The organism is Streptomyces sp. NPDC059142 (assembly GCF_042755665.1).
In the GTDB taxonomy this organism is placed as follows: domain Bacteria; phylum Actinomycetota; class Actinomycetes; order Streptomycetales; family Streptomycetaceae; genus Streptomyces.
Genome location: NZ_JBHZDA010000026.1, coordinates 1 through 49,743, shown reverse-complemented (window position 1 = coordinate 49,743; position 49,743 = coordinate 1). Strand labels below are relative to the sequence as shown.

General features: G+C 73.2%; 43 protein-coding genes. 14 read left to right on the top strand and 29 right to left on the bottom strand.

Annotation, left to right across the window (positions count from 1 at the left end; all coding sequences use genetic code 11):
• Positions 1 to 126: 126 nt before the first annotated feature.
• The 8 genes from ACFXPK_RS12925 to rsmI all read right to left on the bottom strand — a co-directional run bounded on the left by ACFXPK_RS12925 (position 127) and on the right by rsmI (position 7,940).
• Positions 127 to 1,476, bottom strand: coding sequence for a hypothetical protein (locus ACFXPK_RS12925; RefSeq protein WP_385003473.1), 1,350 nt, complete (start codon positions 1,474 to 1,476; stop codon positions 127 to 129).
• Between the two features lie 65 nt (positions 1,477 to 1,541).
• Complete coding sequence (locus ACFXPK_RS12920) at positions 1,542 to 2,165, bottom strand: hypothetical protein (RefSeq protein WP_385003470.1); 624 nt, start codon at positions 2,163 to 2,165, stop codon at positions 1,542 to 1,544.
• Positions 2,166 to 2,315: 150 nt separating this feature from the next.
• Positions 2,316 to 3,245: a 4-(cytidine 5'-diphospho)-2-C-methyl-D-erythritol kinase gene (locus ACFXPK_RS12915; protein WP_385003467.1), complete on the bottom strand. Its 930-nt coding sequence runs from the start codon at positions 3,243 to 3,245 to the stop codon at positions 2,316 to 2,318.
• Positions 3,242 to 4,087 (bottom strand): 16S rRNA (adenine(1518)-N(6)/adenine(1519)-N(6))-dimethyltransferase RsmA, encoded by an 846-nt coding sequence (gene rsmA, locus ACFXPK_RS12910; protein ID WP_385003482.1) that lies wholly within the window; start codon positions 4,085 to 4,087, stop codon positions 3,242 to 3,244. Before rsmA ends, ACFXPK_RS12915 begins: the two co-directional genes overlap by 4 nt.
• 86 nt (positions 4,088 to 4,173) lie before the next feature.
• Complete coding sequence (locus tag ACFXPK_RS12905; protein WP_385003479.1) at positions 4,174 to 5,379, bottom strand: ubiquitin-like domain-containing protein; 1,206 nt, start codon at positions 5,377 to 5,379, stop codon at positions 4,174 to 4,176.
• A 138-nt stretch (positions 5,380 to 5,517) separates the two neighbouring features.
• Positions 5,518 to 6,387 carry a TatD family hydrolase gene (locus ACFXPK_RS12900; RefSeq protein ID WP_385003465.1) on the bottom strand — a complete coding sequence of 290 codons (870 nt, stop codon included), beginning with the start codon at positions 6,385 to 6,387 and terminating at the stop codon, positions 5,518 to 5,520.
• A gap of 72 nt (positions 6,388 to 6,459) precedes the next feature.
• Complete coding sequence (locus tag ACFXPK_RS12895) at positions 6,460 to 6,945, bottom strand: hypothetical protein (protein ID WP_385003462.1); 486 nt, start codon at positions 6,943 to 6,945, stop codon at positions 6,460 to 6,462.
• A 128-nt stretch (positions 6,946 to 7,073) separates the two neighbouring features.
• On the bottom strand, positions 7,074 to 7,940 hold the full coding sequence (rsmI, locus tag ACFXPK_RS12890) for a 16S rRNA (cytidine(1402)-2'-O)-methyltransferase (protein WP_385003476.1): 867 nt from the start codon (positions 7,938 to 7,940) through the stop codon (positions 7,074 to 7,076).
• 143 nt (positions 7,941 to 8,083) lie between these two features.
• On the opposite strand from rsmI, the gene ACFXPK_RS12885 reads away from it, so the two are divergent.
• From ACFXPK_RS12885 to ACFXPK_RS12865, 5 genes are all read left to right on the top strand, one after another.
• Positions 8,084 to 9,808 carry a dolichyl-phosphate-mannose--protein mannosyltransferase gene (locus tag ACFXPK_RS12885; RefSeq protein WP_385074648.1) on the top strand — a complete coding sequence of 575 codons (1,725 nt, stop codon included), beginning with the start codon at positions 8,084 to 8,086 and terminating at the stop codon, positions 9,806 to 9,808.
• Between the two features lie 181 nt (positions 9,809 to 9,989).
• A complete protein-coding gene (locus tag ACFXPK_RS12880) occupies positions 9,990 to 12,743 on the top strand; it encodes a SpoIIE family protein phosphatase (RefSeq protein WP_384994557.1) in 2,754 nt (917 codons plus the stop codon).
• Positions 12,744 to 12,882: 139 nt separating this feature from the next.
• A complete protein-coding gene (locus ACFXPK_RS12875; RefSeq protein WP_385074646.1) occupies positions 12,883 to 14,547 on the top strand; it encodes a penicillin-binding transpeptidase domain-containing protein in 1,665 nt (554 codons plus the stop codon).
• Between the two features lie 45 nt (positions 14,548 to 14,592).
• Complete coding sequence (locus tag ACFXPK_RS12870) at positions 14,593 to 15,123, top strand: YbaK/EbsC family protein (protein ID WP_385074644.1); 531 nt, start codon at positions 14,593 to 14,595, stop codon at positions 15,121 to 15,123.
• Positions 15,120 to 15,971: an EamA family transporter gene (locus tag ACFXPK_RS12865; RefSeq protein ID WP_384994550.1), complete on the top strand. Its 852-nt coding sequence runs from the start codon at positions 15,120 to 15,122 to the stop codon at positions 15,969 to 15,971. The genes ACFXPK_RS12870 and ACFXPK_RS12865 overlap by 4 nt, the downstream gene beginning before the upstream one ends.
• 47 nt (positions 15,972 to 16,018) lie before the next feature.
• Here the strand turns inward: ACFXPK_RS12865 and ACFXPK_RS12860 are convergent, their stop codons facing one another.
• The 3 genes from ACFXPK_RS12860 to ACFXPK_RS12850 form a co-directional block, all read right to left on the bottom strand.
• The gene (locus ACFXPK_RS12860) at positions 16,019 to 17,164 is read right to left on the bottom strand and encodes an RNA polymerase sigma factor (protein ID WP_385074641.1); all 1,146 of its coding nucleotides are present in this window, start codon (positions 17,162 to 17,164) and stop codon (positions 16,019 to 16,021) included.
• 8 nt (positions 17,165 to 17,172) lie between these two features.
• A complete protein-coding gene (locus ACFXPK_RS12855; RefSeq protein WP_384994545.1) occupies positions 17,173 to 17,580 on the bottom strand; it encodes a YciI family protein in 408 nt (135 codons plus the stop codon).
• Between the two features lie 207 nt (positions 17,581 to 17,787).
• On the bottom strand, positions 17,788 to 18,798 hold the full coding sequence (locus ACFXPK_RS12850; protein WP_385074639.1) for a polysaccharide deacetylase family protein: 1,011 nt from the start codon (positions 18,796 to 18,798) through the stop codon (positions 17,788 to 17,790).
• 223 nt (positions 18,799 to 19,021) lie between these two features.
• Here ACFXPK_RS12850 and ACFXPK_RS12845 point away from each other — a divergent pair, with 223 nt between their 5' ends.
• Complete coding sequence (locus ACFXPK_RS12845) at positions 19,022 to 20,692, top strand: putative glycoside hydrolase (protein WP_384994540.1); 1,671 nt, start codon at positions 19,022 to 19,024, stop codon at positions 20,690 to 20,692.
• A 108-nt stretch (positions 20,693 to 20,800) separates the two neighbouring features.
• Here the strand turns inward: ACFXPK_RS12845 and ACFXPK_RS12840 are convergent, their stop codons facing one another.
• Positions 20,801 to 21,457 carry a TetR/AcrR family transcriptional regulator gene (locus ACFXPK_RS12840; RefSeq protein WP_385074636.1) on the bottom strand — a complete coding sequence of 219 codons (657 nt, stop codon included), beginning with the start codon at positions 21,455 to 21,457 and terminating at the stop codon, positions 20,801 to 20,803.
• Between the two features lie 197 nt (positions 21,458 to 21,654).
• Between ACFXPK_RS12840 and ACFXPK_RS12835 the strand changes: the two genes are divergently transcribed.
• The gene (locus ACFXPK_RS12835) at positions 21,655 to 22,683 is read left to right on the top strand and encodes a DUF1259 domain-containing protein (protein WP_385074633.1); all 1,029 of its coding nucleotides are present in this window, start codon (positions 21,655 to 21,657) and stop codon (positions 22,681 to 22,683) included.
• Positions 22,684 to 22,697: 14 nt separating this feature from the next.
• On the opposite strand, the gene ACFXPK_RS12830 is transcribed toward ACFXPK_RS12835, so the two are convergent.
• The 6 genes from ACFXPK_RS12830 to ACFXPK_RS12805 form a co-directional block, all read right to left on the bottom strand.
• A complete protein-coding gene (locus ACFXPK_RS12830; RefSeq protein WP_385074630.1) occupies positions 22,698 to 23,456 on the bottom strand; it encodes a hypothetical protein in 759 nt (252 codons plus the stop codon).
• Positions 23,457 to 23,621: 165 nt separating this feature from the next.
• Entirely contained in the window at positions 23,622 to 24,491 is an 870-nt protein-coding gene (locus ACFXPK_RS12825; protein ID WP_385074627.1) for an SDR family NAD(P)-dependent oxidoreductase, read from the bottom strand.
• A complete protein-coding gene (locus ACFXPK_RS12820; RefSeq protein WP_385074625.1) occupies positions 24,442 to 25,683 on the bottom strand; it encodes a serine hydrolase domain-containing protein in 1,242 nt (413 codons plus the stop codon). Before ACFXPK_RS12820 ends, ACFXPK_RS12825 begins: the two co-directional genes overlap by 50 nt.
• Before the next feature lie 130 nt (positions 25,684 to 25,813).
• Positions 25,814 to 26,593, bottom strand: a complete 780-nt coding sequence (locus tag ACFXPK_RS12815; RefSeq protein ID WP_384994566.1) for an energy-coupling factor ABC transporter ATP-binding protein — start codon at positions 26,591 to 26,593, stop codon at positions 25,814 to 25,816.
• Between the two features lie 38 nt (positions 26,594 to 26,631).
• The gene (gene cbiQ, locus ACFXPK_RS12810) at positions 26,632 to 27,393 is read right to left on the bottom strand and encodes a cobalt ECF transporter T component CbiQ (RefSeq protein WP_385074623.1); all 762 of its coding nucleotides are present in this window, start codon (positions 27,391 to 27,393) and stop codon (positions 26,632 to 26,634) included.
• Position 27,394: 1 nt separating this feature from the next.
• The gene (locus ACFXPK_RS12805) at positions 27,395 to 28,453 is read right to left on the bottom strand and encodes an energy-coupling factor ABC transporter permease (RefSeq protein ID WP_385074620.1); all 1,059 of its coding nucleotides are present in this window, start codon (positions 28,451 to 28,453) and stop codon (positions 27,395 to 27,397) included.
• A 257-nt stretch (positions 28,454 to 28,710) separates the two neighbouring features.
• Between ACFXPK_RS12805 and ACFXPK_RS12800 the strand changes: the two genes are divergently transcribed.
• Positions 28,711 to 29,160, top strand: a complete 450-nt coding sequence (locus tag ACFXPK_RS12800; RefSeq protein WP_385074618.1) for an SsgA family sporulation/cell division regulator — start codon at positions 28,711 to 28,713, stop codon at positions 29,158 to 29,160.
• Positions 29,161 to 29,304: 144 nt separating this feature from the next.
• On the opposite strand, the gene ACFXPK_RS12795 is transcribed toward ACFXPK_RS12800, so the two are convergent.
• On the bottom strand, positions 29,305 to 31,566 hold the full coding sequence (locus ACFXPK_RS12795; RefSeq protein ID WP_384994519.1) for an MMPL family transporter: 2,262 nt from the start codon (positions 31,564 to 31,566) through the stop codon (positions 29,305 to 29,307).
• Between the two features lie 165 nt (positions 31,567 to 31,731).
• Complete coding sequence (locus tag ACFXPK_RS12790) at positions 31,732 to 32,304, bottom strand: TetR/AcrR family transcriptional regulator (RefSeq protein ID WP_384994517.1); 573 nt, start codon at positions 32,302 to 32,304, stop codon at positions 31,732 to 31,734.
• A gap of 199 nt (positions 32,305 to 32,503) precedes the next feature.
• Here ACFXPK_RS12790 and ACFXPK_RS12785 point away from each other — a divergent pair, with 199 nt between their 5' ends.
• Positions 32,504 to 36,094, top strand: a complete 3,591-nt coding sequence (locus tag ACFXPK_RS12785) for a S41 family peptidase (RefSeq protein WP_385074614.1) — start codon at positions 32,504 to 32,506, stop codon at positions 36,092 to 36,094.
• 123 nt (positions 36,095 to 36,217) lie between these two features.
• Here the strand turns inward: ACFXPK_RS12785 and ACFXPK_RS12780 are convergent, their stop codons facing one another.
• The 4 genes from ACFXPK_RS12780 to ACFXPK_RS12765 form a co-directional block, all read right to left on the bottom strand.
• Positions 36,218 to 36,406 (bottom strand): hypothetical protein, encoded by a 189-nt coding sequence (locus tag ACFXPK_RS12780; RefSeq protein WP_384994512.1) that lies wholly within the window; start codon positions 36,404 to 36,406, stop codon positions 36,218 to 36,220.
• A 103-nt stretch (positions 36,407 to 36,509) separates the two neighbouring features.
• A complete protein-coding gene (locus ACFXPK_RS12775; protein WP_385074683.1) occupies positions 36,510 to 37,427 on the bottom strand; it encodes an SDR family oxidoreductase in 918 nt (305 codons plus the stop codon).
• A 53-nt stretch (positions 37,428 to 37,480) separates the two neighbouring features.
• Positions 37,481 to 38,383: an alpha/beta fold hydrolase gene (locus tag ACFXPK_RS12770; RefSeq protein WP_385074611.1), complete on the bottom strand. Its 903-nt coding sequence runs from the start codon at positions 38,381 to 38,383 to the stop codon at positions 37,481 to 37,483.
• Entirely contained in the window at positions 38,380 to 39,927 is a 1,548-nt protein-coding gene (locus ACFXPK_RS12765; RefSeq protein ID WP_385074609.1) for a flavin-containing monooxygenase, read from the bottom strand. The genes ACFXPK_RS12770 and ACFXPK_RS12765 overlap by 4 nt, the downstream gene beginning before the upstream one ends.
• A 147-nt stretch (positions 39,928 to 40,074) precedes the next feature.
• Between ACFXPK_RS12765 and ACFXPK_RS12760 the strand changes: the two genes are divergently transcribed.
• On the top strand, positions 40,075 to 40,716 hold the full coding sequence (locus ACFXPK_RS12760) for a MerR family transcriptional regulator (RefSeq protein WP_385074606.1): 642 nt from the start codon (positions 40,075 to 40,077) through the stop codon (positions 40,714 to 40,716).
• Between the two features lie 29 nt (positions 40,717 to 40,745).
• On the opposite strand, the gene ACFXPK_RS12755 is transcribed toward ACFXPK_RS12760, so the two are convergent.
• The gene (locus ACFXPK_RS12755; protein WP_385074603.1) at positions 40,746 to 41,549 is read right to left on the bottom strand and encodes an exodeoxyribonuclease III; all 804 of its coding nucleotides are present in this window, start codon (positions 41,547 to 41,549) and stop codon (positions 40,746 to 40,748) included.
• Between the two features lie 161 nt (positions 41,550 to 41,710).
• Between ACFXPK_RS12755 and ACFXPK_RS12750 the strand changes: the two genes are divergently transcribed.
• From ACFXPK_RS12750 to ACFXPK_RS12735, 4 genes are all read left to right on the top strand, one after another.
• On the top strand, positions 41,711 to 42,103 hold the full coding sequence (locus ACFXPK_RS12750) for a PadR family transcriptional regulator (protein WP_384994500.1): 393 nt from the start codon (positions 41,711 to 41,713) through the stop codon (positions 42,101 to 42,103).
• Positions 42,100 to 43,110, top strand: coding sequence for a hypothetical protein (locus ACFXPK_RS12745; RefSeq protein WP_385074599.1), 1,011 nt, complete (start codon positions 42,100 to 42,102; stop codon positions 43,108 to 43,110). Before ACFXPK_RS12750 ends, ACFXPK_RS12745 begins: the two co-directional genes overlap by 4 nt.
• A 124-nt stretch (positions 43,111 to 43,234) precedes the next feature.
• Positions 43,235 to 45,139 carry a family 20 glycosylhydrolase gene (locus ACFXPK_RS12740; RefSeq protein ID WP_385074596.1) on the top strand — a complete coding sequence of 635 codons (1,905 nt, stop codon included), beginning with the start codon at positions 43,235 to 43,237 and terminating at the stop codon, positions 45,137 to 45,139.
• Positions 45,136 to 46,758, top strand: a complete 1,623-nt coding sequence (locus tag ACFXPK_RS12735) for an alpha-L-fucosidase (RefSeq protein WP_385074593.1) — start codon at positions 45,136 to 45,138, stop codon at positions 46,756 to 46,758. The genes ACFXPK_RS12740 and ACFXPK_RS12735 overlap by 4 nt, the downstream gene beginning before the upstream one ends.
• Here ACFXPK_RS12735 and ACFXPK_RS12730 read toward each other — a convergent pair.
• The 4 genes from ACFXPK_RS12730 to ACFXPK_RS12715 all read right to left on the bottom strand — a co-directional run bounded on the left by ACFXPK_RS12730 (position 46,740) and on the right by ACFXPK_RS12715 (position 49,600).
• Complete coding sequence (locus ACFXPK_RS12730) at positions 46,740 to 47,858, bottom strand: DUF3533 domain-containing protein (protein ID WP_385074590.1); 1,119 nt, start codon at positions 47,856 to 47,858, stop codon at positions 46,740 to 46,742. The two genes, ACFXPK_RS12735 and ACFXPK_RS12730, sit on opposite strands and share 19 nt — an antisense overlap.
• A complete protein-coding gene (locus tag ACFXPK_RS12725; protein ID WP_385074587.1) occupies positions 47,855 to 48,520 on the bottom strand; it encodes a TetR/AcrR family transcriptional regulator in 666 nt (221 codons plus the stop codon). Before ACFXPK_RS12725 ends, ACFXPK_RS12730 begins: the two co-directional genes overlap by 4 nt.
• Before the next feature lie 238 nt (positions 48,521 to 48,758).
• Positions 48,759 to 49,166 carry a rodlin gene (locus ACFXPK_RS12720; protein WP_385007886.1) on the bottom strand — a complete coding sequence of 136 codons (408 nt, stop codon included), beginning with the start codon at positions 49,164 to 49,166 and terminating at the stop codon, positions 48,759 to 48,761.
• A 26-nt stretch (positions 49,167 to 49,192) separates the two neighbouring features.
• Complete coding sequence (locus ACFXPK_RS12715) at positions 49,193 to 49,600, bottom strand: rodlin (protein WP_385007885.1); 408 nt, start codon at positions 49,598 to 49,600, stop codon at positions 49,193 to 49,195.
• Positions 49,601 to 49,743: the final 143 nt, after the last annotated feature.

The window sequence follows — 49,743 nt, the reverse complement described above, 5'->3', positions numbered from 1 at the left end:
GACTTAGCGCGGGTGCGGCTCGCGACGTGGCGGCGACCCGCATAAACCCCCGGCTCGGCGGCGGGAGTCACGGGGGGTGACGGGGCCTGAGGGCCGGTCACCCCTCTTTCCTCCGTACGTACGGGGTTACGGGCGCCGGGTCACCGGCAGCAGTCCGGGCGCCGGGCCCCCGGAGCGCAGGGTCGGGGCGCCGATGGTGTTGTCGGGGGTGCGCGCGTTGTCCCTGGCGTCGGCGCAGCGGGTCAGCTCGACCTGGCTCATCGGGCCGGTGCGCTGGTAGAAGCGGTCGCCGAACGAGCCCGAGGGCACGTCCAGGGTGATGTCGAGGCGCATGACGTTCTTGTCGTGCACCAGGGTGCCGACGGTGCGTTCGCGGGCGGCCTGCACCTCGATCCAGCTCACCTCGCCGGGCTGGACGGTGACGGTGAGCGTGCGCTCCTCCTCGCGGTTCCACAGGAGGGGGTTGGTGGTGGCCATGCCGAGCGGGTTGCCGTCGGAGCCGGTGAAACCGGTCTCGATCTGCGCGGCGATCTCCTTGAGGCTCAGGTTGAGCGGGTCGCGCGGATTGAGCGGTTTCTTCTCCTCCTTGACGAAGTACTGGGTGAGGTTGTCGTAGGGGAACTCCTGCCACTTCAGCGGGCGCTGGTCGGTGATCGGGTTCCGGGTGCAGTTGATGTACGCCTGGCCGACCGTGCGGGGCCGGTCGTAGTAGCGGAAGGAGTAGCGCTCGTCCTTCTCGAAGCGGCAGGCGCCGGGCGAGTTGCAGGCGGTCACGACGTCCTTGGCCGGGACGGGCTCGTGCCCCTTGTACGCCTCGGGCATCGGCAGCCGCGGCTTCTTGTCGTCGTACGGTACGGGCGCGGGCTCCTGGGTCGCGGTGAACCGGGTGAGCAGCGGGCCGCACTTGGACGCCTTGTCCGCCGGTTTCGAGACGAAGGAGATCTTCGGGTTGTTCTCGCCCGCGGTGAAGGAGTAGGTGCGGCGCTCCGGCCCGGACCGCCAGTTCGCCTTCCCCGGTTCGGTGCTCTTCGTGGTGAAGGACGCGGGCCGGTCGTCCGCGCTCCCGGCCGCGGTCAGGTCGTAGCCCTGCCCGTTCGCGACCTCGTCGGGTCTGCACTCGGTCAGGGCGCCGGGGCTGTCGTCCCAGGCCACGGTGACCTTCGCGCCTTTCTGGACCCGCCAGAGCCGGGTGGTCAGGGTGCCCTGCTTGGGGCTGACGTCACGGTTGAGGGCGGTCGCCTGGACCTTGTCGGGGTGGCCGGCGGCGGTGGCGGAGAGGAGCTGGGTCCCGGCCGCCGTCCACCGGTCCGGGGGCTTGGTCGCGGTCCCGGTGGCGACGAGGGGTTCCGCGTGGTCGGCGTTCTCGACGGGGACGGCGACCGGTTCCGCGGCGGCGGCCGGGGCGGGCGGGGCGGTGAGGACGAGCGAGCCGCCGAGCAGGGCGGTCAGGCAGCGTCGGGCACGGCGTCGTGGCACGGCTGTCTCCTTGGTCTGGAGCGGGGTGCCCCGCGTCCGGGGCGTGGGGGCCGGGGGCGGTCCGGTCAGCAGGCCCACCAGGCGGACGGGGGAACGATCACATCCGTGGCGGACAGCCGCTCCCGCATGCCGGAGGAGGAGTGGCACAGCTCGGCCGTGCCGGAGGCGGCGGACTGGTCGCGGGGGACGGCGTGGAAGTCCTGCTGCGCCTGGGCGTGGCTGTTCTGGCCCTGCTGCCAGGTGTTCTGGGCCTGGCCGGTCATCGGCTTGCTGCAATCGTGGAAACTCGCCGACTGGCAGGCGTCGTTGGCGGCCTGGTTCGCGCCGACGCCCTTGCAGGACTCGCTCGCCGGGATGCCGTTGATCGATCCGCACGGGTCGGTTCCCGGGGCGGAGGGCACCGGCTTGGCCGGGGGCACCGGGGGAGGCGACGGTTTGCCGGGCGTGGGCGGTTCGGGGGCCGGCATCGGCGGGGTGGGGGCGGCGGCGATGCCGGGGCCCGCGCCGTGCTGCGGCTGCGGGGTGGCGGCGGAGCCGGGCGCGACGGGGGCGGCCGCGGCTACGGGCACAGGTGCGGTGAGGGGAGCGGGCGCGGCGACGGGGGCCGGTCCGGGGTCGAGGGCGACCAGGCCCGCCACGACCGCGATTCCGGCGAGGACGGGCAGCAGGCGCGCGCGGAGATCACGCATGGAACTCCTTTTCGTCAGGGGGCCGGTGGCCGCCCTGACGCCGCGGCCACCCGCCGCCAGACTCCGGTACCCCGCTCGGCCCTGCCATCCGACCGCAATGGATCTTGAGCCATTAGCGGACAACTGCCTACGGGTGGCCGTAACGCCGCGTCAGATCGCGCCGGGGCCCCGGTGTTCGAGCACGGTCGCGCCCTCGGCCGGCGAGGTCGCGACCCGGGCCGTACGGCAGGTCCCCGAGGCGAGCAGGGCCTCGGCCACCTCGTCCGCCGACTCCGGGGACTTGGCGAGGAACGCCGTCGTGGGTCCCGAGCCCGAGACCAGCGCGGCCAGCGCGCCCGCCGCCGTGCCCGCCGCCAGGGTGTCCGCCAGGGAGGGGCGCAGGGCGAGGGCCGCGGGCTGGAGGTCGTTCGACACGGTGGCCGCCAGCGCGGTGGCGTCACCGGTACGGAGGGCGTCGAGCAGCGCCGGGTCGGCGGCCGGGGCCGGTACGGGGGTACCGGCGGTGAGGCGGTCGAACTCCCGGAAGACCGTCGGGGTGGAGAGCCCGCCGTCCGCGACCGCGAACACCCAGGAGAAGCCGCCACCGGTCTCCAGGGGCGTGAGCTGTTCCCCGCGCCCGGTGCCCAGCGCCGCCCCGCCGATCAGGCTGAACGGTACGTCGCTGCCCAACTCGGCGCAGATGTCGAGGAGTTCGTCCCGCGAGGAGTGCAGCGACCAGAGCGTGTCACAGGCCAGCAGGGCGCCCGCGCCGTCCGCGCTGCCGCCCGCCATGCCGCCGGCCACCGGGATGTCCTTGGCGATGTGGATATGGACGGACGGGTCGATGCCGTGGCGCCGCGCCAGCGCGAGCGCGGCGCGCGCCGCGAGGTTCGTCGGGTCCAGGGGGACCTGGCCGGCGTCCGGGCCCTCGCAGGTGATCCGGAGCGTGTCGGCGGGCTCCACCGTGATCTCGTCGTACAGGCCGACGGCGAGGAAGACATTGGCCAGGTCGTGGAAGCCGTCGGGGCGCGCGGCGCCCACCGCGAGCTGGACGTTGACCTTGGCCGGGACCCGTACCCGTACCCGCTGCCGGCCGCTCACGCGCCCGCCCCCTTCGATTCCGCGATCCGCGCGAACTCCTCCACCGTCAGCGACTCCCCGCGCGCCTGCGGCGACACCCCGGCGGCGACCAGCGCCGCCTCCGCGGCCGGGGCGGAGCCCGCCCAGCCGGCGAGCGCCGCGCGCAGGGTCTTGCGGCGCTGCGCGAAGGCGGCGTCGACGACCGCGAAGACCTCGGTCCTGGACGCCGTCGTGCGCACCGGCTCGGCCCTGCGTACGAGCGAGACCAGCCCGGAGTCGACATTGGGCGCGGGCCAGAAGACGGTCCGGCCGATCGCGCCGGCGCGCTTCACGTCCGCGTACCAGTTGGCCTTGACCGACGGCACCCCGTACACCTTGTTGCCCGGTGTCGCGGCCAGCCGGTCGGCGACCTCCGCCTGGACCATGATCAGGGTGCGTTCGATGGTCGGGAAGTGCTCCAGCATGTGCAGCAGCACCGGGACGGCGACGTTGTACGGCAGGTTCGCGACCAGCGCGGTCGGCGCCGGGCCCGGCAGCTCCCGTACCCGCATCGCGTCCGAGTGGACGAGCGCGAACCGCTCGGCGCGCTCCGGCATCCGGGCGGCGATCGTCGCGGGCAGGGCGCCCGCGAGGATGTCGTCGATCTCCACCGCCGTCACCCGGTCCGCCGCCTCCAGCAGCGCCAGGGTCAGCGAGCCGAGCCCGGGGCCGATCTCCACGACCACGTCGTCGGGGCGCACCTCGGCGGTGCGGACGATCCGGCGGACGGTGTTGGCGTCGATGACGAAGTTCTGCCCGCGCTGCTTGGTCGGGCGCACGCCCAGCGCCGCCGCCAGTTCACGGACGTCCGCCGGGCCCAGCAGGGCGTCGGAGACGGCGGCGGGAGGGGCGGGCGGGGTGTCGGAAGGGACGCCGGAGGGGGCGTCCGGTACGTCGGGCTCAGTGGTGCTCACCCGGTCAGCCTACGGCCGCAGTGCGGCCACGGGCTCGCCCCCCGCTGTACGTAGAGCTTCTTGGCGCGGTACGTCTGCTCGGTGGCCGGGGCGTCCTGGGGGCGTCCGCTGCCGCCGAGGGCGTGCCAGGTCCCGGTGTCGAACTGGTAGAGCCCGCCGTAGCTCCCCGACGCGTCCACCGCGTCGGGCCGCCCGCCGGACTCGCAGGCGGCGAGCCCGCCCCAGTTGAGCCCGTCCGCGCCCGCGACGGACGACGGCATCACCTTCGTACCGACCCGGACCCGCTGTGTGACCGGCGCGCGCACCGTCTCCGTACGGATCCTGCGGGGTTTCTGGCGTACGCCGTTGACGGTGCGCAGCGCGTACGTGATCCGGCGCGCGCCCGCGTGCCCGGCCTGCTCGACCACCTCGGTGCCGCGCGGCAGCGCGGGATCGGCGGTGCGCACGGTGTCGTACGGGACGGTCTCCTCGCGGGTCTCCTCGCCGGCGGTGACGCGCAGGACCGTGACGACCTGGCCGTCGCGCGGGAAGCTGTCGCCCGGTACGGAGGTGGTGTCCTGGCCGCGCAGGGCGATCCCGGTCTCGGCGAGCGCCTCGGCGACGGTGGCCGCGTTGGTGCGGAGCCGGTGTTCGCGGCCGTCGGCCAGGATGGTGAGAGCGCGCTCGGTGCGTACGTCGAGCGCCAGTCCGTGGCGGGCGATGGCGGCGGAGCGCGACACGGAGAGGTACGCGCCCTCGGCGCGCACCCCGAGCTGGCGCAGCGCGCCGTCGACCGTGCGGGCCGTGGTCCAGACGCGGCGGCGCTGTCCGTCGAGGGTGAGCAGGACGGGGCGGCCGTAGCGGACGACGACCTCGTCGCCGTGGCCGAGCGCGGCGGCGGGCGCGGGGGCGACGATGTCGTGGGCGCCGACGGCGACGCCCTCGTGGGCGAGGAGTTCCCCGACGTCTCCGGCGAAGGTGTGCATGGTGCGCGGTACGCCGTCGACGCTCAGCCGGACGGCTTTGTCGTGGACGAGGAAGGCGGAGGTGCCGCCCGCGAGGAACGCGACGACGAGGGCCTGCGGGAGCAGCCGGCGCAGCGCCTCGGGGGTCGCGGGGGCGGCGGGGCCGCGGCGCCGGGAGGGAGCGCGGCGCCCGCCGCGGGTCGCACGGTGACTGCCCTGTGCATTGCTCACGACGCTCCACGGGATCCGGTGCGGGATGCCCCCGGACCCTAGCGGAGCTTCGGTCACTCTCCAAAGCGGCTCGGCTACCCAGCGTACCCACTCGCACAGGGGCCCGATTCGGCGGCGGCCCCGCGCCGGTGCGACCGGGGTCCGGTCCCGTGCGCGCCCCGGGGTTCAGTAATCGAACGCCCGGGCCGTGTTCCGCGCGATCGCCTCGGCCATCGCGTCCTCGCCGATCCCCCGGACCTCCGCCATGGCCCGCAGGGTGACGGGAATGAGATACGGGGCATTCGGCCTGCCCCGAAAGGGCGCGGGGGTGAGAAAAGGTGCGTCGGTCTCGACCAGGACACGATCGAGCGGCGCTACGGTGAGCGCATCACGCAACAATTGAGCGTTTTTGAAGGTGACATTTCCTGCGAAGGACAGGTAATAACCGGCTGCGGCACAAATCTCGGCCATTTCGGCGTCGCCGGAATAGCAATGGAAAATCGTGCGTTCCGGAGCGCCTTCCTCCGCGAGGATACGGAGCACGTCGGCGTGCGCCTCGCGGTCGTGGATCACCAGCGCCTTCCCGTGGCGCTTGGCGATCTCGATGTGGGCGCGGAACGAGCGCTCCTGCGCCGCACGGCCCTCGGGCCCCGTACGGAAGTGGTCGAGCCCGGTCTCGCCGACGGCCCGTACCTGCTCCAGCGCGGCCAGCGCGTCGATCCCGTCCAGCGCGTCGTCCAGCGCCGCTTCGCCGCCGCCCGGGCGGGCGCCCTGGCGCGACCAGCCGTCGGGGTCGCCGTGCACGAGGCGCGGCGCCTCGTTGGGGTGGAGCGCGACCGCCGCGTGGACGCTGTCGTACACCGCGGCGGTCTCGGCGGCCCAGCGCGATCCCTTGAGGTCGCACCCCACCTGGACCACGGTCGTGACCCCGACGGAGGCGGCCTTCTCCAGCGCCTCGGCGACGGTGCCTTCCTGCATGTCCAGATGGGTGTGCGCGTCCGCGACCGCCACCCGCAGGGGTTCGGGCAGCGGCGGCGGGGCTTCCTTCGAACTCATGGGCGCGATCCTACGGGGGACCGGTCCCCCGGGATCCGGACGGATCCGTCGGGCGGTACCGGCCCCGCGCGCTCACGGGCGGTGGTGGTGCTGGAACGGGTGCAGCAGGTCGGAGAGGTGCCAGTGGTGGTGCCCCTCGGCGGGCTTCTCCGCGGATCCGGCGGACCTCTCCCCGCCCGGCGTCCGGGCGGGTATCTCCTCGCCCGGCTGCCCTTCCGCGCCCGCGCCCCCCAGGTCCCCGGCCGCCGCGCCCGCCGGCGCGGCCTTCGCCGCCGCGGACCGCTTCGCCGGGTGGTGCTGCTCGGTCATCAGCGCCCGGACCGACGAGACCTGTCCGGACCTCATGATGCGTACGACGTGGCCGCCGCAGTTCTGGCAGGTCGGGCTGGAGAGCGGGGAGGGAACCCGCACCCCGTCCGTCTTGTACACCACGACATTCTGTCCCGAGCCGTCGACATGATGCTCTATGTCGTAAGCCTGCTCCCAGCCGTGTCCACAGCGCATGCAACAAAAGGCATATGCCTCGTGAACTACGGCGGTGCCCGTGATCTCACTCATGCCAGCTCCTCTCCACTGACCCAGTGGACGCCTTCGAAGGCGGGAGCGCATCAGCGCCTGTCGATTATTGGATGGGTCTTGGCCTTCTCATGTCCCAATGACCCGGCACGCGGTCTGCGCTTTACATTTCACGATAGTCCTTTACCTTCTGCGGGGGCCGTGCGCGCCGCGTTTTTTGACGCGACGACAGCATCGAACACCTCCCGCTTGGGCAGGCCCGCCTCGACGGCGACGGCGGCGATCGCCTCCTTGCGCCGCTCCCCCGCCTCCTCCCTCACGCGTACCCGCCGTACCAGCTCCTCGGCGTCGAGATCGCCGGGTACCGGGTCGGGGGCGCCCGCCACGACGACGGTGATCTCGCCCCGTACGCCCTCGGCCGCCCACGCCGCCAGCTCCCCCAGGGGGCCGCGCTTGATCTCCTCGTACGTCTTGGTCAGCTCACGGCAGACGGCGGCCCTGCGGTCGGCGCCGAAGACCTCCGCCATCGCGGCGAGCGTGTCGTCCAGCCGGTGCGGGGCCTCGAAGTAGACGAGCGTGCGCCGCTCCCCCGCCACCTCGCGGAGCTTGCCCAGCCGCTCGCCCGCCTTGCGCGGCAGGAACCCCTCGAAGCAGAAGCGGTCCACGGGCAGCCCGGAGAGCGCCAGCGCGGTCAGCACGGCCGAGGGCCCCGGTACGGCCGTGACCCGGATGCCCTGCTCGACGGCGGCCGCCACCAGCCGGTAGCCGGGGTCGGAGACGGACGGCATGCCCGCGTCCGTGACCAGCAGCACCCGCGCCCCGCCCGTCAGCGCCGCCACCAGCTCGGGCGTCCGCGCGGACTCGTTCCCCTCGAAGTACGACACGACGCGCCCCCGGGTGTGCACCCCGAGCGCCTGGGTGAGCCGGCGCAGCCGCCGGGTGTCCTCGGCGGCGATCACCTCGGCGGTCTCCAGCTCGGCGGCGAGCCGGGGCGGGGCGTCCGCGACATCGCCGATGGGCGTGCCCGCGAGGACCAGCGTTCCGGGGGAGGCCGAGCCGCTGGTCGCGGAGGTCGTCGGGGCGGCTGTCGGGGGCGGTGTTCCAGGCGTCGCAGTCACATCCGCCATCCTCGCAGGGCCGGACGCACGCCTCGCACAGCGGCGTTCCCTACGATGGCGCGGTGACCAGTACTGCGCCAGAAGCCCTCCAGGGGCCCGACGCCGACGAGAAGCAGCCCTCATGGCCTCAGCGGCTGCGCCGATTCGGCCATGCCCCGCGGCCGGTGACGGGCCTGCGCGAACGCCTGGTGCCGCCCTACACCCGGCCCTCGGACCGGCTGTGGGCCGTGCTCGGGGTGCCGGCCCCGCTGACCGAGCGGCTGGTCCGCTGGTCGGCGTGGGGCGGCCCGGCGCTCGTGGCGCTCTTCGCGGGTGTGCTGCGGTTCTGGAACCTGGGCAGCCCCAAGGCGGTGATATTCGACGAGACGTACTACGCCAAGGACGCCTGGGCCCTGATCAACCAGGGGTACGAGGGGAGCTGGCCCAAGGACGTCGACGCGTCGATCCTCAAGGACCCGTCCTCCGTCCCGGTCCCGGTCGACCCCGGCTACGTGGTGCATCCGCCGGTCGGCAAGTGGGTCATCGGCCTCGGCGAGCAGATGTTCGGCTTCACCCCCTTCGGCTGGCGCTTCATGGTGGCGGTGCTCGGCACGCTCTCCGTGCTGATGCTCTGCCGGATCGGGCGGCGCCTCTTCCGCTCCACCTTCCTGGGGTGCCTGGCGGGCGCGCTGCTCGCGGTGGACGGCCTGCACTTCGTGATGAGCCGCACGGCCCTGCTCGACCTGGTGCTGATGTTCTTCGTGCTGGCCGCGTTCGGCTGTCTGCTGATCGACCGCGACCGGGCCAGGGCCCGGCTGGCGGCGGCGCTCCCGGTGGACGAGGGCGAGGGCGTGCTGCGCCCGGACGCCGCGGTCGCCGAGGGGCTGCGCCTGGGGTGGCGGCCGTGGCGGCTGGCCGCCGGGCTGATGCTGGGCCTGGCCTTCGCGACGAAGTGGAACGGGCTCTACATCCTGGCCGCCTTCGCGGTCATGGCGGTCCTGTGGGACGTGGGCGCGCGGCGTACGGCGGGTGCGGTACGGCCGTACCTGGCGGTGCTGAAGCGGGACATCGTCCCGGCGTTCTTCTCGACGGTGCCGGTCGCGATCGCCACGTACCTCGCCTCGTGGACCGGGTGGATCGTCACCGACAAGGGCTACTTCCGGGACTGGGCCGCGACGGCGGGCAAGGGCGGCCACTTCACCTGGCTGCCGGACTGGGTGCGCAGCCTGTGGCACTACGAGTACGAGGTGTACCAGTTCCACATCAACCTGACGTCCGGCCACACCTACCAGTCCAACCCGTGGAGCTGGATCGTGCTGGGCCGCCCGGTCTCGTACTTCTACGAGGACCCGGCCGCCGGCCAGGACGGCTGCCCGGCGTCGACCGCCGGGAAGTGCGCCCGCGAGGTGCTGGCGCTCGGCACGCCGATGCTGTGGTGGGCGGGCGCGTTCGCCCTGCTCTACGTCCTGTGGCGGTGGTTCTTCCGCCGCGACTGGCGGGCGGGCGCGATCGCCTGCGCGGTGGCGGTCGGCTGGGGCCCCTGGATGCTCTACCAGGAGCGGACGATCTTCCTCTTCTACGCGGTCGTCTTCGTCCCGTACCTCTGTCTGGCCGTGGCGATGATGATCGGCGCGATCCTGGGCCCGCGCGGCGCGGACGAGCGGCGCAGGACGATCGGCGCGGTCGGCGCGGGCGTCCTGGTCCTGCTGATCGTCTGGAACTTCATCTATTTCTGGCCGATCTACACGGGCACGGCGATCCCGCTCGACTCGTGGCGCAACCGGATGTGGCTGGACACCTGGGTGTAGCGGGGCGGCTTCCCGGCCCCGTGGGGCCACCGGGCCCGTGGGGCCACCGGGCCCGTGGGGCCACCGGGCCCTGTGGGGCGGCCGGTTCCGGTGAGGCCGCCGGGGCCGGCCGGCCGCGGCGGCGGATCCGGCGGCCGGACAGCGGTCGCCTCGCCCCGGATCCTGGTGTAGATCTGTCCGTATGGCCCGATTGGCCCGACGTCCAGGCGAGCCCCGGCCCTCAACCGGCGCACGGTCCTGGAGGCGGGCCGGATCCTGGTGGCGCCTCGGCACCAGCAGCGTCGCCGGGCAGGTCTTCCTCTTCCAGGCCGTGATCGTGCTGCTGCTGGTGGCCGCCGCCGCGACCGCCGTCGTCCTCCAGGCCCACCGCGACAGCCAGCAGGAGGCGACGAACCGTTCCCTCGCCGTTGCCGGGACGTTCGCGAACTCCCCCGGCATGGTGGCCGCGCTGCTCTCCCCCGACCCGACCGCGATCCTCCAGCCGCGCGCCGAGGCCGCGCGCAAGCTCTCCGGCGTCGACTTCGTCGTCGTCACCAACGCGCAGGGCATTCGGTACACCCACCCCAACCCGGCCCGGATCGGCCAGCACTTCGTCGGCAACATCAAGCCCGCCCAGGAGGGCCACGCCTTCACCGCGCGGAACGTCGGCACGCTGGGCCCCGCCGTGTACGCGGTGGTGCCGGTCTTCGGCCCCGGCCACAAGGTCATCGGCCTGGTCTCGGCCGGGATCACCATCGCCAAGGTCAGCACCGCCGTGGAGCAGCAGCTCCCCGTCCTCCTCGGGGCGGCCGCCGGCGGTCTGCTGCTGACCACCGCCGGAACGGTGTTCATGAACCGCCGGCTGCGCCGGCAGACCCACGGGCTCGGACCGGCCGAGATGACCCGGATGTACGAGCACCACGACGCGGTCCTGCACGCCGTACGCGAGGGCGTGCTCATCGTCGGCGGCGACGGCCGGCTGCTGCTCGCCAACGACGAGGCGTCCCTCCTGCTCGGCCTCCCCCCGGACCCGGAGGGCCGGTACGTCTCGGAGCTGGGGCTCGCCCCGGAGACGGAGCGGCTGCTCGCCTCCGAACGGGTCGCCGACGACGAGGTGGTCAACTCCGGGGAGCGGCAGCTCGTCCTGAACCGGCGCCCCACCGACCGGGCCGGCGGACCGCCCGGCTGGGTGACCACGCTGCGCGACTCCACCGAGCTGCGCGCCCTGTCCGGGCGGGCCGAGCGGGCCCGCGGCCGGCTCGCCCTCCTCTACGAGGCGACCACCCAGATCGGCACCACCCTGGACGTGACGCGTACGGCCGAGGAGCTGGCCCGGGTGGCCTCCCCCCGCTTCGCGGACTTCGTCACCGTCGACCTCGCGGAACCGGTCCTGAGCGGCAAGGAACCCGGCCCGCGGGCCGGGGAGGCGCTGCGCAGGATCGCCGTGCACGGGGTCGCGGCCGACTCACCGCTCTACCGGGTCGGCACGGAGTTCAGCCTGGTGCCGTTCTCCCCGCAGAGCGAGAGCCTGGTCATCGGGGAGCCGGTCCTCACCGGCGATCTGCGCTCCTCGGACACCTGGAGCCGGCACGACCCCGAGCGCGGCGAACTCCTGCTGGAGTACGGGTTCCACTCCTTCATCACCGTTCCGCTGCTGGCCAGGGGCGTCATGCTGGGGATGGTCAACTTCTGGCGGGCGCGGCGCCCCGAGCCCTTCGAGCAGGACGACATCTCGCTCGCCGGTGAGCTGGCCGGCCGCGCCGCCGTGTGCATCGACAACGCGCGCCGCTACACGCACGAGCACACCATGGCCGTCGTGCTCCAGCACAGCCTGCTGCCCAACCGGCTGCCGGAGCAGAGCGCCCTCGACCTCGCCTACCGCTATCTGCCGGCCGAGTCGGGCGTGGGCGGCGACTGGTTCGACGTGCTGGCCCTGCCGGGCGCGCGGGTGGCGCTGGTGGTGGGCGACGTGGTCGGGCACGGGGTGCACGCGGCGGCCACGATGGGGCGGCTGCGGACGGCCGTCGCCAACTTCTCCGCGCTCGACCTGCCGCCCGAGGAGCTGCTGGGCCATCTGGACGAGCTGGTCAGCCGGATCGACGCGGAGGAGCAGGACGCGGACGCGCCGGTGGAGGACGGCTCGGCGCCCCGGCCCTCCGAGGGCAGGACCGCCGTCACCGGGGCCACCTGCGTGTACGCGGTCTACGACCCGGCCTCCGGGCTCTGCACGGTGGCCCGCGCCGGCCACCCGCCGCCCGCCCTCGTCCACCCGGACGGCACCGCCGAGTTCCTGGACCTGCCCGCCGGGCTGCCGCTCGGGATCGGCGGGCTGCCGTACGAGACGACGGAGTTCACCCTGGAGGAGGGCAGCCGGCTGGTGCTGTACACGGACGGGCTGATCGAGGACCGCGCGTGGGACATCGACGTGGGCTTCGACCATCTGCGGACGGCGCTCACCGGGACCCCCGGGCAGGACCCGGACGCCACCTGCGAGGCGGTGCTGCACGCGCTGGTCCCCGACCGGCCGAACGACGACATCGCCGTCCTGGTCGCCCGGGTCCGCCGGCTCGACGCGGACCGGATCGCCGAGTGGACGGTGCCGCACGACCCGGCGGCGGTGGCCGCCGTACGCGCCCAGGTCAGCCGCCGGCTCACCGAATGGGGGCTGGCGGAGGCGGCGTTCACCACCGAGCTGGTGCTGAGCGAGCTGATCACCAACGCCATCCGGTACGCCTCGGGGCCCATCGGGGTCCGGCTGCTCCGCGACCGTACGCTGATCTGCGAGGTCTCCGACACCAGCGCCACCTCCCCGCATCTGCGCGCCGCCGCGGCCACCGACGAGGGCGGGCGGGGGCTCTTCCTGGTCGCGCAGTTCGCCGACCGGTGGGGTACGCGGTACACGGCGCGCGGCAAGGTCATCTGGACGGAGACGGCGCTGCCGCGCCATGGCGGCTGACTCCCGCCCGCCCCGGCCTCTGTAGCAGTCCGGTAACGCTCTCCTCGTGTGACTCACCCGTCCCGTAGAGTTCCGAGTCGATGACGTACTTGAACATGTTCAGATGTTCGAGGCTCCTGGGGAGGGGTGACCACCGCTCATGCGCAGTGGAGCGAAGACCGCCGTCATAGGCGGAGTTTTTCTCGTGTTCGCCGGTGGGGTGGGTTACGGCGCGTACAACGTCTACAACGGGATGACCGGCGACGGCACGGACGCGAAGACGAAGTCGGCCTCGACCCGCGAGGTCAGGACCGGACCGCTGAGCGCCGACGAGATCGAGCAGGCGTCCGAGGACTTCCTGGGCAAGTGGGCGGAGGGCGGCGACGCGGCGGCCGTCGCGCAGCTCACCAACAACCCCACGGCCGCGACGCCCGTCATCGGCGCGTACCGCACCGAGGCCCATGTCACCGACGTGACGATCACTCCGGGCCCGGCGGTCGGCGCGAAGGTTCCGTTCACCGTCAAGGCGAAGGTCGAGCTGGACGGCGCGAGCAAGCCCTGGACGTACACCTCGGAACTGACCGTGGTGCGCGGGCTGTCGACGGGACGGCCGCTGGTCTCCTGGGCGCCGTCGGTGATCCACCCGAAGCTGACCGGGACCAACCGCCTGGAGACGGCGAAGGCGTCCGTACCGCCCATCAAGGCGGTCGACCGCAACGGCGTCGAGCTGACGAAGGAGAAGTACCCGTCCCTCGGGTCGGTCCTCGACCAGCTCCGCGAGCGGTACGGCAAGGAGGCGGGCGGCGCGGCCGGCATCGAGCTGATGCTGAAGAGCGACACGGGCGCGGACGGCACCACCGGCCCCGACGCCCCCGCCGACGAGAGCCTGCTGACCCTCTCCCAGGGCAAGGAGGGCACGCTGAGGACGACGCTCGACGCGAACGTCCAGGCCGCCGCCGAGACCTCGGTGAAGAAGTTCAGCGAGGCGTCGGTCGCGGCGGTCAAGCCCAGCACGGGCGAGATCCTGGCCGTCGCGAACAACCGCAAGGACGGCTTCAACGCGGCGATGCTCGGCAAGCAGGCCCCCGGCTCCACGCTGAAGATCGTGACGGCCGCGATGCTGCTGGAGAAGGACCTGATCGGCGCGGACCGGACCGCCGAGTGCCCGAAGAACGCGATCTACATGGGGCGCACCTTCAAGAACCTGGACGACTTCTCCATCGACGGGCAGCCCTTCTCCCAGAGCTTCGCCCGCTCCTGCAACACCGCCTTCATCAAGCTGATCGACGACGTGGGCGACGACGGCGCGCTGACCAAGGAGGCCGCCGAGGTCTTCGGGATCGGCCTCGACAACTGGAAGACAGGGGTCGCGTCCTTCGACGGCTCCATCCCCAGCTCGTCGGGGGGCGAGGCGGCGGCCCAGTACATCGGGCAGGGCACGGTCCAGATGAACGTGCTCAACATGGCGTCGGTCACGGCCACCGCGAAGAACGGCGCGTTCAAGCAGCCGGTCGTCGTCGCGCCTTCACTGGACGACCGGGAGATCGCGACGGCGGCGCGCTCGCTGCCGTCGGGCGTGGCGCAGCAGTTGCGCTCCATGATGCGGCTGACGGCGACGAGCGGTACGGGCGCGAAGGCGATGGCCGGGCTCGGCGGGGACAAGGGCGCGAAGACCGGCTCCGCGGAGGTCGACGGCCAGGAGACGTCGAACAGTTGGTTCACGGGCTACCACGACGACCTCGCCGCGGCGGCGGTCGTGGAGGCCGGCGGCCACGGGGGCGACGCGGCGGGACCGGTGGTCGCGGCGGTGCTGGCGGCGGGGTGAAAGCGGCTCGCGTGACCGGCGGCGTGGGGGCTAGCGTGCGGGGGCATGACCACTCCTGACACCACCCCAGAGGCCACCCCGCCCCCCGGCGCCGCCGTGCACCCGCGCTTCGCGGAGGCGCTGCGCGAACTGGGCCTGGACGCCCTCACGGAGCGGGTCCGCACCTTCCCCGACGCCACACGCACCGCCGCCCAGGCCGCGGCGGCGGTCGGCTGCGACCTGGCCGAGATCGTCAAGTCCCTGGTCTTCGAGGCGGACGGGGTCCCGGTGCTGGTCCTGGTGGACGGCGCGTCCCGGGTCGACGTGGAGCGCGTACGGCGGGAGCTGGGCGCGGCCTCGGTGAAGCGCGCGGACGCCACGCTGGTACGGGAGACCACGGGGTACGCGATCGGCGGCGTACCGCCCTTCGGCCACCGTACGAGGACCCGGGTGCTGGCCGACCGGGGGCTGCTCGCCCATCAGGTGGTGTGGGCGGCGGCGGGGACACCGCACACGGTCTTCCCGATGGAACCGGGCACGCTGATCGGACACGCGGGCGGCACACCGGTGGACGTACGCGAGGGCTCCGGGGCGTGACCCCGCTGGTCGTGGCGGCGGTCCTGGCGGCGGCGGTGACCCACGCCACCTGGAACGCCATCGCGCACAGGTTCGCGGACCAGCTCGTGGCCTTCACGCTGATCAGCGGAGGGGCCGCCGTCATCGGCGCGGTGCTCGCCTGCCTCACCCCGCTGCCGGACGCGGGCGCCTGGCCGTACCTGCTGGTCTCCGCGCTGCTCCACGTCGGCTACATGACCCTGCTCATGCGCTCGTTCACCCTGGGCGACTTCGGCCAGATGTACCCGATCGCGCGCGGCACGGCGCCGCTGGTGGTGACCGTCGTGGCCGTCCTCGTCGTCGGCGAGACGATGGACGCGTGGCAGACGGCGGGCGTCGTGGTCGCCTCGGCGGGCCTGGTGGGCGTGGCCCTGTGGGGCATCAGGGGCTCCCGCGCGGCGCCCCACTGGCCGGCGCTGCTGGCCGCGCTGGCGACGGGCCTGGCGATCGCCGCGTACACGGTGGTGGACGGCGTGGGCGTGCGCGCCGCGGGCACACCGCTCGGCTACATCGCCTGGCTGATGATCCTGGAGGGCGTTCTGATCCCGGCGTACGCCCTGTACACCCGCCGCGGCCGGCTCCTCCGTCAGCTCCGCCCGCAGGCCCCGCTGGGCCTGCTCGGCGCGGCTCTCTCGATGCTCGCCTACGGCCTCGTCCTCTGGGCCCAGACCCGCGCTCCCCTGGGCCCGGTCTCGGCGCTGCGGGAGTCCTCGATCATCGTGGGCGCGGTGATAGGGACGGTCTTCTTCAAGGAGCGCTTCGGCACACCGAGGATCGTGGCGGCGGGCCTGATGGTGGTGGGCATCGGGCTGATGCTGCACGCGAGCTGAGCGCGGGGCGTCGGGGGCGTGGGGCGGGGGGCGGGGGCGCCGCACCGTCAGTGGTCCCGGCGGGCGTTGAGGCGGGCGGCCTGACGGGTCAGGTGGTCGCGTTCGGCGAGGTCGGGGGCCTTGCGGGCCGCCTCCGTGTAGAGGCGCGCCGCCGTCGCCGGGTCGCCGTCGCGCTCGTGGAGGTACGCCGCCACCGCCGCGTGGCGGGGCAGCGAGGCGTCCAGCACGGCGAGTGCCGCCAGTCCGGCGCGGGGCCCGTCGGCCTCTCCGACGGCGACCGCGCGGTTGAGCCGGACGACCGGGCTGTCGGTCAGGCGGGCGAGTTCGTCGTACCACTCGACGATCTGCGGCCAGTCGGTCTCCCCGGCGGTGGGCGCGTCGGCGTGGAGGGCCGCGATGGCGGCCTGGGCCTGGAACTCGCCCAGCCGGTCGCAGGCGAGGGCCGCCTGGAGGATCCGGACGCCCTCGGCGATCGACGCGGTGTCCCACCGGCCGCGGTCCTGCTCGGCGAGCGGGACCAGGCTGCCGTCGGGCGCGGTCCTGGCGGCGCGCCGGGCGTGGTGGAGCAGCATGAGGGCGAGCAGCCCGGCCACCTCGGGGTGGTCGATACGGGCGGCGAGCTGCCGGGTGAGCCGGATGGCCTCGGCGGCGAGGTCGACGTCGCCGGAGTAGCCCTCGTTGAAGACCAGGTAGAGGACGCGCAGAACTGTGGCGACATCGCCGGGCCGGTCGAGGCGGACTCCGGAGACGGTGCGCTTGGCGCGGCTGATGCGCTGCGCCATGGTCGCCTCGGGCACCAGATACGCCTGGGCGATCTGGCGGGTGGTCAGCCCGCCGACCGCGCGCAGGGTGAGCGCGACCGCCGACGCCGGGGTCAGCGACGGGTGGGCGCACAGGAAGTAGAGCTGGAGCGTGTCGTCCACCGCGGGCGCCGGCCCCGGCACCGGTTCCTCCTCGACGCGGTCCTCGCGCCTGCGGCGTGCGGTGTCGGCGCGCGTCGCGTCGAGGAACTTGCGCCAGGCCACGGTGACCAGCCAGCCCTTGGGGTCCCGCGGCGGATCGGCGGTCCAGACCCGGAGCGCCTCGACCAGCGCGTCCTGTACGGCGTCCTCGGCCGCCGCGAAGTCGGCTCCGCGGCGGACGAGGACGGCGAGCACACCGGGCGTGAGGCTCCGGAGGAGAGCCTCGTTCATCGACGAGGTCACTCCGTGATGGTGGGCGGCGCGGACAGGAACGGGCGCACCTCCAGCCACTCGTGGATCGGCCTGCCGCCCGCTCCCGGGGCGGCCGACAGCTCTCCGGCCAGCTCCACGGCGCGGTCGTAGCTGTCGACGTCGATGATCATCCAGCCGGCGATGAGGTCCTTGGTCTCGGCGAACGGTCCGTCGGTGACCGGCGGGCGCCCCTCGCCGTCGTAGCGGACCCAGGCCCCCTCGGGGGCGAGCGCCTGGCCCTCGACGAACTCGCCGGTCTTCTCCAGCCGGGCCGCGAAGTCGTTCATGTACTGCATGTGCGCCGAGATCTCCTCTGGGCTCCAGCGGTCCATGGGCACGTCGTTGGCGGGGGCCGGGGCGCCGCGGTAGTGCTTCAGCAGCAGGTACTTCGCCATCGTGGTTCTCCTCGGTGCTCGTACGACCCATTGTGGTCGCCTTCACCCCGGGGACGGAGCCGGACGCGGGTTCTCGACATCGCCCCGCGAAGTTTTTTCCGGGGATTGTGCGGGCCCCGTACGTGAGGGGCGAACGGGTGGCGTCCGCGGCCGGTGGACACCCCGGTCCAGGGTGTCCACCGGCCACGGGAGCGCCCCACACAGGCCCTAGTAGGGGCGCGCCCGCTTCGCGAAGGCCGGGGCCACCTGGTCCTGGGCCGTGCGGGGGAAGGCGACGGTGTTCGGGTCGCCGTCCGAGACGTACCAGTTCTTGCCCTCCGCCAGCTTGTCCAGCCAGCGGGACGAACCGAACTCGGCGTCCGCGTCCTTGGGGCCCGCCGAGCGGATCCGCGGGATCGCGCCGGGCTTGAACGCCTTGTCGAACGGCGAGACCGAGGGGTTGGCGCCCACGAGGTACACCCCGTCGTAGCGGTAGCCCGTGCCCTTCGCGGCGACCCCGGCCTCCTGCGGCATCGCCCCGAAGGGCAGCGCGAGGGAGGTGACCCGGTCCCCGCCCCCCGCGGTCAGGATGGCCTGCTGCCCGGCGGCGATGGCCTTCGCGGCGCCCGCCTGGTCCAGGGAGCCCAGGTTCTGGTGGCGGTCGGTGTGGTTGCCGACCTCGTGGCCGTGCTTCTTCAGCCAGGTCAGCGCCTTGGCCGAGCCGGTGGCCGAGAAGGCGTCCGCGTTGACGAAGAAGGTCGCCACCGGCTTGAACCCGGGGTGCTTCCTCGCCGTCTCCTCCAGGATGGCGACGGCCGTGCCCGCCACCGGCTTTCCGTCCTGGCCCAGGCGCACCTGGCTGTTGGTCGAGTCGTCGAAGGTGAGGACCACCGGGTGGGTCCCGGCCGGGATGTCGATACGGCCCGTCTGGAAGTCCCGGGCGGTGACCGGCACGTACTTCTCCCGGGCGAGGCGTTCGAGCTCGGCCCGGAAGTCGGCCGGGGTGCGGTCGTAGACGCTCGCCGGCTTCTCGGTGAGCTGGTGGTACATCAGCACCGGCACCTGGCCCAGCTCATTGACCCCGACACTGGCCGGGTCCTTGACGGCGACATGGCCGGCCGCCGCCGGGGAGGCGGCGGCCTGCCGCCCTCCGGCGGCCGGGGACGATCCCGGGGAGCAGCCCGAGGAGAGCAGAACGGCGCCTGCCAGGGCGCAGAGCGGTACGAGCGGGTGACGCATGGGGGCCTCCAAGGCGAACGTGTCGCGGCATCCTTACCGGCGGCGGAAGCCCCCGTACCGCACCGTCGCCTGTATGGCGCAGCCACCACGCCGGGGGCGTTCGCGGCCGTTCGTGTGAAATCCGGCCGGAGACAGGAGGGGGGCCCGACGGCCGGGCAATCAATGGAGTCACCACCGAGCGTCGCCGCAGCGGCGGCAGGCCCGGACACAGCACGAAGGGCGCATGATGGTCACCAAGACGCGTTTCATATCGAATTCGGCCTCCTCCTACCGTCCCCCCCGTCCCGCCCGCCGCCGCGCCCTGATAGCGATGGCCGGGGCGCTCTCCCTCGCCGGTGCCGGTGTCGGGGCCTGGACCTTCCTCACGCCGGGACCGGGTGTGCAGGGTCTGGCCGACGGTGCCTTCCTCGACGGGCGCAAGGCCGCGCAGGTCACCGCGTACCTCAACGCGAAGGCCGCGGGCCGCAAGGACAAGGTGCACGCGACGCTCGACGGCAAGGTGGTCCCGGTCACGGCCGAGGGCGCCCGTCTGAAGCTCGGCCTCCCCCGTCTGACCGAGGGCCGGCACACCCTGGTGGTGGAGGGTGACAGCAGTCTCCCCTTCGCCTCGTACCAGAAGGTCGTGGGCTTCACCGTGGACACCAAGGCCCCCTCTCTGAAGGTGGCCGACCCCGAGATCAAGAACGTCGCCTCCCCCGTGAACGCCACCGGCAAGGCCGCCGCCGACGCCAAGGTGACCGTCACCGGCCGTGCCTCCACCGACGCGAAGGTGACCGTCGACGGCAAGGAGGTTCCCGTCGACAAGAGCGGGACCTTCTCGATCTCGGTGCCCAAGGGCACCCCCTCCGTGACGGTGAAGGCCGTGGACCGCGCCGGGAACACCACCACCAGGACCGTGTCCACCCGGGGGCGGCGCCCCATGATCCGCGCCGCGCACATCACGGCCATCGGCTGGGGCGACAAGACCCTGCACGACAACATCCTCGCGCTGGTCCGCAGCGGCAAGCTCAACGCCGTGGAGCTGGACATCAAGGACGAGGACGGCGAGGTCGGTTACGCCTCCCAGGTGGCGATGGCCCGTCAGATCGGCGCGGCCAAGGGGTACTACGACGCCCGCAAGGCGATCGCGGAGCTGCACGCCGCGGGCGCCCAGGTCATCGGCCGTATCGTCGCCTTCCGTGACCCCAAGCTCGGCGCGGCGGCCTGGAAGGCCGGCAAGCACGACCAGGTCGTGCAGACCCCTGACGGGCAGGCGTACAACGGCGGCCACTACGGCAACCTGTCCTTCACCAACTTCGCGGACCCGGCGGTCCGCAAGTACAACCAGGACCTCGCCGTCGAGGCGGCCCAGCTCGGCTTCGACGACATCCTCTACGACTACGTGCGCCGCCCCGACGGCCCGCTGTCGAAGATGCGGTTCCCGGGCATCGGGTCCGCCACGCCCGAGCAGTCCATCACCTCGTTCGTCGCGGACACCCGGGCCGCGCTGCGCCCGCACGCCACGTACCTCGGTGTCTCCGTCTTCGGCATAGCGGCCACCCGGCCCCTGGAGATCGCCCAGGACATCGGCGCCCTGGTCAAGGTCAGCGACTACATCGCGCCGATGGTCTACCCGTCGCACTGGGGTCCTGGTGAGTACGGCGTCGCCAACCCCGACACCGCGCCGTACGCGATCGTGCAGCGCTCGCTCGCCGACTTCGGCCGTCTGGCGAAGGGCACCCAGACCGAGATCGTCCCGTGGCTCCAGGACTTCTCGATGGGCAGCACCTACGGGCCGGCCCAGGTGGCCGAGCAGATCAAGGCCGCGGAGGCCAACAAGATGCACTCCTTCATCCTCTGGAACGCCGGTGCGCGCTACCAGGGCGCGGCGCTCCAGCAGATCGTCGCGCACTGACGCGCCGCCGCTGGAAGGAGTCCCGAGGGGCCCGGGCCGGAGATCCGGTCCGGGCCCCGTCACGCCCGTCGTGCTCCGGGCGGAGTGCCTACGCCCCGGGCGGAGTGCTTACGCCACCGGTGCGGCGGGGCCGCCCGGCTCCGGACCGTACGCCCGCAGGAACGTGTCGACCGCCGCCTTCGCCACCGCCCGGGTCTCCGCCGCCGGAACCTCGCGGGTGCCCAGCCGGGTACGCGCCTCCACCGGGGCCGTGAGCAGCGCGAGGAGCTGTTCCGCCGCCACGGCCGGGTCGCAGGGGCGCAGCCGGCCGGCGAGCGAGAGACGGGCCAGCCGGTCGGCCAGGGCTTCGGTGAGCCGGCTGCCGGTACGGTCCTGGACGGCGTCGGTCAGCTCGGGGAAGCCCGTGACCTGGGCGTACGTCAGCCGAAGCAGCGCGCGGGCGCGTTCGCCGCCGCATATCAGGAGCAGGCGGTACGCCGTGTCCTCCAGGGCCGCGCGCAGATCGGCGCCGGGGGCGCGGAGCCGGTCCATGACGGCGAGATGGTCCGCCATCACCGCGTCGGCCGCCGCCAGCACCGTCTGACGGAACAGGTTCTCCTTGTCCGTCAGATGGCTGTACACGGTCGGCTTCGCGACGCCCGCCTCCCTGGCGATGCGCTGCACGCACGCGCCTTCGTACCCGTGACGCGCGAAGACCGCGAAGGCGGCGTCCAGGATGGCCTGCCGCTTGTCGATACGCCCGCGCGAGGCTGCCGCTCCGGTCACCTCCGCAAGGTACCCCAGGCCACCCGCGCGGCCGGGCCGGACCCGGAACCGGCCGAGCGGATCATGGCGCCGTGTCTCGCGACGGCGGCGCGGTACTCGACCGTTCGGCGGGACTTTCGCCCCACATGTCGGGCACCGCCCGGCGGACCGCGATTCGTCGCCTCCGCCGTGGTCTCATCCGACGCGGAGGTGTTCATATGACAGACAGAAGATCGCAAGAAAATGGGGCCGGACACGACCTGGCCACGACACCACGGCGCCGGCTCCTGGTCGCCGCCGCGTTCGCACCGGTGCTGGCCGCCGCGGGTACGGGCCCCGCCCTGGCCGCGACGGCGGGGGGCTCGGGCCGCAAGCACGGCACGGAGCCCGCGCCGGAGCCGGTACGGCCCGTGGCCACCACCCCGGCGGAGTGGAAGGGCGTCGCCAAGGCCCTGGGCCGGCCGGGCAGCCTGCTGAACGACGTCATGTACCGCACCCGCTTCCCCCGCCACGACCTGCACGTGGTCTCCCAGGGGGTCAGGGTGTCCCCCGGGCTCGCCCTCGCCTCGCACATCGGATTCATCCGTTACGCCGACGGCACCACGCTCGCCATGGGCGACATGACCGTCACCGAGGACGAGTTGCAGCCGGTGAGCGACGCGCTCATCGAGCACGGCATCGCCCAGACCGCGATCCACAAGCATCTGCTCGCGCACGAACCCGACGTCTGGTGGACCCATGTGCACGTCCACGGCCACGAACCGGTGGCCATGGCCCGCGGTTTCCGCGCCGCGTTCGACGCCACCGCCACACCGCCCGCACGGCCGCCGGAGTCGCCGCCGCCCCTCGACCTGGACGTCAAGGCGATGGACGACGTCCTGGGCACCGAGGGCGTCAACGACGGCGGGATCTACAAGGCCGTCTTCGCCCGCCGCGAGACGATCGTCGAGAACGGCATGGCCCTCCCGGCGGGCGTGGGCTCCACCTCGGCCTTCAACTTCCAGCCCCTGGGCGGCGGCCGGGCCGCGGTCAACGGCGACTTCGTCATGATCGCCTCGGAGGTCCAGACCGTGCACTCACTGCTGCGGAACAGCGGGGTCAGCCTCGTCGAACTGCACAACCACGCGCTGTCGGAGGAGCCCCGCCTCTTCTTCACCCACTTCTGGGCCGTGGGCGACGGCGTCGAACTCGCCAAAGCACTGCGCCCCGCGGTGGACGCCACCAACGTCGCCCCCGTCGAGAACTGAGCCCCGCCCCGCCCTCACGAACCCGCGCCGTGCCCCTCCCCCGGCCGCATCAGCGCCAGGTCCTCACCCCACGCGTCCAGCACCGCGCCGTGCCCGGCCCGCCGGGACACCTCCTCGACCCGGGCGAAGAGGCGGCGCTGTGCGGACACCTCCCCCGTGGCCGCGATCCGGTCCACGCCGGCGAGCAGCGCGGCGGTGTCCCAGCCGGGCAGCGGGAAGCGCGCCAGCTCCCATTCCAGGTACTTGTTGTACGGACGGGGGCGGCGGTCCAGGGCGAAGAGGAGTTCCAGCAGGAACCGGACGCTGTCGGCGGCGTCGAGCCGGGCCGCGAGCGCCTGTCCGTCGCGGTCGTTCTTGACCGAGCGGTAGAGGGAGTTGGCGTACGCGTCCAGCCATCCGCTCGCGTCCCGGAACGCCTCGTCCGCGCCGAGCCGCGTCCTGTCGCGCAGGATCCGCCCGATCTCCCCGTCGAGGCGGTCGACCACCACCCGGGCGCGGGCCAGGGCGTACCGCTCGAAGCCGGGCGTTCCGGCTCCACGGAAGGCGTCGAGGGTGAGGACGACCAGGTCGAGTTCCGGGGTGCGGTGCCCGGTGAAGCGGGTGAGGTCCGTCGTCGCGCCGTCCGCGAGGACGACGTACAGGTCGTGGTCGGAGTGGCCGGTGATCATGCCCTCGTGGGCGCGGGACCCCTTGAGGACCAGGCCGACGACGGCGGGATCGGCCAGGGCGAGGGCGACGAAGGCGTCGTAGGTGAGGGGGTGCCGAGTGGTCATGACGCGCTCTCCGGTGATGGGGTGACGGGGATGCCGACGGAGCGGCCCCGTGTCCACGGGGCCGCCCGTACCGTCCGCGGCGGTGCTGGGCCGCCGCCCGGGAGATCAACGCACGGGGCCACCCTAGGGCCTGGCCCCTCCCGGCCGCCGGAGTTCTCACCCTTTTCAGCCGTCCGAACGGGGCCGCGCCACCGGGCCCAGTGCTCGCCGGAACTCCACGTTGCCCATCAGGATCCCGCCGTCCACCGGCAGCGTCACCCCCGTGATCCACGCCGCGTCCGCCGACGCCAGGAACGCCACCGCCGCCGCGATGTCCTGCGGCGTGCCCACCCGTCCCATCGGGTAGTGGGCCGCCACCCGGTCCAGTTCGGCGTCGCGGCCCGCCCACGCGTCGGTGCGGACCGTTCCCGGTTCCACCAGGTTGACGCGTACCCCGCGCGGTGCCGCGTGGCCTGCCAGGGTGCGGGTCAGGCCGGTCAGGCCGGCCTTCGCGGCGCTGTAGGCGTGGTTGCCGAAGTCCTGGGCGCCGTTGACCGAGCCGATCGTGACGATCGCGCCCCGGCCCGACGCCACCAGGTGCGGCAGTGCGGCGCGGGCGCAACGGAACGCGCCCGTCAGGGTGATGTCCAGGTCACGGGCCCAGTTCTGGTCGGATTCGTCCTCGAAGAGCGGGGCGTCCGGGGTGCAGGAGTACGCGTTGTTGACGAGGACGTCGAGGGAGCCGAAGGTCTCGACGGCGTACGCGACCGCCGCTTCCACCGATGCCCGGTCCGCGACATCGCAGCCGAGGGCCACCGCCCCCGGGATGGTCCCGGCCGCTGTCGCGGCGCGCCGCTCGTCCCGGTCCGTGACGAGGACGCGGGCGCCCTCGTCGGCGAGGCGGCGCGCGGTCGCCTCGCCGATGCCCCGGCCGGCTCCGGTGATGAGGACGCCGTGGCCCTCGAAGCGGCGCGGCCCTCCCCGTGCCGCCGGCCGTGCTGCCGTCTCAGCTTGCCCGTTCGTCCGATTCCGCGGGTGATTCCTCGGCTGCTCCATCCGGCGATGATGTCGCCGCGCGTACCGCCCGCACCAGGGCCTGGGGCCGGGCGTCCGCCGTCACTCCTCTGCGCAGGCCGTTGGTGACGTAGCCGAAGGCGATGCCCGACTCCGGGTCCGCGAACCCCAGCGAGCCGCCGCTGCCCGGGTGGCCGAAGGAGCCCGGGGCCAGCAGGGGGGCGGCCGGGCCGTGGAGCATGAAGCCCAGTCCGAAGCGGGTGTTGACGACGAGGACCCGGTCCGGGCCCGCGGACTCCTCCGTGCGCGCCAGGGTCAGGGTGGCCGGGGCGAAGAGCCGGTGGCCGTCGACCGGGCCGATCATCGCCGCGTAGCACCGGGCCAGCGCGCGGGCGGTGGAGATGCCCCCGGAGGCGGGGAGTTCGGCGGCGCGGTACACCGGGTCGTTCTCGTCGAAGCGCGGCTCCACGATGTCGAAGGCGCGGCGCGTCAGCGACCGCGGATCGCTGTACGCCTCCGTCACGGACCGCTTGGGCCGCAGCCGCAGCGCCCCGCCGACCACCGAAGGCTCCTCGATCCTGGCGGTCCGCCCGACCCGGTGGGCCTCCTCCCCGGGCAGCCCGACCCAGAAGTCCAGGCCCAGCGGACGGGCGATCTCCTCGGCGATCCAGCGGCCGACGGTGCGTCCCGTGACCCGCTTGACCAGTTCGCCGACGAGCCAGCCGTAGGTGTGGGGGTGGTAGCCGTGGTCGGTGCCCGGCTCCCACAGGGGGCGCTGCGCGGCGAGCGCGCGCGGGCCCGACTCGCCGTCCATGGCCTCGGCCGGGGTGAGCGTACGGTCGAGCACGGGCAGCCCGGCGCGGTGCGCGAGGAGGTGCCGGACGAGCACCCGCTCCTTGCCCGCGTCCTTGAACTCCGGCCAGTACGTGCCGACCGGCGCGTCCAGGTCGATCTGTCCGCGCTGGTGCAGCAGGAGCGGTACGGCGGCGGCGATGCCCTTCGTCGCGGAGTGCACCACCTGCGCGGTGTCCAGCGCCCAGGGGGCCGCCGTCCGCTGCTCGCCGTGGTCCTCGCCGGGGTCGGCGTCGCGGGTGCCCGCCCACAGGTCGACGACCTTCTGCCCGTCGCGGTAGACGGCGACCGCCGCCCCGCGTTCACCGAGCCGTTCGAAGTTCCGTACGAACGCGTCCCTGACCGGCTCGAAGCCCGCCGCCACCGTGCCCTGGACGTCCACGCCCGTACCCCTGCCCGTGTCTCCCGTCGCGCCCCGTCGGCACGACCCCCTCTATGGTGCAACGGGCACGGGGTGCGACACGATCCGGCACAACGGGCCCGGGGCCGGAAAGCCGCCGCGAAACCGACTCTTAACCTGGCGTGCGGGCCCGTACGGACCGGGGGTCGAAACCGAACGGCAGCTCCAGCCGATGCGCCCCCATCAGCGCTTCGTCACCGAGGAGTTCACCGGTGGGACCGTCCGCGACGATGACGCCGTCGCTCAGGATCACGGAGCGCGGGCAGAGTTCGAGCGCGTACGGGAGATCGTGTGTGACCATCAGCACGGTGATGTCCAACGAGCGCAGGATGTCGGCGAGTTCGCGCCGCGACGCCGGATCCAGGTTGGACGACGGTTCGTCCAGGACGAGGATCTCCGGCTCCATCGCGAGGACGGTCGCCACCGCCACCCGGCGCCGCTGCCCGAAGGAGAGATGGTGCGGCGGCCGGTCCGCGTACGCCTCCATCCCGACCCGGGCCAGCGCGGTGGCCACCCGCGCGGCGAGTTCGGGGCCGCGCAGTCCGGCGGCGGCCGGGCCGAAGGCCACGTCCTCCCGTACGGTCGGCATGAAGAGCTGGTCGTCCGGGTCCTGGAAGACGATGCCGACCCGGCGCCGGATCTCGGCGAGATGCCGCTTCCCGACGGGCAGCCCGGCGACGGCGACGCTCCCCGCGCCCGCCGTGAGGATGCCGTTGAGATGCAGGACGAGCGTGGTCTTGCCCGCGCCGTTGGGACCGAGCAGCGCCACCCGCTCGCCGCGCGCCACCCGCAGGTCGACGCCGAAGAGGGCCTGGTGGCCGTCGGGGTAGGCGTACGCCAGTCCGGCCACCTCCAGGGACGGGGGAGGGCTCGTCGGCTCCGGGCTCGTCATCTCCGGGCTCACAGGGTCCGGGCTCACAGGGTCCGCGCTCATAGGGTCCAGCCAAGCAGACAGACCGCGAGCGCCGTCACCGGGAGCGCGGCGGCGTACGTCCACTGCGCCCGCGACGCCGTCACCTCGTCGATGACCGGCATGGTGCCCGTGTACCCCCGGCTCACCATCGCCAGGTGCACGCGCTCCCCGCGCTCGTACGCGCGGATGAAGAGCGCCCCCGCCGACTTGGCGAGCACGCCCCACTGCCGGACGCCCCGCGCCTCGAAGCCGCGCGAGCGCCGCGCGATCGACATCCGGCGCATCTCGTCGGTGATGACATCGCCGTACCGGATCATGAAGGACGCGATCTGCACCAGCAGCGGCGGCAGCCGCAGCCGCTGGAGGCCGAGCAGCAGGGCGCGCAGTTCGGTCGTGGAGGCGAGGATCACGGAGGCGGCGACGCCCAGCGTGCCCTTCGCCAGGACGTTCCAGGCGTCCCAGAGGCCGGGCACGCTCAGCGGGACGCCCGCCACCCGGATCTGCTCCCCGGGCACCACGAACGGCATCAGCACCGCGAAGGCCACGAACGGCACCTCGATCAGCATCCGCCGCAGCAGGACCCCGGCGGGGATCCGGGCCACGGCGGCGACCCCGGCCAGCAGCGCCGCGTACAGCGCGAACGCCCAGACGGCGGCGCGCGGGGTGGAGACCACGACGAGGACGAAGCAGAAGACGGCGGCGAGCTTGCAGTGCGGGGGCAGGGCGTGCACCGGCGAGTGACCGTGCCGGTAGAGGCGGTGCGCGTGACCGGCGCCCATGTCAGGCGGTTTCCGGGGGGACGGAGGCGGTGCCCCCGGACGCGGTCGCGGTACGGCGGCGGCGTACCGCCCAGAAGACCCCGCTGCCCACGGCGACCGTCGCGCCCACCCCGATCACCCCGGCGAGGCCGCCGGAGATCCGCGCGTCGGAGATGTCCTTGACGCCGTAGTCGGCGAGCGGGGAGCCGGCGGTGTGGTGTTCCTCGGTCTTCTTGTCGATGCCCTGGTCGGCGGCGACCTTCTCCAGTCCGTCGGGGTCGGCGGAGGCGTAGAAGGAGACGAATCCGGCGAGGACGACGGCGGTGGCCAGGCCCGCCGCCCAGACCGTACGGGTCGGGCGCGCGGGGGCGACCGCGGGGGCCGCGGGCGCCGCGTCGACCAGTTCCCCGCCCACCCGCAGCTTGAGCGGCGCGGTCAGCCCGCGCGCCCCGTGCACCAGGTCCGGGCGTACGGCGATGACCGCGCCGACCGTCAGCGCGGTGATCGCGGCCTCGCCGATCCCGATGAGCAGGTGCACGCCGACCATCGCGGTGAGCGTCTCTCCGAGCGGGACGTCCGACGTGCCGCCGATCGCGTACAGGCCGGTGAAGGCGAGCGCCGCCGCCGGTACGGAGACGAGCGCGGCGGCGAACGACGCCGCGGTCACCGAGCGGCGGGTGCGGGGCAGGACGGTGACCAGGCCCCGGAAGAGGGCGTACGCGACGACCGTGGTCACCACGGCCATGTCGGTGATGTTCACGCCGAGCGCGGTGAGCCCGCCGTCGGCGAAGAGGACGGCCTGCATCAGCAGGACGACGGAGACGCAGAGGATGCCGGTGTACGGGCCGACGAGTATCGCGGCCAGCGCCCCGCCCAGCAGATGGCCGCTGGTCCCGGCGGCGACGGGGAAGTTCAGCATCTGTACGGCGAAGATGAAGGCGGCGACGAGTCCGGCGAGCGGCGCGGTGCGCTCGTCGAGTTCGCGGCGCGCGCCGCGCAGGCCGACCGCGACGGCGGCGGCGGCGACGACACCGGTGGCGGCGGAGACGGGCAGGTCGATGAATCCGTCGGGGACATGCATGGCGCCTGATGATACTGCCCTCTTGCGAACAAGTTGCAAGAGCGGACGCTATGCGATTTCAGCCGCGACCCCGGAAACCCCACCGGCCGCCCCTCCCGCGCCCGCCACTCCCGGCCGACCCCGTCGGCACCCGGACCGATCGCGACAGCCCCGGCGGATCCGGTCCGGACGATCTCGATGGATCCGCACCACTTGCGGAGTCCCATATGTACGCTTAAGAGTTAAAAGTCCGATAATGCTGAAGGAGGCGCGAGTCGATGTCTCCCGTCGTCGAGCAGCCGGCCAAAGCCCGTATCGTCACGAACTCCCCCTATCTCAGGACCGTCCCTGTCACTCTCCGCTACGACGGCGCCGATCCGCTCGCCCTGCGTATCGTCTTCCCGCCCGAGGTCTCCCAGGACCGCGAGCGCGGCGAGGTGGTCTGGGCCTTCGCCCGCGACCTCCTCGACTCCGGTCTGCGGATGCCGTCCGGTGACGGCGACGTCCAGGTGTGGCCCTGCGGCCGGGCCCAGACCGTCGTGGAGTTCCACTCGCCGGACGGGGTGGCGGTGGTGCAGTTCGACTCCGCGGCGCTGCGCCGGTTCCTGAAGCGTTCGTACGCGATGGTCCCGGCGGGGCAGGAGCGCCACGACATCGAGCCGGGGACCGCGTCCGAGCTGACCGGACTCACCGAACCGGCCGAGGCGAGACCTCTGCCCCACACCTGACACGGCGAGCGGCCCGGCCCGTACGCCCCTTCCCAGGGGGTACGGACCGGGCCGCTCACCTGCTCCGGCTCCCGTCCCCACGGCGCCGGCGCGGTCCGGGGCCGCCTGCCGCTCCTGCGGCGGCCCCGGAGCTGGAGGGGTGACTCAGACGCGCACCAGCTCACGGTCGGTGCCCGAGCCGCCGTCGGGACCACCGCCGGAACCGTTCGGGGCGTCCGCACCGTGCTTGTTCAGCGCCTCGCCCTCGACGTCCACGTTGGGCAGCGCCCGGTCCAGCCAGCGCGGCAGCCACCAGGCCTTCGTGCCCAGCAGCGCGAGCGCGGCCGGCACGATGGCCATACGGACCACGAACGCGTCGACGAGAACGGCGAACGCGAGCGCGAAGCCGATCATCTTGATCATCGACTCGCCGGCGCCGATGAAGCCCGCGAAGACGGCGATCATGATGGCCGCGGCCGCCGTGACCACCCGCGCGCTGTGCCGGAAGCCGGTGACGACCGCCTCCGCGGGCCGCTCCCCGTGGACGTACGCCTCCCGCATCCGGGTGACGAGGAAGACCTCGTAGTCCATGGCGAGGCCGAAGACCACACCCACCATGAGGATCGGCATCAGCGCCATCACCGGGCCGGTCTGCTCGACCCCGAACAGGGCGCCCAGCCAGCCCCACTGGAAGACCGCGACGACCGCGCCGAGGGTGGCGACGACGGAGAGCAGGAAGCCGAGGGCCGCCTTGAGGGGCACCAGGACCGACCGGAAGACCACCATCAGCAGCAGGAACGCGAGGCCGACGACGAGTGCGAGATACGGGATCAGCGCGTCGTTCACCTTCTGCGCGAAGTCCACGTTCATCGCGGTGGCCCCGGTGACCAGGACATCGGCCCCGGCATCCGCCTTGATCGTGCCGCCCGTGTCCCGGATGGAGTGGACCAGCTCCTCGGTCCCGGCCGAGGACGGACGGTCCTTGGGGATCACCGTGATGGTCGCGGTGTCACCGGCCTTGTTGAGCGTGGCGGGCGTGACGGCCGCGACGCCCGGCAACTGCTTCACCTGCTCGGTGACCTCGGTGGCCGCCGCCTTGGCGTTGTTCTCGGCCTTGCCGTCGACCAGGACCATCAGCGGCCCGTTGAACCCGGGCCCGAACCCGTCGGAGAGCAGGTCGTACGCCTTGCGCTGGGTGGTGCTGGGCGCCTGCGAGCCGTCGTCGGGCAGGCCCAGTTCCAGGGAGGTGGCGGGCAGGGCGACGACGCCGAGGCCCAGGACCGCGGTGACCAGTACGGCGACCGGGCGGCGCAGGACGAAGCGGGCCCAGCGGGTGCCCATGTTGGGCTTCTCCCCGGCGGACTCCCCATCGGCGGACGCCCCGTCCCGGCCCTCCATCGCGGCGCGGGCCTTGCGCCCGTGGATCCGCGCGCCGGCGAAACCGAGCGCCGCCGGGACGAGGGTGAGCGCGATGAGCACGGCCAGCACCACCGTGCCGGCGGCGGCGAAGCCCATCTTGGTGAGGACGGGGATGTTGACGACGGCCAGGCCCGCGAGGGCGATCACGACGGTGAGACCGGCGAAGACGACGGCGGATCCGGCGGTGCCGACGGCCCGTCCCGCCGCCTCCTCGCGCTCCCTGCCCTCGGCCAGCTCGGCGCGGTACCGCGAGACGATGAACAGCGCGTAGTCGATACCGACCGCGAGGCCGATCATCATCGCGAGGGCGGAGGAGTTCGTGCCCAGGTCGAGAGGGCTGGCCAGCGCCGTGATCACGGCGATGGAGACGCCGACCCCGACGAGCGCGGTGAGCAGCGGCAGTCCGGCCGCGACCAGCGAGCCGAAGGTCACGAGGAGCACGACCGCGGCGAGCGCCACACCGATGACCTCGGTGATCCCCCCGATCGCGGGCTCCGCCTGGAGGGCGTCCCCGCCGACCTCCACCGTCATCCCCCGGTCCCGCGCGTCACCGCCGGTCTCTTCGAGCGCGGTCCGGGTCGCGTCGGTCAGCCTCGCCGTGTCGACCTTGTACGAGACGGAGAGGTAGGCCGTCGTACCGTCCTGCGAGACGGCCCTCGTGAGATACGGGTCGGTCACCGCGGCGATCTGGTCGGAGCCGCTCTTCAGCTCGCCGGTGATCTTCTGGACCTCGGCCTTGTTGGCGGCGTCGGTCATCTTCTCGCCGTCGGGGGCCTTGAAGACGACGCGCGCGGTCGCGCCGTCGGCGCCGGCCCCGGGGAAGCGCTGTTCCAGCAGGTCGAAGGCCTTCTGTGCCTCCGTACCCGGTATGGAGAAGGAGCTGGAGGTGGCGGTGGACGCGGTGGCGGCGCCGACTCCGGCGAGCGCCAGCAGCGCCACCCACACGAGGGCGACATAGCGGCGGCGCCGGAAGGCGAACCGTCCGAGCTTGTAGAGGAACGTGGCCACGAGGGCGTACTCCCGGGTCTATGGAGGGAATGAGGGCATGGGGAGCCGTCCCGACGGCGAAGAGCGGATACGCGTCAGGTGCTGCGGGTGCTGTGGGATCGGTGCGTGCTGTGGAGCGACGGGCAGGACGGGTGTGACGGGTGTGACGGGGAGGGGCCGGCCGGGTCAGATACCGAGGGCGGGGAAGACCACGGAATCGAGGTACGACTGGAGGAAGGCCGGATCGGGCGGCAGACCCTCGATGAGCTGCCGCGCGACGAAGGCGCCGACGAGCATGTGGACGAGGTAGGGCACCGCCGCGTTGTCCTCGGCGATCTCCCCCCGGTCCACGGCGCGTCGCAGCATGGCGCGGAAGGCCTCGATCTCGGGATCGATGAGCACTTCCCGCAACGCCTGGAGAAGGTCCGGGTTGTTGTGGACGGCATAGAACAGGGCCCGCATCAGCGCGGCGTCCTCTTCCATCTTGTGTTCCTCGGTCAACGCGGCGATCGCGAGGAAGTCCCCGCGCAGCGAACCGGTGTCGACCTGCCCGGCGTGATGCGGCTTCGCGCACCGCATCGCACGGGCGACCAGCTCCGGCTTGCTCCCCCACTGGCGGTAGAGGGTGGCTTTGCTGGAGCGGGTGCGGGTGGCGATGGCGTCCATGGTGAGGGCGTCATAACCGACCTCGCGCAGAAGATCGAGCACGGCGTTGTACAGCTCGGACTCCCGCTCCGGCGTGAGTCTGCTGCGTGCCACGATCGACCTCCATCGAACGAAACGGTTTCGTACAGTACGAATGTAGGCCGGGGCTGAGCGAAACGGAAGAGTTTTCTTTGTGGCCTGGGCCACGCCGCCCGGCGTCGTCCGCGTGCCGCTCGCCCGCCGCCTCCGGAGGGACCCGGGGAAACGTGCCGTCCCGGAGGCGAAGAGCGGACCAAAAGGGCAGCATTGGGGGGTGAGTGACGAGACCGCGTACCTTCGCTTCCCGCACCTTCACGACGACTCGCTGTGCTTCGTGGCGGAGGACGACCTCTGGGTCGCCCCCCTCACGCCACCCGGACACGGGCCGGAGCGCGCATGGCGGGTGACCGTCGACCGTACCCGGATCGGCCATCCCCGCTTCTCGCCGGACGGCCGGCACATCGCCTACACGAACTGGCGCAGCCTCGATCCCGAGATCCATCTCGCCCCGGTGGAGGGCGGGCCCGCGCGCCGGCTCACCTACTGGGGCGCGACCGACACACGTGTCTGCGGCTGGACGCCGCCGGACAAGGACGGTGAGTCGCAGATCCTGGCCGTCTCCTCGCACGGCCAGCCGTTCTCGTACTTCGCCTGGGCGTACAGCCTGCCCACGGACGGCTCGCCGGGCGGGGCACTGCCCTGGGGTCCGGTGACGGACATCGCGATCACGGACCTGCCGGTCACCGAGACCACGCCGGGGGCCGCCACCGGGGCGCGGCCGGACGCCGGAGAGCGCCGTACGCTCCTGCTCACCGGGAAGCCGCCGCACGAACCCGCCGCCTGGAAGCGGTACCGGGGCGGCGCCATGGGCCGGCTCTGGCTGCACGGGCAGCGGCTGCTGCCGGATCTGGGCGGCCACCTCGACTGCCCGATGTTCGTCGGCGGACGTATCGCGTTCCTCTCCGACCACGAGGGCGTCGGCAATCTCTACTCCTGCCTCCCCGACGGCACGGACCTCACCCGCCACACCGACCACGACTCCTTCTACGCCCGCCACGCCTCCTCCGACGGGCGCCGGGTCGTCTACCAGTGCGCGGGCGACCTCTGGCTGGTGGACGCGCTGACGCCGGACTCGGTGCCGCGCAGGCTCGACGTACGGCTGGGCGGTCCGCGCGCGGGCCGGCGCGGCTACCAGGTCCCGGCCTCCCGCCACATCGACGGCATCTCCGTGGATCTGACGGGCCGGGCGAGCGCGGTCTCGGTACGCGGCAGCCTGTACTGGCTCACCCACCGCGACGGCCCGGCCCGCACCATCGCGGACACGCCGGGGGTACGGGTCCGCAACCCGGTGATGCTCGGCAGCGGCGGCCAGGTCGCGTACGTGACGGACGCGGACGGCGAGGACGCGATCGAGATCGCCTACCTCCCCCGGGCCACCGGCGACCGCCCGCCGCGCCGGCTGGCCTCCGGGCGCCTCGGTCGGGTCCTGGACATGGTGGCCGACCCGGACGGCACCACCATCGCGGTCGCCGCGCACGACGGCAGGCTGCTGCTGGTCGATGTGACGGACGAGGAGGAGGGGACGGAGGCCGGTACGCCACCGACCCCGGCGGAGGAAGCCGGGCCACCGGCCACCGAAGGCGAGGGCGAAGGCGAGGGTGAAGGGAGCGGCGCCGGGACCGGGACCGCGGAGGCCACGGACGCCGCCGGGAGCACGGAGAGCACCGGGCCCGGGACCGGGACCGACCCGGACCCAGGCCCCGACTCCAGCCCCGACTCCGACGCGGGCCCCGCCCCCGACCCCGCCCCCGACTCCGACGGGGTCACCGAACTGATCCGCTCCATCAACGGTCCCGTCACCGACCTGGCCTTCTCCCCCGACGGCGGCTGGCTCACCTGGTCCCACCCCGGGATCGGCCGTTCGCTCCGGCAGATCAAGCTCGCCAAGATCGCCGGGAGCTTCGCCCGTACCGTCGTCGACGTCACCAACGGCCGCTTCGAGGACGAGAATCCGGTCTTCACCAGCGACGGCCGCTACCTCGCCTTCCTCTCCTGGCGCGGCTTCGACCCGGTGTACGACGTCCACACCGGCGACCTGTCCTTCCCGCTGGGCTGCCGCCCGTACCTCGTCCCCCTCTCCTCCGCGACGCCCTCCCCCTTCGCGCTCTCCCCGGACGGCAGGCCGGCGGCCGGCGGGCTCGATCCGGCCGGCGGGGCGCTGGTGGGCGGGATCGACGGGGCCGTCGCGGTGACCGTCGAGGTCGAGGGGCTGGCGGACCGGGTGACCCCGTTCCCCGTCACCGCGTCCAAGTACTCGGCCCTGCACCCGGTCAGCGGCGGCGGACTGGTCTGGCTGCGCTGGCCGATCTCCGGGGCGCTCGGGGAGACCTTCGCCAACCCCTCCGACATGTCGGGGCGCCCCACCCTCGAACACTTCGACATCGCCCGCGCCCGCAAGAGCGAACTCGTCCCGCATCTCGACTGGTTCGCGCCGAGCGGCGACGGCACCCGCCTCGTCGTCGTGGACGACGGCGAGCTGCGGGCCGTACCCGCGACCGAGCTGGGCGACCTCGACTCGACCGTCTTCCTCGATCCGCGCCGGATCCTGCACGACGTCGACCCGGAGGCGGAGTGGCGCCAGGCGTACGCGGAGGCGGGCCGCATCATCCGGGCGTTCTTCTGGGAGCCGGGGATGTGCGGCATCGACTGGGACGGGGTGCTCGACCAGTACCGCCCGCTGGTCGAACGGGTCGCCTCCCCCGACGAGTTCGCCGATCTGCTCCGTGAGGTCCTGGGCGAACTGGGCACCTCCCACGCGTACGTCTCCCCCGCCCGCCGCGACGAGGGGCCGCCGCACTACCAGCGACCCATGGGTCTGCTCGGCGCCAACCTCGTGCGCCGGGACGGGGATTGGATGATCAAGCGGATCCTGCCCGGTGACTCCTCGGACTCCAAGGCCCGTTCCCCGCTGGCCGGTACGGGGATCCGCGAGGGCGCCGTCCTCACCCATGTGGACGGCCGCCCCGTCGACCCGGTGGCCGGCCCGTACCCGCTGCTCGCCGCCGCCGGGGGCACCACGGTCGAGCTGACCTTCCGGCCCGCCGAGCGCGAGGGCTCCCCCGCCGTCCACGAGAGCCGGCCCCGCCGGGTCGCGGTCGTCCCGCTGATCGACGAACGGCCGCTGCGCTACCAGGACTGGGTGGCCAAACGCCGCGAGGTCGTACGGGAGATCAGCGGCGGCAAGTGCGGCTACCTGCACATCCCCGACATGGGCGGCTCCGGCTGGGCGCAGTTCAACCGGGACCTGCGCCTGGAGGTCTCCCGGCCCGCGCTGATCGTGGACGTACGGGGCAACGCGGGCGGCCACATCAGCGAACTCGTCGTGGAGAAGCTCAGCCGCCGGATCATCGGCTGGGACCTGACCCGCGACGCGCAGCCCGTCTCGTACGCCTCGAACGCGCCGCGCGGTCCGGTCGTCGCGCTCGCCGACGAGGCGACGGCCTCCGACGGCGACATGATCACGGCGGCGTTCCGGCTGCTCGGTCTGGGGCCCGTGGTCGGCCAGCGCACCTGGGGCGGGGTCGTCGGGATGACGGGCCGGCACCGGCTCTGCGACGGGACGGTGATCACGGTGCCGATGAACGCCGCCTGGTTCGACGCGTACGGCTGGTCCGTCGAGAACCGCGGCGTGGAGCCGGACATCGAGGCGCTGCGCACCCCGCTGGACTGGGCGGAGGGGCGGCACGCGCAGCTCGACGACGCGGTGTGGGTGGCGCTGGACCTGCTGGCCGGACAGCCCGCGTCGGCCCCGCCGGGGTACGGGGCGGTCCCGGACCTGCGCCGCCCGAAGCTCCCGCCGCGCTAGACGCGTCGTTCCGGAGTCCCGCCTGCGGGAGGCGCCGCGCACGGGCGGCCACGGCGGAGGAGGCGCACCCGGCGGACCGGGTGCGCCTCCTCGTGACGAACGTACGACCGTACGGCCCCACGTTCAGGAGTCGAAGTGGTCGTCCATCTCGTCGCGGGCGCTCTGCGTCCTGTCCTTCGCCTGGTCGCCCATGCGGTCCTTGGCGTCGGAGGCGCGGCCGGACGCGTCGTCCCGGTCGCCCGCGCGCTCCTTCTCCTTCGCCTGGTCCGCGAGCTTCTGTGCCTTGTCCTTGAACTGGTCGGCGATACCCATGAAAGGTCAACTCCTGAGGGCTGAGAGCCGGAAGGGCTGTGTGAAGGCACCCTGAGTGGGGCCTCGACCAGCCTGACACGGGCCGACATTCAGCGCATTTCGATCAGTTACGCTCCGTACCGGCCCGGGTTCCGGCGCCGCCGCGGGCCGCTTCGTCCGCCGCCCCGCCCGCGCCCACCAGCCCGTATCCGGCCCCTGCCGCGCCGGGCGCGAGGCGTGGTGCGAGGCGCCGCATCTCGCGCGCGCCCGCCGTGGCGATCACCCCGGGGATCCAGCCCCGTACGGCCTGGGTCCCGCGCAGCCACCACTGCGCGTACACATGCGGCGCGCGCCGCTCTATCCCAACGACGAGCCGGTCCACGGCCGGTCCGAGCGGATACGTGCGGTTCGCGGGCCAGGGCAGCCGCTGCCGCAGCTCGCGCAGTACGTCGTCCCGGTCGGCGCCGCGCACCATGTCGGTGTCCGTCCAGGACAGATAGCCGACGCCCACCCCCACCCCCTGGTGGGCGACCTCGGCGCGCAGGCAGTGCGCAAACGCCTCGGCGCCGGACTTGGAGGCGCAGTACGCGCTCATCATCGGCGCCGGGGTGATCGCGGCGAGCGAGGCGATCTGGAGGAAGTAGCCGCGGCTGCGCTTGAGCGCGGGCAGGAAGGCGCGGGCGGTCACGGCGGAGCCGATCAGGTTCACCTCGATCACCCGCCGCCACGCGGCCGGATCGGAGCCGTCGACAAAGCCGCCGGTCGCCACGCCCGCGTTGGCGACGACGATGTCGACCCTCCCGAACCGTTCGACGGCCTCGGCGGCGACACGGGCCATGGCCGCCTCGTCGGTGACATCGGCGTACCAGTGGCCGCACTCGGTGTGCAGCCGGCCCGCGACGGCCTTCAGTCCGTCCGCCTCCAGGCCGACGAGGACCAGCTTGGCGCCGCGTGCGGAGAGCTTGCGGGCGAGGAGCTCCCCGACGCCGCGCGCCGCGCCGGTGACGACGGCGACCCGCCCGTCGAGCCGGCCCGCCCGCACGCCGTCCCCGCCGTCCCCGTACGCCCTGTCGTCCTCGTGCTCCCTGTCGTCCCTCATGCGGCGTCCTCCTTCGTGCCGGGGTACGTGGTGACCAGCGCGCGTATCGAGGCGGTGACGGCCTCCGGCGCCTCCACGGGTGTCATGTGGCCGACCCCGGTGAGCACGGTGAGCCCGGTGCAGCGGGGCAGCGTCGCGGCGAGCGCGCGGGAGCGGACGGGCGGGGTGAGCCGGTCGTCCGCACCGGTGAGCACGGCGGCGGGGACGCGCAACTCCCGCACCTCGGCGTCGAGATCGAGCGTGCCGAGCACCTTCGCCCAGGCGGCCCTGACCACACGCGGGCAGGCGTGCACGACCCGGGCGCACTCCGCGACCCGGGCGGGCGCGGCGCCCGCGCCCATCGTCCCGTACCGCAGCAGTCTCTTCGAGAGCAGCGTGACGGGCCCCAGCGGCAGGGAGGAGGCGAGCAGGGCCGCCGTGATCCGGGTGCGTACGGGCCCGGCGCGCAGCGGCACCACCCGGGAGTCCGCGACCAGCCGGGAGCTGCCCGTACTGCACAGCAGGACGGCGGCGGCGTGCTCCTGGAAGGCGGGTCTGCGGGCGGCGGCCATCAGCGTCATCCCGCCCATGGAGTGCCCGGCGAGCACCGCGCGCTCACCCGGCGCGAGGGTGAGGCGGAGTACGGCCTCCAGGTCGTCGGCGAGGGCGTCGGTGCCGTATCCGGCGGAGCGGGCGGGGTCGGGCACCGCGGAACGGCCGTGTCCGCGCTGGTCGTAGACGATCACCCGGTGGTCGGTGGCCAGCTCCGCGAGCTGCGCGGACCAGAAGCGGACGGAGCAGGCCCAGCCGTGTATGAGGACGACGGCCGGGCGGCCGGGCTCGCCGTGGACCTCGACGTGCAGCCGGGTGCCGTCGGCGGAGACGGCGGTCAGTTCGCGCTCTCTGGGCGGCCGTGTCATCGCGCGGTCTCCTTCTTCCTCGTCGTCGCGGTCCGCTGTCCGGGCACCCCGGCGCGGCCCACCTCGTACTCGGCGAGGTCGACCCGGCGGGTGGCGCGCCGGAACTCCCCCGTGGTGCCGGGCCAGATGGTGGTGTTGCGGCCCCCGGCGTCCAGGTACCAGCTCGTACAGCCGCCGGTGTTCCACACGGTGCGCCGCATGCGCTCCTGCACCCGCCGGTTCCAGGCGTCCACGGCGGCGGGGCGCGGGGTGAGAACGGCCCGGCCGGTGCCGCCGCGCCCGCCCAGACCGTCCAACTGCCGCAGATAGTCGGCGAGATAGGAGAGCTGGGCCTCGATCATCAGGATCATCGAGGAGTTGCCGAGGCCGGTGTTGGGGCCGACGATCGTCATCCAGTTGGGGAAGCCGACGGCGGTCGCGCCGCGCAGCGAGGCCATGCCGTCCTTCCACGACTCGGCGAGCGTGATGCCGTGCTCGCCCACCACCCGCTCGGCGATCGGCATGTCGGTGACGTGGAAGCCGGTCCCGAAGACGACGGCGTCCGCCTCCGTCTCCGTACCGTCGGCGGCGACGAGCGTGGAGCCGCGCACCTCGGCCAGCCCGGAGGCGACGAGGTCCACGTTGGGGCGGGCGAGCGCCGGGTAGTAGGTACTGGAGAGCAGGATGCGCTTGCAGCCGATGCGGTACGAGGGCGTCAGCCTGGCCCGGAGCGCCGGATCCTTGATCGCCCGTGCGATGTTGGCCTTGGCCAGCGACTCGACGAGCCCGAGTTCGTTCGGCCGCTTGGTGAACGCCTGGACCTGCAACTCCCTGATGCCCCAGAGCATCTGACGGCGTACGGCGCCGGTGAAGGGTAGGGCGCGGTGCAGCGCGCGTTCGGCGCCGGAGATCGCCCGGTCGACGCGGGGCATCACCCACGGCGGGGTCCGCTGGAAGAGCGTCAGTCTCGCCACCTCGGGCTGGATCGCGGGCACGATCTGGATCGCGGAGGCGCCGGTGCCGACCACGGCGACGCGCCGGCCGCGCAGGTCGTAGCCGTGGTCCCAGCGCGCCGAGTGGAAGACCTTGCCGGGGAAGCCGTCGAGCCCGGGGATCTCGGGGATCCTGGGGTCGGAGAGCGCCCCGGTCGCGGAGACGACGACCTCGGCGGTGAAGACCCCCTGCGAGGTCTCGATCTCCCAGTGCGCGGCGTCGGCGTCCCAGCGCATCAGCCGCACCTCGTGGCCGAGCCGCAGATGGGGCCGGAGCCCGAAGGTGTCGGCGACGTGTTCCAGGTACGCCCTGATGTGGCGCTGGCCGGAGAAGGTGCGCGGCCAGTCGGGGTTGGGCGCGAAGGAGAACGAGTAGAGGTGCGAGGGTACGTCGCAGGCGCACCCCGGGTAGCTGTTGTCCCGCCAGGTTCCGCCGACGGTGTCGGCGCGCTCCAGGACGACGAAGTCGGTGATGCCCTCCCGGCGCAGCCGGACGGCGGCACCGAGTCCGCCGAAACCGGATCCGACGACCGCCACCCGCACCTGCCGGCGTTCACGCAGGTCCGTGACCATCCTGACCACCTCTCCCAGCCGTATCCCCCGCGCACACGCATCACGCCAGCAATCACTGGCATGGTGGTGAGGGTAGAGCAGCGGGCTACTCATGGGTAGGGGGCCGACCGAAACAAGTTACCGGCGGTAGGTCATAGGCTGCCCGCCATGGAATACCGCGTGGAGGAGCTGGCCCGCGCCGCGGGCATCACCGTGCGCACCGTGCGCTTCTACCGCGAACGCGGGCTCCTGCCGCCACCCCGGCGCGAGGGCAGGATCGCCTGGTACGACGACCACCACCTGGCCCGGCTCCGTACCGTCGCGGCCCTGCTGGAGCGCGGCCACACCCTCACCGGCATCGCGGACCTCGCCACCGCCTTCGAGAGCGGGCGCGACGTCGGCGAGGTTCTGGGACTCGGCGAGCCGACGGAGGAGACGCCCGTACGGCTCTCCCCGGAGGAGCTGGCCGACTACTTCGAGGACGAGGTCACCCCGGAGAACCTGGCCACGGCGCTGGAACTCGGCTACCTCGCCACCGACGGCGACGAGATAGTCCACATCAGCCGCCGTCTGCTGGACGTCTCCTCGTCCCTGGTCCGCGAGGGCGTCCCGCTCGCCACCGTCCTGGAGACGGCCCGCCGGGTCCGCGCCCACGCGGACGCGCTGGCCGAGCTGTTCGCGGCGACGCTCGACACCCACGCCCCCGCGGCGGACCCGGCGAAACTCCGGCCGCTGGCCCGGAGCGTGGTGGAGGCGGAGTTCTCCATGGCGCTCGACCGCCGCCTCCACCCGGGACCGCCGGCCACCTGACACGGCGGGACGGCCCACGACGGGCGGCCCTACAGGTCGTACACCGCCGTCACGGGCGCGTGGTCGCTCCACCGCTCCTCGTGCGAGGCGGCGCGCTCCACATACGCCTTCACCGCGCGCGCCGCCAGCCCCGGCGTCGCGATCTGGTAGTCGATGCGCCACCCCGCGTCGTTGTCGAAGGCCCGGCCGCGGTAGGACCACCACGAGTACGGGCCGTCCTGGTCCGGGTGCAGGGCGCGTACGACATCGACGTACCCGGGGCCCGGCTCCTCGAAGACCCGGGTCAGCCAGGCGCGCTCCTCGGGGAGGAAGCCGGAGGACTTGCGGTTGGCCTTCCAGTTCTTGAGGTCGGCCTCCTGGTGGGCGATGTTCCAGTCGCCGCAGACGACAACCTCGCGCCCGTCGGCCGCCGCGCGCCGGCGCAGCTCCTCCAGGTACGGCAGGAACGCGTCCATGAAGCGGATCTTCTCGTCCTGCCGCTCCGTGCCGACCTCGCCCGAGGGCAGATAGAGGCTCGCGACGGTGACCCCGGGCAGGTCGATCTCCGCGTACCGCCCGCTCGCCTCGAACTCCTCGGCGCCGAACCCGATCCGGGTGGCCTCCGGCTCGCGGCGCGCGTAGAGCGAGACGCCCGCCCGGCCCTTGGCGCTCGCGGGGGCGTGCAGGACATGCCAGCCCTCGGGCGCCCGTACGGCGTCGGGGAGCTGCTGCGGCTCGGCCCGCACCTCCTGGAGGCAGACCACATCGGCGGAGGTGTCCGCCAGCCACTCCACGAAGCCCTTCTTCGCGGCGGCGCGGAGCCCATTCACGTTCACGCTGGTCACGGTGTACAAAACATCATCTTCCGTCGCACGTCGCACAGAACAGACGGGCAGCCTATCCGGCCGCCCCCTGGAGGACTCCCACACCTCCTGCTAGTCTGAATTCGAACTAGTCGAGTTTTCCATCTACTCGACAGTCGTATGACTCGATCCACGCACGACAGGGAGGCCACATGCCGGGCACACCGGTGGACTGGCGGGCGGGCTGGCTGCGCGGCGCCCTCGAACTCGCCCTCGCCGCCGTACTCGCCGAGGGCGAAGGCCACGGCTACGCACTGGCCCAGCGGCTGGACCGGCACGGCTTCGGCCAGGTCAAGGGCGCCGCGCTCTACCCGGTCCTGGGCCGGATGGAGCGCGACGGCGTGGCGACCGCGCACTGGGAGCCCGGCGAGGGCGGCCCCGGCCGGAAGGTGTACGCGCTCACCCCGGCGGGCCGGGAGCGGCTCAATGAGCAGCGGGCCGGATGGGCGCGCTTCTCGGTGCTCATGGACGGGCTGCTGACCGAGACGCCCGGGCCGCCCCCCGAGGCACATGTACCGGACCGAACGACACAGGAGGAGCGATGACCGGGACGTACAGCAGGACCGCCGAGCAGTGGACGCGGCGGCTGGAGTACCGGCTGGCCGGCGAGCCGGGCATGGACCGCGCCGCCGTCACCGAGGTGCTGGACGAGGTCGCCGCGCACTGCGCGGAGACCGGCCGCCACCCCGAGGAGGCGTTCGGACCGCCGGACACCTTCGCCGCCGAGGCGGCCCACGACCGGGTGCCGGCCGAGGAACGGGCGCGCCGCGACCGGGCGTTCCGCACGCCCTCGGAGTTCCGGTCCGCGGGCCTGGTCACGGTCACCGGGCTGCTGGCGGTCTTCACCGTCTTCGCCCTCGTCCACCACGGCCTCTGGTTCGACCTGACGGTGTCGGCCCTGTGCGGGGTCGCGCTGATGGCCGTAGTGGTCCAACTGGCCTGGTACGGAAGGGAACTCCACGCCGACGGTCGGATACGGGCCGCCGCCGTCGCCCTGGGCGGCGCCGCCGTCCTCGTCGTCGCCTCGGCGCTCGCCTTCCTCTCGCTGCCGGACGACCGGATCACCCGCTTCCCGACCCTGGCGCTGATCCCGGTCTGCGGGGCGCTGCACGCCCTGACCGTACGCCTCGGGCGCGAGCGGGACCGCCGCGTCGCGGCGCAGGACGGGCCCGGCGACCCGGCCGACCCCGAGCAGTGGCTGCGCCGGCTCGAAGCGCTGCTGCGGGGACGCCACCAACTGCCCGCCCGCCGCGCCGCCGAACTGACCGCCGAGGCCCGTGCCCACCTGGCCGCGAGCGGAAGTTCCCCGGCGGAGGAGTTCGGCCCCGTGGAGGTGTACGCGCTCGGCCTGGCCGAGCACGCGGGCCCCCGTAGCCGGTGGTCGCGGACCGGCTGGTGGCTGCCGGTCATGTGCACCCTGCTCACCGCCGGTTGGGCGGTACGCCTCTACCAGGGCTCGCTCGACTGGCTGTTCTGGGTCAACACCGCGGGGGTCGTCGGCGTCGCGCTGCTCTGGATCGCGAAGACGGTGCCGGACAAGCCGTCCTCCTGAGGAAGAACGCGGGAGCATCATCGGCCGTGGACGGGTACACATCGGATGACCTGATTCCTCAGGAGGTGCTGTATCCATGCTCCACCGCGCCAGAGCAACATCCGCCCCATCAGAGATCCGAGGGATGGCCCGCCTCGCCGGGATCATCATGGCCGCACTGCTGCTGGTCACCGGGGTCGCGCCCACCGCGACCGCCACGGCCCCCGACCGCGCCGCGGCCCCCGCGCCCCGTACCGTGCCCGCCCTCACCAACTGGACAGCGCAGCCCGGTGGGTTCGCCTTCACCGGCGCCACCCGCCTGGTCGTCCCCCCGGCCGACACCGCCGCCCGCCGCACCGCCGGCACCCTCGCCCAGGACCTCCGCGTGGCGGGCCGGGGCACCGTCCCCGTCGCCGCCGTACGGGGCGCCGGCCGCCCCGGCGACATCAGCATCGCGACCGACCCCGCGCGGCGCGGGACACTCCAGGCCGAGGGGTACGAACTCCAGGTCACCGACCGGATCCGGATCACCGGAGCCACCGAGGCCGGCGCCTTCTACGGCACCCGCACCCTCCTCCAGCTCCTCGCCACGGCCGACCGCATACCCGCCGGCCGCACCGTCGACGTCCCCGCGTACCCGGAGCGGGGCGTCGGCGTCTGCGCCTGCTACATCCACATCACCCCGGCGTGGCTGGAGAACCTGGTCCGCGACATGGCGTACCTGAAGCTCAACCAGCTCCTGCTGGAGCTGAAGGTGAAGAGCGACCGCCACCCGGAGGCCAACTCCTGGGGCTACTACACCAAGGACGAGATACGGCGGCTCGTCGCCCTCGGCGACCGCTACCACATCACCATCGTCCCGGAGATCAACTCCCCCGGCCACATGGACCCGTGGATCGAGCGGCGGCCCGACCTCCAGCTCACCGACTCCGACGGCACGCCCCAGCCCTCGCGCCTCGACGTCACCAGCCCGGCCGCCTTCTCCTACTACACCGACCTGATGGACGAGTACGCCGAGGTCTTCACCGCGCCCGTCTGGCACATGGGCGCGGACGAGTACATGCTCGGCTCCGACTTCGCGAAGTACCCGCACATCCTGGAGTACGCGCGCGGGCGGTACGGCCCGGACGCCACCCCGCAGGACGCGTTCATCGACTTCGTCAACCGTGTCCAGGCCCACGCGGCGGACCGCGGCAAGCGGCTGCGGATCTGGAACGACGGGCTGACCGGCGACCACACCGTCCCCGTCGCCGCGGGCACCACCGTCGAACACTGGCTGAACGTCAGGACCAGGCCCAGCGACCTCCTCGCCCAGGGATACCGGGTCATGAACGCCTCGTACTCCCTCTACCTCATCCGCGGCGGCTTCCACATGGACACCGCCTCCCTGTACGCGCAGGGCTGGGACCCCCGCAGCTTCGAGGGCGAGAAGGTCGCCTCCGCCGCCGGGATCACCGGCGCGAAGATCAGCCTCTGGCCCGACAACGGCCGGGGCGAGACGGAGAACGAGGTGGCCGCGGGCCTGTTCGCACCCCTGCGCTACATCGCCCAGACCACCTGGGGAACCCCCCGCCCCGACCCGTCCTACGCGGAGTTCACCGCCCGCGCCACCACCGTGGGCCACGCGCCGGGCCGTACCGATCTCACCCGGCCGCCGCTGCCCGACGGCACGTACACCCTGCGCGAGGCGGACGGTGAACGTCCGGCCGTCCAGCGGCGGATCACCCGGACCGCCGACGGCTACGTCACCCTCACCGACCCGGCCACCGGACGGTGCGCGGAGACCAGGAGCGGCAGGCTGACCCTCAACACCCCGCTGGAGCCCGGCAGTCCGGTCACCCAGGAGAGCTGCTCCGCCGCCAACACCCTCCAGCGCTGGCAACTGACCCCGGTCCCGGGCGGGTTCCACCTCACCCAGGCGATCACCCGGATGTCCGTGGTGCTCACCGACGAAGGACGGTGGCTCCAGTACCCGCCCGACCAGCGCCCGCCCACCGTCTGGACCCTCACCGCCCCGGCCGCGGGCCCGCAGCGGGGAGACCGCTCATGACCCTCGGAAGACGCCCCTTCGTCGCCGGGCTCGGAGCGCTCACCGCCGTGTCCCTCCCCTCGTACGCCTCCGCGCACCCGCCCCGCCCCGGCGCGGACGACACCGCGGCCCGCGTCCCCGTCCACCCGGACGACACCCCCGACCAGCTCGTGGCGAAGGCCGCGGGGCTGCGCCCGACGGAGCGCCAGATCGCCTGGCAGCGGCTGGAGCGGACCGCGTTCCTGCACTTCGGGGTGAACACCTTCACCGGCCTCGAATGGGGGACGGGCGACGAGGACCCCGATGTCTTCCGGCCCACCGGTCTGGACACCGACCAGTGGGCGCGCGCCCTGCGCGACGGCGGCTTCACCCTCGCCATCCTCACCGTCAAGCACCACGACGGATTCGTCCTCTTCCCCTCCCGCCACACCCGCCACAGCGTCGCCTCCTCCACCTGGGAAGGGGGCCGCGGCGACGTCCTGCGCGCGTTCGCCGACTCGATGCGCGCCCACGGCCTCAAGGTCGGCGTCTACATCTCCCCCGCCGACGAGAACCAGTACCTGCACGGCGTCTACGCCAACGGCAGCGCCCGCACCCTCCGTACCGTCCCCACCCCGGTCGACGGCGACGACCGCGCGGAACGGGGCGGCCCGCCCGCGCTGCGGCTGCCCGCCACCGACTACGGCGCCTACATGCTCGACCAGCTCCACGAGGTGCTCACCGGGTACGGTCCGATCGACGAGGTCTGGTTCGACGGCGCCCAGGGCCGTATCCCGCCCGAGCACGTCGAGGTCTACGACTGGGACAGCTGGTACACGCTGATCCGGACCCTCGCCCCGCAGGCGGCCATCGCCGTCTCCGGACCCGATGTCCGCTGGGTCGGCAACGAGGGCGGCTCCGCCCGCGAGAACGAGTGGAGCACCGTCCCCGTCAAAGCGACGCCCAACGGCCGTACCGACTTCGCCCTCTCCTACGACACCCCCGACCAGGGCGGGCGCGACGCCCTCGTCCGGGCCCAGCCGGACACCGACTTCCTCCAGTGGTGGCCCGCCGAGTGCGATGTGTCGATCCGGCCCGGCTGGTTCTTCCACCCGGAGGAGCGCCCCAAGACCGCCCAGCAGCTCACCGACCTCTACTTCCGGTCGGTCGGCCGGAACGCCGTCCTGCTGCTCAACGTCCCGCCCGACCGGAACGGCCGCCTCGACCCGGCGGACGTCGCCGCCCTGGCCGCCTTCGCCGAGCGGGTACGGCGCGAACTCCCCGCGGACCTGGCCCGGGGCGCCCGCGCCCGGGGCGACGGCCGCGATCCCGCCCTGGCGGTCGACGGCGACCCCGACACCTCGTGGATCGCCCCGGCGCCCTCCGCCGGGACGCTCACCCTGGAGCTGGGCGCCCCGACGGCCGTCGACCGGATCCGGCTGGCCGAGGACATCCGCCACGGCCAGCAGATCGAACGGGCCGTGGTCGAGGCCGAGTCGGCGTCCGGCTGGACGGAGGTCGCCCGTACCGGGACGGTCGGCGCGAGCCGTGTCCTGCTGCTGCCCGCCCCGGTCACCGCCCGGCGCTGGCGGCTGCGGATCCTCGGCTCCCGCCGCCCGGCCCGGGTCGCGGAGTTCGGCCTCTACCGCTCCGCGGTCTGAGGCTCCCGTACCTCCGTTCCGGTCTCCGTCACCGGCGTGGTCCCACCGCGCCGGTGACGGGCCGAGGCGAGCACGGCGACACCGCTGCCGGCCGCCGCGTAGAGGGCCAGCACCCACAGCGGTCCCGCGAGCGCGTTACCGCCGAAGTAGATGGTGTTGCGTGCGGCGGTGGTGCCCGCGCCGGTGGGGATGTAGTCGCCGATGGCCCGCCAGAACGGCGGCAGCAGCGCGTTGGGGAACGCGCCGCCCGCGCTCGGGTTGCCCAGGACGACGAAGACCAGGATCGTCACCCCGATCCCGACGACGCCCAGCAGGATCTGGAGGGCGACGGTGGTCGCGGCGGCGGCGAAGACGGTCAGCGCGCCGATCGCCCACAGCTCCGCGAAGTGGCCGCTCAGCGCACCGAGCACGGGCCCCGCGATCAGGGCGCCGCCCAGCCCGGAGACCACCGCGTACACGGCGAGGACGCCCAGCCTGATGAGCGTACGGTGCAGATTGGCCGGCCGGGACCCGGAGGCGACGCCGAGGATGGCCGCGGCGAGATAGCCGCCCACGATCCAGCCGATGGCCAGGTAGAACGAGGAGAGCCCCCGCCCGTCGCCCGCCGCGGGCGGCAGGATGTCGTCGGTCGTGACCGTACGGTCCTGGGCCGCGTCGGCCCGCTCGATGATCTGGGTGACCGCGGAGGAGACGGCGGGCCCGCCCGCGGACGCCACCAGCAGCGTGTCCTCGGTCCCCTTCGGGTTCACCAGGAGCACGGCGTCGACGGTGCGGTCGTGGATCAGCGCCCGCCCGGCGGCCTCGTCCCCGACGGCACGGGCCGCGAGGGGGTCGCCGTCCAGCCCGTTCAGCCGGTCGACCGTCTGCGCGGAGACCTGCTCCGGCGCCACGACGGCGAGCGGGATCCGGTGCGGGGTGGGCGCGTGGAAGGCCCCGATGTACGACAGGATGAACGCGAGCTGGAGCACCAGCCCGCCCGCGACGAGCAGCAGCCCGCGCGCGCTGAGCGCGTCCCGCAGCTCGGCGGTGAACCCGCGCGACGGTGCGCCGGAGCCGGTGGATATGGACGGTTCGGAGGGTTCGGACAGCTCGGTGCTCATCGCTCGGGGGTTCCTTCGTCGTCGTTCGGGTGGGGGGTGGCCCCGGGGTCGGCCGCCGTGGTCAGCGCGCGGACGAGGTACGGGGCGATCCGCCGCGACAGCCCCTCGGCGCCCCCGATCTTCCGCGGCCCCTGGACGGGCTCCAGGGCGCTGATGCCCTTGAACAGGGCGATCAGCAGCCGGGCGCCGTCGGCGGGGTCGATCGTGGGGCGCAGCCCGGTCCTGGCCAGCGTCTCCGTGATCATCCCGGCCACGCCCTGGACCAGGCGTTCCTCGTGCACGGCGAGCAGTTCGGCCACGGCGGGGGTACGGGCCGCGTGCAGCGTGAACTCCATGGAGACGAGGAACCACTGCCGCTCTTGGGCGGCGCGGTCCGCCGTGTACGCGAGCAGCCCGTCGACCAGGTCCTCGCCGGGGTCCAGCCGGGCCGCCTCGTCCCGCAGCCCGGCCAGCAGCCGGTCGGCGTGCGCGTCGTACAGCGCGAGGAACAGCTCGTCCTTGTCCCGGTAGTTGGAGTAGAAGGCGCCCCGGGTGAGCCCGGCGCGCTCGACGATGTCGCTGATCGAGGTGGCGTGGAAGCCGTGCTCGGTGAAGAGGGCCAGCGCGCTGTCGGTCAGGGAGGCGACCGTACGGGGACGGCGTCTGGTCGGTGACTTCGGCATGGAAGGGGCCCTTTCTCGCGCTCCGGCGGGCCGGTCCGCGGCGGTCCGCCCCGGTCCAACGGATACATCATGTATCCGATACGCCGTGTATGCAAAGTGGGCCCTCCCGCCCCACGCATGCCGGAGGCGCCGGGCCCGCCGGCGGGCCCTCCCCGCGCCCCCGCCCCCGGGGCCGGCGGCTGGGGCGCGCGGGGGGGCCGCGCCGTCCCCCCCCCCCCCCCGCGCCTCCGTGGGAGCGTCAGTGGTTGCCGACGCCGTTCCCGGACAGGACCGGGATGTCGTCCAGGATGTGCGACAGCGGCTCGTCACCCTTGGCCTGGGTGGAGTTCTCCGTGCACTGCTGGTTCTGCGGCGAGGACAGGACGTTGATGTCCTGGACCGCGATCGGCACGGCGCCGATCAGCGAGCCGACGTTCGCCTTGACCGGCAGACCGATGCAGGGCTTGTTCAGCGTGCCCTGGATCAGACCGGCCTGGGGGCTCAGGTCGCCCTTGGTCACGGCGTTGCCGAACGAGCTGCTCGCGCCGTTGCCGCTGAACGAGGTCGTACCACCGTCATCGGCGATGGCCAGCGCCGGCGACGCCATGGCGGCCGTCGCACCGACGAGGGACGCGGCTACAGCAGCGGTTGCCCACAGCTTCTTCATGGTGAATACCTTTCCGGAAAGCGGGTTCAGTGGTTGCCGACGCCATTCCCGGACAGGACCGGGATGTCGTCCAGGATGTGCGAGAGCGGCTCGTCGCCCTTGGCCTGCGTCGAGTTCTCGACACACTGCTGGTTCTGCGGGGAGGACAGCACGTTGACGTCCTGGACGGCGACCGTGACGAGACCGACCAGCGAGCCGACGTTGGCCTTGAGCGGCAGGCCGACACAGGGCTTGTTCAGCGAACCCTGGACCAGACCGAGCTGGGGGCTCAGGTCGCCCTTGGTCACCGCGTTGCCGAAGGACTGCTCGGCGCCGTTGCCGCTGAAGGAGGTCGTACCACCGTCATCGGCGATGGCCAGCGCCGGCGACGCCATGGCGGCCGTCGCGCCCACGAGGGACGCGGCTACAGCGGCGGTTGCCCACAGCTTCTTCATTTAAATGCCTTTCCGGAAAGTCGGACTCCACCGGTGGAATCCATTATGTTCAACTGCTTACGGGGGGATTAGTTTCTGCGGTTCCCTCTAATGGAGTACCGCACCGGCAGATAAAAAGGCCGGGCCGCCGCGGAGAACAGCGG

What these genes read in the sequence shown, in the direction of transcription:
- ACFXPK_RS12765 (WP_385074609.1), bottom strand. Translation starts at nt 39,927, where the DNA reads ATGGTCACGGACCTGCGTGAACGCCGGCAGGTGCGGGTGGCGGTCGTC.
- ACFXPK_RS12760 (WP_385074606.1), top strand. Translation starts at nt 40,075, where the DNA reads ATGGAATACCGCGTGGAGGAGCTGGCCCGCGCCGCGGGCATCACCGTG.
- ACFXPK_RS12750 (WP_384994500.1), top strand. Translation starts at nt 41,711, where the DNA reads ATGCCGGGCACACCGGTGGACTGGCGGGCGGGCTGGCTGCGCGGCGCC.
- ACFXPK_RS12875 (WP_385074646.1), top strand. Translation starts at nt 12,883, where the DNA reads ATGCGCAGTGGAGCGAAGACCGCCGTCATAGGCGGAGTTTTTCTCGTG.
- ACFXPK_RS12900 (WP_385003465.1), bottom strand. Translation starts at nt 6,387, where the DNA reads ATGAGTTCGAAGGAAGCCCCGCCGCCGCTGCCCGAACCCCTGCGGGTG.
- ACFXPK_RS12720 (WP_385007886.1), bottom strand. Translation starts at nt 49,166, where the DNA reads ATGAAGAAGCTGTGGGCAACCGCTGCTGTAGCCGCGTCCCTCGTCGGT.
- ACFXPK_RS12730 (WP_385074590.1), bottom strand. Translation starts at nt 47,858, where the DNA reads ATGAGCACCGAGCTGTCCGAACCCTCCGAACCGTCCATATCCACCGGC.
- ACFXPK_RS12855 (WP_384994545.1), bottom strand. Translation starts at nt 17,580, where the DNA reads ATGGCGAAGTACCTGCTGCTGAAGCACTACCGCGGCGCCCCGGCCCCC.
- ACFXPK_RS12780 (WP_384994512.1), bottom strand. Translation starts at nt 36,406, where the DNA reads ATGGGTATCGCCGACCAGTTCAAGGACAAGGCACAGAAGCTCGCGGAC.
- ACFXPK_RS12815 (WP_384994566.1), bottom strand. Translation starts at nt 26,593, where the DNA reads ATGACGAGCCCGGAGCCGACGAGCCCTCCCCCGTCCCTGGAGGTGGCC.
- ACFXPK_RS12895 (WP_385003462.1), bottom strand. Translation starts at nt 6,945, where the DNA reads ATGAGTGAGATCACGGGCACCGCCGTAGTTCACGAGGCATATGCCTTT.
- ACFXPK_RS12725 (WP_385074587.1), bottom strand. Translation starts at nt 48,520, where the DNA reads ATGCCGAAGTCACCGACCAGACGCCGTCCCCGTACGGTCGCCTCCCTG.
- ACFXPK_RS12800 (WP_385074618.1), top strand. Translation starts at nt 28,711, where the DNA reads ATGTCTCCCGTCGTCGAGCAGCCGGCCAAAGCCCGTATCGTCACGAAC.
- cbiQ (WP_385074623.1), bottom strand. Translation starts at nt 27,393, where the DNA reads ATGGGCGCCGGTCACGCGCACCGCCTCTACCGGCACGGTCACTCGCCG.
- ACFXPK_RS12805 (WP_385074620.1), bottom strand. Translation starts at nt 28,453, where the DNA reads ATGCATGTCCCCGACGGATTCATCGACCTGCCCGTCTCCGCCGCCACC.
- ACFXPK_RS12740 (WP_385074596.1), top strand. Translation starts at nt 43,235, where the DNA reads ATGGCCCGCCTCGCCGGGATCATCATGGCCGCACTGCTGCTGGTCACC.
- ACFXPK_RS12880 (WP_384994557.1), top strand. Translation starts at nt 9,990, where the DNA reads ATGGCCCGATTGGCCCGACGTCCAGGCGAGCCCCGGCCCTCAACCGGC.
- ACFXPK_RS12920 (WP_385003470.1), bottom strand. Translation starts at nt 2,165, where the DNA reads ATGCGTGATCTCCGCGCGCGCCTGCTGCCCGTCCTCGCCGGAATCGCG.
- ACFXPK_RS12870 (WP_385074644.1), top strand. Translation starts at nt 14,593, where the DNA reads ATGACCACTCCTGACACCACCCCAGAGGCCACCCCGCCCCCCGGCGCC.
- ACFXPK_RS12745 (WP_385074599.1), top strand. Translation starts at nt 42,100, where the DNA reads ATGACCGGGACGTACAGCAGGACCGCCGAGCAGTGGACGCGGCGGCTG.
- ACFXPK_RS12860 (WP_385074641.1), bottom strand. Translation starts at nt 17,164, where the DNA reads ATGAACGAGGCTCTCCTCCGGAGCCTCACGCCCGGTGTGCTCGCCGTC.
- ACFXPK_RS12715 (WP_385007885.1), bottom strand. Translation starts at nt 49,600, where the DNA reads ATGAAGAAGCTGTGGGCAACCGCCGCTGTAGCCGCGTCCCTCGTGGGC.
- ACFXPK_RS12735 (WP_385074593.1), top strand. Translation starts at nt 45,136, where the DNA reads ATGACCCTCGGAAGACGCCCCTTCGTCGCCGGGCTCGGAGCGCTCACC.
- ACFXPK_RS12835 (WP_385074633.1), top strand. Translation starts at nt 21,655, where the DNA reads ATGACAGACAGAAGATCGCAAGAAAATGGGGCCGGACACGACCTGGCC.
- ACFXPK_RS12825 (WP_385074627.1), bottom strand. Translation starts at nt 24,491, where the DNA reads ATGGAGCAGCCGAGGAATCACCCGCGGAATCGGACGAACGGGCAAGCT.
- ACFXPK_RS12845 (WP_384994540.1), top strand. Translation starts at nt 19,022, where the DNA reads ATGATGGTCACCAAGACGCGTTTCATATCGAATTCGGCCTCCTCCTAC.
- ACFXPK_RS12850 (WP_385074639.1), bottom strand. Translation starts at nt 18,798, where the DNA reads ATGCGTCACCCGCTCGTACCGCTCTGCGCCCTGGCAGGCGCCGTTCTG.
- ACFXPK_RS12770 (WP_385074611.1), bottom strand. Translation starts at nt 38,383, where the DNA reads ATGACACGGCCGCCCAGAGAGCGCGAACTGACCGCCGTCTCCGCCGAC.
- ACFXPK_RS12830 (WP_385074630.1), bottom strand. Translation starts at nt 23,456, where the DNA reads ATGACCACTCGGCACCCCCTCACCTACGACGCCTTCGTCGCCCTCGCC.